Annotated in this window: 52 protein-coding genes, 1 tRNA gene, 1 pseudogene and 1 riboswitch (1 of these 55 only partly in view); of the genes and pseudogenes, 33 read left to right on the top strand and 21 right to left on the bottom strand. The window is 60.8% G+C overall.

The features are described from left to right. Positions 1-374: 374 nt before the first annotated feature. Positions 375-554 carry a hypothetical protein gene (locus IVA75_RS14130; protein ID WP_247290912.1) on the bottom strand — a complete coding sequence of 60 codons (180 nt, stop codon included), beginning with the start codon at positions 552-554 and terminating at the stop codon, positions 375-377. Between the two features lie 377 nt (positions 555-931). Here IVA75_RS14130 and IVA75_RS14135 point away from each other — a divergent pair. Further along, positions 932-1,614: pseudogene (locus IVA75_RS14135) on the top strand (methyl-accepting chemotaxis protein); the annotation flags it as partial. A gap of 646 nt (positions 1,615-2,260) precedes the next feature. Here IVA75_RS14135 and IVA75_RS14140 read toward each other — a convergent pair. The 4 genes from IVA75_RS14140 to IVA75_RS14155 form a co-directional block, all read right to left on the bottom strand. After that, complete coding sequence (locus tag IVA75_RS14140) at positions 2,261-3,919, bottom strand: ATP-binding protein (protein ID WP_247290914.1); 1,659 nt, start codon at positions 3,917-3,919, stop codon at positions 2,261-2,263. Between the two features lie 89 nt (positions 3,920-4,008). Then, positions 4,009-5,166 (bottom strand): FIST N-terminal domain-containing protein, encoded by a 1,158-nt coding sequence (locus tag IVA75_RS14145; RefSeq protein ID WP_247290916.1) that lies wholly within the window; start codon positions 5,164-5,166, stop codon positions 4,009-4,011. Between the two features lie 330 nt (positions 5,167-5,496). Beyond that, positions 5,497-6,231 (bottom strand): sensor histidine kinase, encoded by a 735-nt coding sequence (locus tag IVA75_RS14150; protein WP_247290918.1) that lies wholly within the window; start codon positions 6,229-6,231, stop codon positions 5,497-5,499. Between the two features lie 352 nt (positions 6,232-6,583). Further along, on the bottom strand, positions 6,584-9,199 hold the full coding sequence (locus tag IVA75_RS14155; RefSeq protein WP_247290919.1) for a GAF domain-containing protein: 2,616 nt from the start codon (positions 9,197-9,199) through the stop codon (positions 6,584-6,586). Positions 9,200-9,589: 390 nt separating this feature from the next. Between IVA75_RS14155 and IVA75_RS14160 the strand changes: the two genes are divergently transcribed. From IVA75_RS14160 to IVA75_RS14175, 4 genes are all read left to right on the top strand, one after another. After that, positions 9,590-10,288 (top strand): hypothetical protein, encoded by a 699-nt coding sequence (locus IVA75_RS14160; protein WP_247290921.1) that lies wholly within the window; start codon positions 9,590-9,592, stop codon positions 10,286-10,288. An 83-nt stretch (positions 10,289-10,371) separates the two neighbouring features. Continuing rightward, the gene (locus tag IVA75_RS14165) at positions 10,372-11,724 is read left to right on the top strand and encodes a DNA methyltransferase (RefSeq protein ID WP_247290923.1); all 1,353 of its coding nucleotides are present in this window, start codon (positions 10,372-10,374) and stop codon (positions 11,722-11,724) included. A 372-nt stretch (positions 11,725-12,096) separates the two neighbouring features. Further along, entirely contained in the window at positions 12,097-12,498 is a 402-nt protein-coding gene (locus IVA75_RS14170; RefSeq protein ID WP_247290925.1) for a DUF5681 domain-containing protein, read from the top strand. A gap of 362 nt (positions 12,499-12,860) precedes the next feature. Further along, the gene (locus IVA75_RS14175) at positions 12,861-13,940 is read left to right on the top strand and encodes a hypothetical protein (protein WP_247290927.1); all 1,080 of its coding nucleotides are present in this window, start codon (positions 12,861-12,863) and stop codon (positions 13,938-13,940) included. A 342-nt stretch (positions 13,941-14,282) separates the two neighbouring features. Here the strand turns inward: IVA75_RS14175 and IVA75_RS14180 are convergent, their stop codons facing one another. Then, positions 14,283-14,855, bottom strand: a complete 573-nt coding sequence (locus IVA75_RS14180) for a hypothetical protein (RefSeq protein WP_247290929.1) — start codon at positions 14,853-14,855, stop codon at positions 14,283-14,285. 123 nt (positions 14,856-14,978) lie between these two features. Between IVA75_RS14180 and IVA75_RS14185 the strand changes: the two genes are divergently transcribed. From IVA75_RS14185 to IVA75_RS14205, 5 genes are all read left to right on the top strand, one after another. Continuing rightward, on the top strand, positions 14,979-15,263 hold the full coding sequence (locus tag IVA75_RS14185) for a helix-turn-helix transcriptional regulator (RefSeq protein WP_247290931.1): 285 nt from the start codon (positions 14,979-14,981) through the stop codon (positions 15,261-15,263). Positions 15,264-15,376: 113 nt separating this feature from the next. Continuing rightward, on the top strand, positions 15,377-15,598 hold the full coding sequence (locus IVA75_RS14190) for a hypothetical protein (RefSeq protein ID WP_247290932.1): 222 nt from the start codon (positions 15,377-15,379) through the stop codon (positions 15,596-15,598). Positions 15,599-15,684: 86 nt separating this feature from the next. Next, on the top strand, positions 15,685-16,035 hold the full coding sequence (locus IVA75_RS14195) for a DUF3489 domain-containing protein (RefSeq protein WP_247290934.1): 351 nt from the start codon (positions 15,685-15,687) through the stop codon (positions 16,033-16,035). Next, a complete protein-coding gene (locus IVA75_RS14200) occupies positions 16,032-16,517 on the top strand; it encodes a DUF2924 domain-containing protein (RefSeq protein WP_346658423.1) in 486 nt (161 codons plus the stop codon). Before IVA75_RS14195 ends, IVA75_RS14200 begins: the two co-directional genes overlap by 4 nt. Continuing rightward, the gene (locus IVA75_RS14205) at positions 16,507-18,012 is read left to right on the top strand and encodes a recombinase family protein (protein WP_247290936.1); all 1,506 of its coding nucleotides are present in this window, start codon (positions 16,507-16,509) and stop codon (positions 18,010-18,012) included. Before IVA75_RS14200 ends, IVA75_RS14205 begins: the two co-directional genes overlap by 11 nt. Before the next feature lie 18 nt (positions 18,013-18,030). Here the strand turns inward: IVA75_RS14205 and IVA75_RS14210 are convergent, their stop codons facing one another. Beyond that, positions 18,031-18,462, bottom strand: coding sequence for a hypothetical protein (locus IVA75_RS14210; protein ID WP_247290938.1), 432 nt, complete (start codon positions 18,460-18,462; stop codon positions 18,031-18,033). A gap of 423 nt (positions 18,463-18,885) precedes the next feature. Between IVA75_RS14210 and IVA75_RS14215 the strand changes: the two genes are divergently transcribed. Next, the gene (locus IVA75_RS14215; RefSeq protein WP_247290939.1) at positions 18,886-19,737 is read left to right on the top strand and encodes a hypothetical protein; all 852 of its coding nucleotides are present in this window, start codon (positions 18,886-18,888) and stop codon (positions 19,735-19,737) included. Further along, a complete protein-coding gene (locus IVA75_RS14220) occupies positions 19,734-22,052 on the top strand; it encodes a UvrD-helicase domain-containing protein (RefSeq protein WP_247290940.1) in 2,319 nt (772 codons plus the stop codon). The genes IVA75_RS14215 and IVA75_RS14220 overlap by 4 nt, the downstream gene beginning before the upstream one ends. 585 nt (positions 22,053-22,637) lie before the next feature. Here IVA75_RS14220 and IVA75_RS14225 read toward each other — a convergent pair. Further along, positions 22,638-22,712: transfer RNA gene (locus IVA75_RS14225), tRNA-Gln, on the bottom strand. Positions 22,713-22,968: 256 nt separating this feature from the next. Here IVA75_RS14225 and IVA75_RS14230 point away from each other — a divergent pair. Then, positions 22,969-24,747 (top strand): acyl-CoA dehydrogenase, encoded by a 1,779-nt coding sequence (locus tag IVA75_RS14230; RefSeq protein WP_247290941.1) that lies wholly within the window; start codon positions 22,969-22,971, stop codon positions 24,745-24,747. An 86-nt stretch (positions 24,748-24,833) separates the two neighbouring features. Here IVA75_RS14230 and IVA75_RS14235 read toward each other — a convergent pair whose 3' ends face one another. Continuing rightward, positions 24,834-26,075 (bottom strand): MFS transporter, encoded by a 1,242-nt coding sequence (locus tag IVA75_RS14235; RefSeq protein ID WP_247290942.1) that lies wholly within the window; start codon positions 26,073-26,075, stop codon positions 24,834-24,836. A gap of 247 nt (positions 26,076-26,322) precedes the next feature. Between IVA75_RS14235 and IVA75_RS14240 the strand changes: the two genes are divergently transcribed. The 8 genes from IVA75_RS14240 (at position 26,323) to IVA75_RS14275 (ending at position 35,325) form a co-directional block, all read left to right on the top strand. Next, on the top strand, positions 26,323-27,084 hold the full coding sequence (locus tag IVA75_RS14240) for an enoyl-CoA hydratase-related protein (RefSeq protein WP_247290953.1): 762 nt from the start codon (positions 26,323-26,325) through the stop codon (positions 27,082-27,084). Between the two features lie 79 nt (positions 27,085-27,163). Beyond that, on the top strand, positions 27,164-28,822 hold the full coding sequence (locus IVA75_RS14245; protein ID WP_247290955.1) for a bifunctional metallophosphatase/5'-nucleotidase: 1,659 nt from the start codon (positions 27,164-27,166) through the stop codon (positions 28,820-28,822). A 134-nt stretch (positions 28,823-28,956) separates the two neighbouring features. Further along, on the top strand, positions 28,957-29,886 hold the full coding sequence (locus IVA75_RS14250; RefSeq protein ID WP_018456262.1) for a histone deacetylase family protein: 930 nt from the start codon (positions 28,957-28,959) through the stop codon (positions 29,884-29,886). 72 nt (positions 29,887-29,958) lie between these two features. After that, positions 29,959-30,210 carry an exodeoxyribonuclease VII small subunit gene (locus IVA75_RS14255; protein ID WP_027516568.1) on the top strand — a complete coding sequence of 84 codons (252 nt, stop codon included), beginning with the start codon at positions 29,959-29,961 and terminating at the stop codon, positions 30,208-30,210. A gap of 598 nt (positions 30,211-30,808) precedes the next feature. Continuing rightward, positions 30,809-32,737, top strand: a complete 1,929-nt coding sequence (gene dxs / locus IVA75_RS14260; protein WP_247290957.1) for a 1-deoxy-D-xylulose-5-phosphate synthase — start codon at positions 30,809-30,811, stop codon at positions 32,735-32,737. A 32-nt stretch (positions 32,738-32,769) separates the two neighbouring features. After that, complete coding sequence (locus tag IVA75_RS14265; RefSeq protein ID WP_247290959.1) at positions 32,770-33,324, top strand: nucleoside 2-deoxyribosyltransferase; 555 nt, start codon at positions 32,770-32,772, stop codon at positions 33,322-33,324. Between the two features lie 26 nt (positions 33,325-33,350). Then, positions 33,351-34,085 carry a TlyA family RNA methyltransferase gene (locus IVA75_RS14270; RefSeq protein WP_247290961.1) on the top strand — a complete coding sequence of 245 codons (735 nt, stop codon included), beginning with the start codon at positions 33,351-33,353 and terminating at the stop codon, positions 34,083-34,085. Then, positions 34,078-35,325 (top strand): methyltransferase, encoded by a 1,248-nt coding sequence (locus tag IVA75_RS14275; protein WP_247290963.1) that lies wholly within the window; start codon positions 34,078-34,080, stop codon positions 35,323-35,325. Before IVA75_RS14270 ends, IVA75_RS14275 begins: the two co-directional genes overlap by 8 nt. Here IVA75_RS14275 and IVA75_RS14280 read toward each other — a convergent pair. The 3 genes from IVA75_RS14280 to IVA75_RS14290 all read right to left on the bottom strand — a co-directional run bounded on the left by IVA75_RS14280 (position 35,322) and on the right by IVA75_RS14290 (position 37,863). After that, positions 35,322-35,924 (bottom strand): hypothetical protein, encoded by a 603-nt coding sequence (locus IVA75_RS14280; protein WP_247290965.1) that lies wholly within the window; start codon positions 35,922-35,924, stop codon positions 35,322-35,324. The genes IVA75_RS14275 and IVA75_RS14280 overlap by 4 nt on opposite strands. Before the next feature lie 246 nt (positions 35,925-36,170). Further along, positions 36,171-36,803: a hypothetical protein gene (locus tag IVA75_RS14285; protein WP_027568720.1), complete on the bottom strand. Its 633-nt coding sequence runs from the start codon at positions 36,801-36,803 to the stop codon at positions 36,171-36,173. Positions 36,804-36,978: 175 nt separating this feature from the next. Continuing rightward, positions 36,979-37,863: a DUF1194 domain-containing protein gene (locus IVA75_RS14290; RefSeq protein WP_247290966.1), complete on the bottom strand. Its 885-nt coding sequence runs from the start codon at positions 37,861-37,863 to the stop codon at positions 36,979-36,981. Between the two features lie 295 nt (positions 37,864-38,158). Beyond that, positions 38,159-38,236, top strand: a riboswitch (Fluoride riboswitch). 125 nt (positions 38,237-38,361) lie between these two features. On the opposite strand from IVA75_RS14290, the gene IVA75_RS14295 reads away from it, so the two are divergent. The 5 genes from IVA75_RS14295 to IVA75_RS14315 all read left to right on the top strand — a co-directional run bounded on the left by IVA75_RS14295 (position 38,362) and on the right by IVA75_RS14315 (position 42,460). Further along, positions 38,362-39,570 carry an MFS transporter gene (locus IVA75_RS14295; RefSeq protein ID WP_247290968.1) on the top strand — a complete coding sequence of 403 codons (1,209 nt, stop codon included), beginning with the start codon at positions 38,362-38,364 and terminating at the stop codon, positions 39,568-39,570. A 28-nt stretch (positions 39,571-39,598) separates the two neighbouring features. Beyond that, positions 39,599-39,982 carry a fluoride efflux transporter CrcB gene (crcB, locus tag IVA75_RS14300; RefSeq protein WP_247290970.1) on the top strand — a complete coding sequence of 128 codons (384 nt, stop codon included), beginning with the start codon at positions 39,599-39,601 and terminating at the stop codon, positions 39,980-39,982. Between the two features lie 137 nt (positions 39,983-40,119). Then, entirely contained in the window at positions 40,120-40,425 is a 306-nt protein-coding gene (gene clpS / locus IVA75_RS14305) for an ATP-dependent Clp protease adapter ClpS (RefSeq protein ID WP_027568716.1), read from the top strand. Positions 40,426-40,977: 552 nt separating this feature from the next. Continuing rightward, entirely contained in the window at positions 40,978-41,229 is a 252-nt protein-coding gene (locus tag IVA75_RS14310) for a hypothetical protein (protein WP_247290972.1), read from the top strand. 61 nt (positions 41,230-41,290) lie between these two features. Further along, on the top strand, positions 41,291-42,460 hold the full coding sequence (locus IVA75_RS14315; RefSeq protein WP_247290974.1) for an HWE histidine kinase domain-containing protein: 1,170 nt from the start codon (positions 41,291-41,293) through the stop codon (positions 42,458-42,460). A 44-nt stretch (positions 42,461-42,504) separates the two neighbouring features. Here IVA75_RS14315 and IVA75_RS14320 read toward each other — a convergent pair whose 3' ends face one another. The 4 genes from IVA75_RS14320 to fabI form a co-directional block, all read right to left on the bottom strand. Then, a complete protein-coding gene (locus tag IVA75_RS14320; RefSeq protein WP_247290976.1) occupies positions 42,505-43,695 on the bottom strand; it encodes an adenylate/guanylate cyclase domain-containing protein in 1,191 nt (396 codons plus the stop codon). An 80-nt stretch (positions 43,696-43,775) separates the two neighbouring features. After that, a complete protein-coding gene (aroC, locus tag IVA75_RS14325; RefSeq protein WP_247290978.1) occupies positions 43,776-44,864 on the bottom strand; it encodes a chorismate synthase in 1,089 nt (362 codons plus the stop codon). 88 nt (positions 44,865-44,952) lie between these two features. Further along, complete coding sequence (locus IVA75_RS14330) at positions 44,953-45,552, bottom strand: histidine phosphatase family protein (RefSeq protein ID WP_247290979.1); 600 nt, start codon at positions 45,550-45,552, stop codon at positions 44,953-44,955. 14 nt (positions 45,553-45,566) lie between these two features. Next, complete coding sequence (fabI, locus tag IVA75_RS14335) at positions 45,567-46,382, bottom strand: enoyl-ACP reductase FabI (protein WP_027568710.1); 816 nt, start codon at positions 46,380-46,382, stop codon at positions 45,567-45,569. Between the two features lie 173 nt (positions 46,383-46,555). Between fabI and IVA75_RS14340 the strand changes: the two genes are divergently transcribed. Together IVA75_RS14340 and IVA75_RS14345 are read left to right on the top strand one after the other, a co-directional pair. Beyond that, complete coding sequence (locus tag IVA75_RS14340; protein WP_007594679.1) at positions 46,556-47,044, top strand: sigma-70 family RNA polymerase sigma factor; 489 nt, start codon at positions 46,556-46,558, stop codon at positions 47,042-47,044. A 106-nt stretch (positions 47,045-47,150) separates the two neighbouring features. Further along, on the top strand, positions 47,151-47,921 hold the full coding sequence (locus IVA75_RS14345) for an anti-sigma factor (RefSeq protein ID WP_027568709.1): 771 nt from the start codon (positions 47,151-47,153) through the stop codon (positions 47,919-47,921). A 329-nt stretch (positions 47,922-48,250) separates the two neighbouring features. On the opposite strand, the gene IVA75_RS14350 is transcribed toward IVA75_RS14345, so the two are convergent. Both IVA75_RS14350 and IVA75_RS14355 read right to left on the bottom strand, forming a co-directional pair. Further along, positions 48,251-49,216, bottom strand: coding sequence for a J domain-containing protein (locus IVA75_RS14350; protein ID WP_027568708.1), 966 nt, complete (start codon positions 49,214-49,216; stop codon positions 48,251-48,253). 109 nt (positions 49,217-49,325) lie between these two features. After that, on the bottom strand, positions 49,326-49,727 hold the full coding sequence (locus tag IVA75_RS14355; RefSeq protein ID WP_247290981.1) for an RT0821/Lpp0805 family surface protein: 402 nt from the start codon (positions 49,725-49,727) through the stop codon (positions 49,326-49,328). A gap of 113 nt (positions 49,728-49,840) precedes the next feature. On the opposite strand from IVA75_RS14355, the gene pdxH reads away from it, so the two are divergent. Beyond that, positions 49,841-50,482 carry a pyridoxamine 5'-phosphate oxidase gene (pdxH, locus tag IVA75_RS14360; protein WP_247290983.1) on the top strand — a complete coding sequence of 214 codons (642 nt, stop codon included), beginning with the start codon at positions 49,841-49,843 and terminating at the stop codon, positions 50,480-50,482. A gap of 72 nt (positions 50,483-50,554) precedes the next feature. Beyond that, a complete protein-coding gene (locus IVA75_RS14365; protein WP_007607375.1) occupies positions 50,555-51,307 on the top strand; it encodes an SDR family oxidoreductase in 753 nt (250 codons plus the stop codon). 121 nt (positions 51,308-51,428) lie between these two features. Here the strand turns inward: IVA75_RS14365 and IVA75_RS14370 are convergent, their stop codons facing one another. Together IVA75_RS14370 and IVA75_RS14375 are read right to left on the bottom strand one after the other, a co-directional pair. Next, a complete protein-coding gene (locus IVA75_RS14370) occupies positions 51,429-51,647 on the bottom strand; it encodes a hypothetical protein (protein WP_247290985.1) in 219 nt (72 codons plus the stop codon). A 186-nt stretch (positions 51,648-51,833) separates the two neighbouring features. Next, complete coding sequence (locus IVA75_RS14375; protein WP_247290988.1) at positions 51,834-52,811, bottom strand: magnesium transporter CorA family protein; 978 nt, start codon at positions 52,809-52,811, stop codon at positions 51,834-51,836. Between the two features lie 336 nt (positions 52,812-53,147). On the opposite strand from IVA75_RS14375, the gene IVA75_RS14380 reads away from it, so the two are divergent. Further along, complete coding sequence (locus IVA75_RS14380; protein ID WP_027568704.1) at positions 53,148-53,834, top strand: L,D-transpeptidase; 687 nt, start codon at positions 53,148-53,150, stop codon at positions 53,832-53,834. A 37-nt stretch (positions 53,835-53,871) separates the two neighbouring features. On the opposite strand, the gene IVA75_RS14385 is transcribed toward IVA75_RS14380, so the two are convergent. Beyond that, positions 53,872-54,993 (bottom strand): extensin family protein, encoded by a 1,122-nt coding sequence (locus IVA75_RS14385; protein ID WP_247290990.1) that lies wholly within the window; start codon positions 54,991-54,993, stop codon positions 53,872-53,874. A 65-nt stretch (positions 54,994-55,058) separates the two neighbouring features. Here IVA75_RS14385 and IVA75_RS14390 point away from each other — a divergent pair, with 65 nt between their 5' ends. Further along, entirely contained in the window at positions 55,059-56,687 is a 1,629-nt protein-coding gene (locus IVA75_RS14390; RefSeq protein ID WP_247290992.1) for a fatty-acid--CoA ligase, read from the top strand. 172 nt (positions 56,688-56,859) lie between these two features. Next, a protein-coding gene (locus IVA75_RS14395) for a DUF1499 domain-containing protein (protein WP_247290994.1) crosses the window boundary here: on the top strand, positions 56,860-57,552 show its 5' portion. 162 nt of this gene lie beyond the right edge of the window; only the first 693 of its 855 coding nucleotides appear in the window; it begins with the start codon at positions 56,860-56,862; the stop codon falls past the right edge of the window.

Raw genomic sequence — 57,552 nt, forward strand, 5'->3', positions numbered from 1 at the left:
TCGCCCCCAAGATTCCACGGCCTCGGTGTTGTAGGCGACGAGCAATCCGTCCGCGTCACAAAGATAGACAGCGCCGGGAATGGCATCGAGCGCGGCGTGACCGGCCGCGACCAGCGCCTCGAACTCCGTGGGCCTTTGGCGCGCGGAAAACGGGAATTCTTCGACGTTTGACATGAAGCGCTCGGCTCTCGGGGGCGAGAGGAGCGACGGCCCGAGGCGGGCCTCGCCCATTGAAATGAACATGGGCGGACGCCCCTGAGGCCCGCCGAACCCACCATAACCCACCATAACCCACGTCGCGCCATTTGGTTCCGCGGGAGGGCGGCAAAGTCACCCCCTAATCTCAAAAAAATGGCCCGCAAACTGAGGCGGCCTCAGTCTACGGGGGGCAGTACGGCTACTCGACGGGCGCGGTCCCATACCTGTATTGCGACGCCGTCCACATATTGCTTGGCTTGGACAACGGCAGCGTCATCGTCTTCGCACTCGACGATCACGGCGGGGCCCTGAATGTGCCCTTCTTTATCAAAGCGATAGAGGCGATACTCCGCCATGCCAGCACTCATGGGCGCTGATGATGCACAATAATTTACAAACATTTTGCAGGGCTGAATTAGGTCCGCGGCTACAGGCGTCGAGGTCGGCAGGCCAGCACCGGGGCATAGCATACGTACAACTCGGCGACCAGAACGGATCGCGAACGCGACTGCGTCAACGCCCTGTGCTCTTCGCGCCAATCGCGTCGGTTTGCCCGGATCGCGCTGACTCCCCACTCACCGGTGAACTGAAGTCTCAGGAATGCGGGCTGGCCTCAGACGGGCCAAACAACAGGCGACTTCGATCAAAATCCAGGAGCGGAGGAGTCCCAGGCAACTGAGGCCGCTCACCACTTCACCGTGGCCCGCCTCGATTGTTTGGCGGAAAAGCGCCGCAAGAGGCCTCCACGAATGTCCAGTCGGTGGCTTCCGCCAGTGAAGAGCTGTCATCCTCCATCAACGAGATCAGCCGACAAGTTCAGGAGTCGGCCCGGGTCGCCAGCGAGGCCGTGCAGCAGGCTCGCGCCACCAACGAACGAGTTGGCACACTCTCGAAAGCGGCATCTCGGATCGGCGATGTCGTTGAATTGATTAACACGATCGCTGGCCAAACCAATCTGCTCGCGCTGAATGCCACTATCGAGGCAGCACGCGCAGGCGATGCGGGACGCGGCTTCGCTGTTGTGGCCTCCGAGGTAAAAGCCCTAGCGGAGCAGACCGCGAAAGCGACCGGCGAAATCGGTCAGCAATTGCGTCTATCCAGGGCGCAACTGATGAATCGGTTGCAGCGATCCGGCAGATCAGTAGAACTATCGAGCGGCTTTCAGAAATATCTTCGACTATTGCTGCCGCCGTAGAAGAGCAAGGTGCTGCCACGCAGGAAATTTCCCGGAACGTGCAGCAAGCCGCTCAGGGCACGCACAAGGTCTCAACCAACATCACGGACGTACAGCAAGGGGCGAGTGAAACAGGTTCGGCGTCGTCCCAGCTGTTATCAGCTGCTCAGTCGCTGTCACAGGACAGCAATCTTCTGAGGCTAGAGGTTGGCAGGTTTCTAAATGCAGTTCGGGCCGCTTGATGGAATTAGTGAGACGGGATCGCGCGATTGAACTATCAACCTGACAGGCGCTCCGAAGGCTATTGAGGGTCAAAGGCCAAAGTCTTTGTCCGCCGGTTAGTTGTTCCTCTCCCTAATAGCGCACTTCCAAGGCTCTCACTGGCCGTCTGGCGAATTTGCGAAATGGAAAGCAGCTCGCTTCGCTTGACGATTTTGGTTCGAATTCCGGAACCGATCTCTCATACTTCCAGCATCGCGCCGAGCAATAGGTAAACTCGCTTGAAGCCAATTGCTTTCGAGACGACTGTCCTGCACTAGCAGAGCAGCACCGCGTGGGCGTCGCGCTATTTCTTTTCTGCAGGATCGCGTTGTTTACGCTCGGGCTCCGGGACTTTACCTACTTCTTCGAGGCCGAATCCGGCTATTTCGTTTGAGCTGGGAGCTGCCGCGCGATACTTATCTACCGGCTGCTCTTGAGGCCTTTTGTCCCGAGCAAAACATGACGTGTTTTTGTCATGCCGAGTGTCCGGGTCCGGGGTTGGCAGCGAAACAGATACTGCAGACGAACTCCTGACGCTAGACGCAATCGTGCTGACGCGGACCGTACCGGCCTCGCTCTTTCTGGTCAGTCCCCATCAGCAGTAGTCGGTACTTGCCCGCCTTAGCGTCATGTCTCATCGAGAATTTTCCGTACTTTCTCGGCCAGCGCGCGAAACGTAAACGGCTTGCTCAACAAGTTGACCCCCGCATCAAGGCGGCCGTTGTGGACTATCGCATTGCGCGTGTAACCCGTAGTGAACAACACCTTGATCGTCGGATGCAGCCTTCTAGCGTGATCTGCGATATTTTTTCCGTGAAGATTATCCGGCAGCACCACATCGGTGAAAAGTAAATCGATGGTCCGAGACGATTCAAGAAAGCCGATTGCCGCTGCTGCGTCCGCCGCTTCAAAGACTTGATATCCGAGTTCACGGAGAACTCCGGATGAATAGGCACGCAAATCGTCATGATCTTCCACAACTAAGATAGCCTCATTCCCCCGTAACATTGTCGCAGTCGGCGGGATGCGATTTACCTGCTCGTCGGGGCCTGTTTGGGATCGAGGAAGATAGATTTTGACTGTCGTGCCATGACCTAATTCGCTATAAATCCTGATGTGCCCACCCGTTTGTCGCACGAAACCGTAGACTTGGCTCAAGCCTAGGCCGGTGCCTTTGCCGACCTCTTTTGTGGTGAAGAATGGCTCGAATACGCGGTCTACGGTAGACTTATCCATTCCGCTTCCAGTGTCTGTAACGGCCACCAAAACGTATTGGCCGGAAGGGACGGGTTCTGGCAGTGCAGTAACATACTCATCGTCCAACCATGTATTGCCGGTCTCGATTGTAAGTCGTCCGCCGCCGGGCATTGCATCTCGGGCATTGACAGCAAGATTAAGGATCGCATGTTCCAGCTCAGACGCGTCAGCCAAGGCGCTCCACAAACCGGCGTTGCCTACGACTTCAAGCCGGACCCGTTCTCCCAATGTGCTGTTAAGCAATTCCGTCATTCCCGCGAGCAAGCGATCGACATCAATTGACCTTGGATCGAGCGGTTGGCGGCGCGAAAATGCCAACAATCGCGCGGTAAGCGTCGCCGCTCGCTGGGATGCGTGATGCGCCATTGCTTGGGCACGCATGATCCGCGCAAGCTGTGGTGCATCGGATATACTTGCAATTTGCCGGCCGATCGTCTCAAGGCCTCCCATTATCACGGTGAGCAAGTTGTTAAAGTCATGTGCAACCCCGCCGGTAAGCTGACCGATAGCTTCGAGCTTCTGCGCCTGACGCAGCGCTGCTTCCGCCTCATTCCGACGCGCAATTTCTTCCGCTACACGCTGTTCAAGGGTGGCATTCAGCTGCTGCAGTCTCAGGGATGTCGCCGATACATCTTTACGCGCGCCATCAAGCGCTTTTGCGAGATGCGTCGCATGAGTCGCCGCCTCCCTGGCGGAACGCTCGCGTGCCAGCGCTATATGAACCCTTGCCTCGGTTTTAAGTAATTCGATTAGTAGCGGAAGTCCCGGCTCTATTTCATTCCAACGGACACACAAATTCCTGCCGACAAACATCAAAATTGCCGTAGGGTCTGCACGAGACACTGCGGGAACGAGTGTGTTTGGACCAGGAAACGCCACCTCTCCAGAGAACTCGCAGCAGCGCGACGCCTGGTTTAAAAATGAGCGCCAAGACGGGCCGCCAGGCAGACGCTGATGAAATCCCTGAGCTGGCGCAAAACTGCCGGTTTCCTCATCTTTCAAGAAGACAAGAAATGCTTCGCCTCCCATTTCCCTAGCCAATCGGGCCGAGGCTTCCTGCCTACGGTTGGCGTCGGCAAATCCATTCAGAAGGCACGCCCCATCATCGTTCAACTGATCTACTCGGGAAATACGCAGACCACCGCAGTGCAATTGTGAAAGCCACTGAACTGGCCTTCCGCCCGCGCGATTTGACCGTGGGTATTACACCCTGTCAGTGGAACATCGGAAAATCTTTCCTGCAAGCTGGCGAGCTCTAAGCCGAACTCGTCCCCCATCCGCAGCCTGGTAGCGACGCAATCAAAGAAAAGGGCTGCGGCTGGACGCCCGCCTAATGCAGACAGGGCAGCATTTGAAGCCACCTTCGCGGCAGCGACCGCTGATTCTGTACTAGTCCTCATGATTCTTACAACTGACCCAGTGGGGACCTCAGCAGCGCATACAACTGCGCCCCCTGCGTCGACAGCAAGGGGCACCCGCAAGCGATGCTCGACCCCTGTCTCCACTCCAATTATATTATGCAGGAAGAATGGTAATGGTTCTTTCCGATCCAAGTTCTGAGCGGTTTCTTTGGCGTGTTCTTCGAACGCTTCGATAGCAGGGAAGCCATCAAGGCTGATTACCCGCATTCCGTCGCTTGCCGTTACGCGATAGGCCTTTGAAGCGGGTCTCCAGCCGTGACTAACGCCTACCCCTAATGGCTTCGAAGAAAGAATTTCCAGGGCGACCGCGGCGTCGGACAAAACTTCGTCACCACAAAATACCGTTGTCTTTTGAAATTGAGCGTTGTCCCCCGCGCCTCCACCAAAGAATTGATATTGACCGGCTGTAGCTAATGTCAGCTGATCCACCAAAATATCAGCGTGTCCGGCTAGAGCGTCAGCCAAAACGAGAGCGGATCGAAACGGAAACTGGCCGGGTGGTGTGGGTGTAAACCTGGAAACTATCTCTTGGGCGGCCGAAGCGGCATCCCGCGCGAGATTACGCCCGATACTGTATGAAAAGACTACGTCCTCTCCTACCAGTCCCATTGCGCAGGCTGAGCCTTGCCCGCTCGTCACATTCGTAAACTCACCTGCAGACGAGGCACCGACAACTATCGTCTCGGGCAACTCCCTCTTGATGGCCGAAAGCATCGCTTGGTGATCATGCTGGGGAGCAGCAAATACGACCAAAGCGTCGGGCGATTTAGTTAGGGATTTTTGCACTTCAGCAGCCAAGTACTGGCCTGCACTCGCGCTATCTCGCAAATCGGTTGAAACGACCGATGCCCTCATACCATCCCCCAGAAACGTGAACGGTCGTAAACGGCGAGGAGGGGAAATGGTTCCAAATGACGGTCCCTGGGACGGCGAGGGATATCGTAGCAATACGTTGAAAGCTGAGGCACTCGGAATGTGAGTAGAACTGCGAGGACGGCGTTATTGAAGTACAAATGAAGTTGGGTGCCAGCTCCGTGTTCGCGTGACCCGTGGATCCGCGCACCGTGGGGAAGGCACGATCGGAGCGGCTGGCTTCAGCGCCAAGGGCAACCGGATGCTGGACGACTTCACCGGCGCTGTTTCGCTGCGAGCATTTGGGGACGAGCCGAGCGGTCCAACCACGCTCTATTTGACTGCCCCTATAATCGTTTCTTGAAGCGAGCTTAGGGGAATGTTGATGTCGCAAACGACTCCAGTCGACTCGAACAGCAATCGAGCCTCCCCTTTAAGCTGGCCGGGCAAAGCCGTCTGAATGAAACGGCTACCAAAATTCTTTTTGGTTGGTTCGACAACCGGCGGTCCACCGCGTTCGCGCCATTCGAGATGAAAGCGTTGATTTTCCGCGTCAATAGACCAAGTGATGGCGACTCGTCCCTCAGCAACTGACAGCGCGCCATACTTTAACGCATTGGTGCTTAGCTCGTGAATTATCATAGACAACGCGACCGCAGGTCCGGAAGACACGGCGACGTTGTTCCCCTCAATAGTGAATTGCTCGAAGCCTTTGGTCTGAAATGCTTTGATCGCGTTCTCGATCAGCGTTCGGCAACCCGCCCCGGTCCAGCTTTCTTGAATCAAGAGATCATGAGATACGCCGAGCGCGCTCATCCGCTCGGCGATGGTCTTGGCCGCCGCGTCAATAGATGCAGCATCCCGTAGGCTTTGAGCCGCAATTGCGGATGCAATCGCGAGCATGTTCTTTACGCGATGGTGCAGTTCCCCGATAAGAACGGTTTGTAGTTTTGCGGCAGCCACGTGGGCGTTCGCTTCAACGCCTGCTTTCAAAAGGAGGTCGCGAAGCACGTCGTTTTCGTTCTCAACTTCTCGCATGCGCTGATCGGCCTCGCTCAAAGCATTCATTTCATCTCACTCCGGCGAACGGTACTTGGACAACGGTATCCGACAAGGTTCAACAAATCCAAGTTTGGCAAATTGTTCGGGAGGCGAAGGGATCGATTGAACGACGGAGAGACCGCACTCACGCAGCTCGGTCTCCTTAAGAAGGCCGCCTGACCCTGATCCCGTTCTCTTCGGGAGGCTCGCATACCGTGCGAGCCTTGCATTTTTTCGTCCCCGGATCGCATCTCGACGTCGGGACTTCGCATTTGTCGCAAGAAGCGGAGCGCGCCGACGCCGCCCACGCACTACGGGGTTACACCCCGACTCATGCACCGCATCACAATTGGACGCGCCGACGAAGGCGTTTGGCAAGCTAACTTCGGTTTGTCCGCGGCAATACGACCTTGAACTCAGTGAACAGCCCAAGCTCCGTCTCGACCTCGATGCTGCCGCCGTGTTGCTTTACGATAATGTCATGGCTCATCGACAGGCCCAGCCCAGTACCTTCCCCGGAAGGCTTCGTAGTGAAGAACGGGTTGAATATTTTCTCTTTGATTCCTTCCGGGATTCCGATGCCGTTATCGCGAACACGTATTTCGACCTTGTCTCCCAAGTTCCTTGTCGAAGCGGAAAGCATGGGTTCGAAGCCGTCACCAGCTTCCACTTTCCGTTTCGTGATGGCGTACAAACCATTCGATATCAGATTGAGCATAACCCGCGTGATCTCTTGTGGATACACGTCAGCCACACCAACGGAAGGGTCGAGATCGCGATGCAAAGCGATGCTGAAGCTTGCCTTTTCTGCTCTAGCACCGTGATAAGCCAGGTTGAAGCTCTCCTCGACTATCGCATTGATGTCCGTAGGACGATGCTCGCCGGAGCCCTCACGGGAGTGCTGTAGCATGTTTTTCACGATGGAGTCGGCGCGTTTGCCGTGCTGAACAACCTTTTCGAGGTTATCTTTCAGCGTCTTGGTCAGTTCCTCAACTTCTGCACGAATGTTGTCGGTCAAAGTGGCGGATTTGAGCACGTCATTCAACTCGTCGGTCAGCTCCGCCGAAAGGGCCGAGAAATTGTTGACGAAGTTGAGAGGGTTCTTGATCTCGTGTGCGATACCAGCGGTAAGCTGGCCGAGCGAGGCCAGCTTCTCGGTCTGCACTAGACGATTCTGCGCGGTTCGCAGATCGTTCAGGGAAGCCGCGAGTTCTTTGGTTCGCGCCTGAACTTCGTCGAACAGCCGCACGTTTTCGATAGCAATCACGGCCTGATCGGCGAAGGTTGTGACCAATTCGACCTGCTTGTCTGTAAAAGGTTGCATTGTTCGGCGCAGCAGCACGAGTGCGCCAACCGGGTTGCCTTCGCGGAGAAGGGGTACTCCGAGAAATGTTCGCGGATTACCGCTTAGTTTCTGCGCCTCCGAGAACGCGTAATCGGGATCGGCAAGCACGTCTGGCACATGAATTACCTTTCCTTCAAGCAGGGTTCGGCCCGTAATGGTCGCGCGTTCCGGCTTGACAGGGATGTCTTTCACATAATCCATGAACTCCGGCGTAAAGCCGTATGATCCGGCGCGGAAATATTCGTCCCCTTTCTGGCGCGTGATCGCGGCCATATCCGCCTCGCACAATCGAGCCGCAGACTCGACGAGCGTGTCCAGGACGGTTTGCAGGTCAAAGGCAGAGCGGCTGATGACCTTGAGCACATCGGCGGTCGCAGTCTGCTGCTGGAGCGACTCTCGCAGATCCTCGGTGCTCGCGCGGAGCTCACGAAGCAACCTCGTGTTTTCGATAGCGATCACTGCTTGAGCCGCGAACTGTTTCAGGAGCGATATCTGCTTCTCCGAGAAACGCGTCGGCTCCTGGCGGAAGATCATGAAGTTACCGACCAGCTGATCGTTCTTTAGGAGCGGAACGGCAAGAACACTTCGCGCCTCTCCTAGATCGACCAGCGCGCGCCGGTTGGGTTCGCCTCTGAGATAGGCATCGGACTCGCGAAGATCGGAAATTTCTACAATCGGTTCGCCACGCAAGAGGCGGGCCGGCGCCGTGCCGGGTCCGTACTCCACCGGCCGGTTACGCCGGTATTCATCATAGGCTGAAGGGAGCCCACGCGTGGCAGCGGTATGAAACAGCTCGCCGTCGAATGTATTGAGCACACCGAAATCGGCAGCGCAAAGGTCCATCGCCTTATCGAGCATCGCATCGAAGACGAGTCCTAAGTCGCCGAAAGAACCGCTGATTACGCCGAGAACTTCGGCGGTCGCGGTCTGTTGCTGTAAAGATTCGGAAAGTTCGCGCGATTGTCTCTGGACCTCCTCGAACAGGCCGGCATTCTCAATTGCAATAAAGGCCTGACTGGCAAAGCTTTCCACGAATGAGATTTGCTCCGGGGTGAAAGGTTTAACCTCTTGCCGGTACAAGTTGATGACTCCGACAATATTGTCGTCCCTGATCATCGGAACGTACAGCACCGTCCGCGCACCGCCGAGTTCGACGCCTGCAACCGCGTTGGGATTGCCCATCCGATAAGCGTCGCTCTCACGGGCATCAGGTATATGCGCTGGTTTCCTGGTCGCTCGCATGAGATCAACCGGGGTCGCTGCACCGCCGGTATGGAGATGCTGCTGACGATACGCGGCCAGTGCAGGAGGGACACCGATTTCCGCCATGGCCCGCATAGCGCCTTCTTCCATCTTATAGATGAAGCCGCATTGCGCCGCGCAAATGCGCATGGCATTGGCGAGCATCGCCTCGAACACCGGTCCGAGTTCACCGCGAGCGGAAGATATAATTTGAAGAACCTCAGCGGTTGCCGCCTGCCGTTCACGTGCCTCAGCCAGTCCGAAGGTAAGGCGGCTAAGTTCCGTCCGCAGATCGGCAGCCGACGGACCACTCGGGTCCCGGATTTTCGCTTGGCTCTTGCGCTTCGCCTTAGGAGCCTTTTTACCCGACTTTTGGGCACTGCTCCGTTCCGGGGACCGTTGGGTCATATATAGCCTCTGATCTCAAGGCATTCTATTGCTTTGAGGCGGTATCCCGGAAGGGCAGAACTCCAAAAAATTGGAGCAAATGAACGAGCCGATCCGATGTCAGTTCAGGTCACAAGCTGAAACTTGGATGGCTGAGGTGCCAAGGTCCGATTCTTAGCCAGACGCGGACCTTGGACCGTCGAGCCTGTGGGTATGATCAGGGACGTGTGAACCTACGATTTCGGACCGACGGCGAGCTGGCAAAACGGCGTCTCCTAGACGCTCTGTTCCATAATCGTTCATTACACGAATCCGGCGGAGCTTTCCTTCAAAATAGCCGTGGATAACCGCTATTCGTCACCTTCCGCTCCAATTCAGCACTTCTGTTTGAGGAGTGAAGGAGCAGGCACGATGCAGTCCGAGATTTCGCCAATCGACGTTGGCTCCAGTCGCGAGCGAGCCCATGGCCTAGCCATTCGACGGGCTGCAGAAGCCCTGCTTAAACCCTCTCCGGATTGGCTCGTCGACGTGCTTTCAGATTTCTCTTGGGAAGTCGGGTCCCAACATAGCATCGACGAGATGTCTCTCAGCAAAGAGGAGTTGTCCAGCTTGGTGTCCTCGGCTCAGAGCCAAACACTTGCGCTGCACGACGCCATGCGCGGCCCCCTGGCAGGCCATGTAGCGCTGCAAACGCCGAGTATGACAGAGGAATTCCAAGAGCAGCTGGCTCTCGATCTTCAGCGTTACTACAATGCGCTCGGGACCACCAAGAAAACGATGACCGACGAAAAAGGGCATTTGAAGAGTGGCCGTGGCAAAACCCATCTATTGAACACCAAGCCGGCACGGTACGTTTGTGCGGCAATAATCGCAGAAGCCGGTGCGTTCCTCACGACAAACCGGTTCTCTGCGCCCAAAAAGACGGCCATGTACGATTCCGCAACCTATCTTTGGACCTCACTCCTGCCCATAGGGGGTTGGGGGAGCAGCAGGCAACCGAGTTGGAGGCATTATTTTGAAGCAGCGGCGGACCCCTCGCTCGATTCACTAAGACGAGAGGTACATCGTCAGCTGGCTATCCGCTTGGGAGACACGGCCTGGCGGAAATAACTCCCCCAAATTAACGGGAGTTTCCGTCAATTCAAATATAGGAGGGATTCTTTTAGGCTTCGCGGCGAATGGGGCGCTCCGCGATGAATGCACAAGACATTGGCTTGGATTTGATTTCTGATGCGACCATCCCGGAGCGTCAGATCGAACTCTGGGACCCACGTAATCTCCGAGCGCATGCGAAAAACGCACGCAAGCACAGCAGCGCTCAAATTCGAGCCATCGCGAAAAGCATACAGGCATTCGGTTTCAATGCGCCAATACTGGCAGATCAGCATGGCAATATTCTAGCGGGACATGGCCGAGTTGAAGCGGCAAAACTAATCGGACTCGCCAAAGTACCCGTACTACTCTTGCAACACTTGTCCGACGTCGAGGCCAATGCTTACATGTTGGCCGACAACAAGCTAACTGATCGATCAAGCTGGGACGATGCCGCACTAGCGGTTCAACTTAAAGATCTTTCTGAACTCGCCCTGAGCTTTGACATCGACGCAACCGGCTTTGAACTTCCCGAGATCGACTTCCGAATTCAGTCTCTCGGTGACGCGGAACTTGCCGACGATGTAGATAGTTTTGATCTTACGAATACTGACCCTACATCTACGGTTGGCGATTCGTGGCAGCTCGGCGATCACCGCATTTGCTGTGGCAATGCCTTAGAGCCTGGGCTTTACACTGAGCTCCTCCGCGGCGAATTCGCGACATCGGCCTTCACCGACCCGCCTTACAACGTCAGAATTGACGGGCATGTGAGCGGCAACGGCTCCGTGCAACATCGGGAATTCCCGATGGCGACTGGCGAGATGTCGGTTGAGGAGTTCACGGCCTTCTTGAACTCGATCTTGTCAGCCATCAACCAGCACACCGTGCCAGGCGCGCTGATTTATACCTGCATGGATTGGCGTCACATGACGGAGATGCTCGCCGCCGGCCGGGCGGCCGGCTGCGATCTCTTGAACCTCTGTGTGTGGGTAAAAAACAACGGCGGCATGGGATCGCTCTATCGGTCGCGTCATGAACTAGTCTTTGTATTCAGGAACGGGGCCGAGTCTCATCGAAACAACGTTCAGCTCGGGAGGTTCGGTCGAAACCGAACCAATGTCTGGAATTATGCTGGGTCGAGCTCATTCACCCGCAAAGGGTCAAGTCGCGGCACCGAACTACACCCAACCGTGAAGCCTGTGTTGATGGTCGCTGACGCTATCTTGGATAGCACAAGCCGAAATGACATTGTGCTCGACCCATTCTTGGGAAGTGGGACAACTCTTCTCGCGGCAGAGCGAACCGGCCGGCGGTGCTACGGCATCGAGCTGGATCCCGTCTACATAGACACGACCATTGAGCGCTGGCAGCGGACAACGGGACGCAAGGCCGTAAGCCCGTTTGGCGAGACATACGAATTCCTAAAGGCGAAGAGGAGGGCTGGCAAATGAGCGGTCCCTCAGATGAGTACAAGGTTGGATACGGCCGCCCTCCTTTACCGACCAGATGGAAGAAGGGACAAAGCGGAAATTCTCGCAAAAAGCCGAAACGGCCTGAGAATGTGACCGAGAGTCTAAATCGGCTGCTGCTTTCACCTGTGACGCTGGCCCTGAATGGAGAGACAAGAAGCGTCCCCGCCCTCGAAGCGATCGTCTCTCAGCTTCAACTGAAGGAGATGTCAGGTAACTCGAGGGCAACGCGCACACTTCTGAAGTATCAGCGCCTCGCAAACGAGCAAGGTGATCGACGCCAACACCTCGTGCTTAAGTTCATGAGCGACGAAGTTCATGATGTTCCATCAAACCATACCTCGGGGCCTAATCGTGACTGACGACACTACCGGCTACGGCCGCCCTCCTAAGCAATTCCAGTTTAAACCCGGTCGTTCTGGCAACCCCAAGGGCCGCCCGAAACGTAAGCCAACCGCTTTGGCCGATGTGATCAAGGAAGCGCTCGTTGCCCCTATCCAATACCGCGAGCAAGGTCGGACCCGAACCACGACTCGAACAGAACTTGGCCTGAAGATGATCGTCGACAGAGCAGTCAAAGGAGACATCAACGCTGCCGATCTGATTCTCACGGTTTATACCGAAGCGCTTCGACATGGGACACTTGGTAGCGAAATGCTCGAAATCGAAGGTTGGCTTCAGGATTTCCCCGAGCAGACGGCTGAGCAAAAATCACAAGATGTCGTGGCAACCTCAATCACAGACTCGACGCGTTGACAATTTGGCCCGTCACTCATCTTGGCGAGGCGGCCCAATAACTCCGCAGCTATTCAGACCACGCAATGACAAATTCGCGGCCACATCGGCCTTCGTCCGCAGCACGGCTGTCACTAACGAAGCTTCACGCGGGACAGGAAGCTGCCCACTGGGCACTGCACGGGCATCGCTTCAAAGCGCTTCGTTGCGGCAGACGCTTCGGTAAGACCGATCTCGCCAAAATATGGATTGCCGACGGTCTCCTCCGTGGATGGGAGTGCGCATGGTTCTCGCCTCAGCATCGGACCTGGGCAGAGGTTTATTCAGAACTAGCAATTGACTTGCGGCCGATTATCGAGAGGGCATCAAAGCAGAGCGCCGTTATGCGCTTCAAGACTGGCGGTCGGCTAGACTTTTGGACTCTCGAAAATCCAATTGCAGGCCGAAGCAGGCGTTATCGTCGTGTCGTGATTGATGAGGCAGCCTTCGCGAAGGACGGCGACAATAAGGTCGAAGGCTCCATGATGAGCCTCTTCGAGAAAGCCATCAAGCCCACCCTCTATGACTTCGATGGCGAAGTATTGGTATGCTCAAACTCCGCCGGTAAGAATCCCGACAATTTCTTCTATAATATCTGTACCGACCCGCAATATGGCTTCGTCGAGCACCACGCTAGAACGGCCGACAACCCACTCCTACCAAAGAGACTCGGAAACGAAGCTCTTGCAACCTGGAACGCGCGCCGCACGCGCGTCCTGGAAGAACTAGCCCGGGATAACGACCCGCTTGTATTCGCCCAGGAATACCAAGCCGAATTCGTCGACTGGTCGGGTGTTGCATTTTTCAGCAGAGAGAAGCTTCTCGATGGCGATCAGCCCGTCGCATATCCCAAGACGTGCGATGGCATATACGCTGTTATCGATACTGCTTCAAAGACCGGCACCGAACATGATGCAACGGCAGTCACGTACTTCGCGGTCAATCGGATTGGACGAACCGCGCCGCTTGTAATCATCGATTGGGATATCGTTCAAATTGAAGGAGCTACCCTCGAAACTTGGCTGCCATCGGTCTTTATGCGGCTTGAGGAACTCGCAAGGATCTGCGGAGCCCGTAGCGGAGCGCTGGGCGCGTGGATTGAGGATAAAAACTCCGGCACGATTCTCCTGCAGCAGGCACAACGCCGGGGAATGATGGCCAGATCCATCGACACAAAGTTGACCGCCATGGGAAAGGACGAGCGAGCGATTTCCGTGTCAGGCTACGTCCACCGCGGCCAGGTTAAGTATTCTGGTCCGGCATTCAACAAAACATGCGTCTATAAGCGTAAATCGCGCAACCATCTTCTTGATCAGATTGAGAGCTTCCGAGTTGGAGATAAGAACAGCGACCGAGAGGATGATTTGCTCGACACGTTTTGCTATGGAATTTCGATCGGTCTCGGCGATAGCGACGGCTTTTGATCGAGCCGCTTGGAGCCCCACAATGGGGCGTTCTATGGCTCCTGCATTATTAGAACGAGACTTTCTCCAAGTTCGTGAACCGCATAATAAACTCTGGACTTGAGAGAGAGCCCTTCATCGTCAGACTGTCTTCAAGAAAGCAGTCCGTCGCCTTCTCAAGGAAGGCCCCTGAAAATTTCACATAGTCCCGTTCGGTGACTTCTCCAAGAGCGGAATATAGCTTGGTATCGGGTTCAATAAGTGTGTCGGATCCGGCATCCGACAGTGCCGTACTGAAGGTCTTGACTACAATACCAGGTGCAATTTCAACAACGATAACGCCCTTGCCGTCACCATTTGTCGTTAGGCGAGCGAGCGTACCGATCCAATTCTTCGCTTGAGTTGATTTGAAGAGCGCGCAGATTGCCTTGGCGCGCTGTGGCCGGATTGCCCCCTTTCCGTCCTCGCCTCTTCGTACGCACCACGTGCTTTGACTAGTATTTCGACAAACCTTGTTTGGTCGGGCGGCATTGGCAAGCTAGCAGCTCTCATCAACCCTTTTTCGGCATCGTCATCGTACCAATCGATGTCGGTCTTATCCCCCGGCGCAGCGACCGTTAAAACACCTGAGAATCGCTGGCCATTGGCAATCACCATGGTCGTGTGGCACGCAATCGTATTTTTCGCCGGATCAGAGACAAGGAGTTTGTCGCTCTTGTAGTCAATGATTTTTATCTTGCGTTTCGCAAGCTCTGACGACCCATTTAGCTCATCGATCACCAATTTCTTTAGGGCTGGCGGATCGCATTGCGCACCACTTAGTTTTGGGGGCTGCTGAGCGAACGACGGCGTTCCCGCGAACGTTAGCGCCGTCAAACATATTAAACCTGCATGTTTTGCCCAAATCGAATTTCTCTGTGCGCCTTGCATAAACAATGGCCCGCCCTCCCTGATAGCCAAGAGCCCCACGTTAGCTCGGATCGGCCAATATATCCAGTTTTGGGATAATCCCTTTCTGGGATCAAATTACCTGCTGCCGATTCTTTGGCTTGGCGGTGCATGCAGAAATCCCTCAAATCGGCCGAGTATGCTCGCCTCATTGCGGCTCTTGTGGCAGTGCGGAAAGACGCCGGTATTCGCCAGCAAGTCCTGGCGAAAAAGCTCGGACGGCCTCAGTCTTTCATTGCCAAATATGAGGGCGGAGAGCGCCGGATCGACGTCGTCGAATTTATCGAGATCATCCGCGCATTGGATGCTGACCCGCTGAAAGTATATCGAGACTTTCTGGCCGGAAAATCGCCCCCAGCCAAGCGCACAGGCCGCCGAAATAGCGCTTCGAGCTGACCACGATCATTTCGTCGCTCTTGGCTTGTCAACAGAGCCACAAGATTGCTCGAAATCCGCTCGACTTCAGGGCTGATCGGAGCGTCACTGTCCCGCGACAACAGGAGATGGACATGGGCAAACCGGCCTTCAACGACGCCGTTATCGCTTGCCTCAGCGAGATTCACAAACAGCTCGTGGAAGCGGCACAGATCGCGAAAGCCGCCGAGGCCTGCGCGCTTGCCGGACGCGTCGCCGAAGCCATCACGGTTTCGATGGACATTGAGCAATTAATTTATGAGGCCGGGCGCCTTCATGACGCGGCCTCACTGATGAACAGGCTCGCTCACGATTGATTCAGACATTGGCCTCCTTGCCCGGCCTAAGGCCGGGCTCGTGTCAGTGGCAGCGCATGATGCTGTCCTGAAACCGTTGGAGCCAAATGGCCACGCAAAACTCAAAGCTGAATTCAAAGTCGGTGAAATCGCCACGAGGTCGGACCTCTTCCAAGAGGCAAGCGCCGGGAAAAACGAAGCGTCGAGCCAAGCCCGCCACGTCTAGTGAACCAAAAGCGAGGGTGAATTTGTCAAAGCAAGATTCCGTACTTGCGCTCCTTCGTCATTCCAAGGGCACGACGATAGCGGCCATCGTGAAGGCAACAGACTGGCAGCAACACTCGGTGCGCGGGTTCTTCGCTGGGGTCGTCCGAAGAAAATTGAAGCTCAATCTCACATCAGAGAAAGTCGACGGCACACGCATCTACCGGGTCGTTCAGTCCGGAGTGACATCGTGACCGGCGACAAGCATCGAGCTAAGGCCAACCCAGCCGTCGATGCTGAGCTGGATCGGCTGCCGGCCATGCCGATCGTCGCGCTGCGGAAACGATACCGGGAGGTTTTCCGGGGAGAACCGCCAATGGCCTTCGGCCCGGATCTGCTACGCCGCAGCATCGCTCACAACATTCAGGAGAAGGCCTACGGCGGCCTGCCCTCAATGACAAAGCGCCTTCTAGATCAATTGGTGAAGGCAGCTTCGGTACGGCCCAACGGCAGGCTAGAGCTCCCTCGCAGGATCAAGCCTGGATCCGAACTTGTCCGAAGCTGGAAAGGAAAGACCTATCGGGTGATGGTATTGCACGACGGCTTTGGCTACCAGGGTAAGACATTTGCCGGCCTCTCCGAGATCGCCTTCGTCATCACCGGCACCAAATGGAACGGCCCCCGGTTCTTTGGCCTCCGTGCGGCATCCCGTCAGGAGGCGATAAATGCCGAATGACGCCAAGAGGGGCCTTCGCTGTGCAATCTACACCCGCAAATCGACCGAGCATGGCCTGGACCAGGACTTCAACTCGCTCGACGCCCAACGGGAAGCTTGCGAGGCCTACATCAAGAGCCAGTCGTTCCAAGGCTGGAAGGCTCTCCCGCAGCAATACAATGACCCTGCCTTCTCTGGCGGCAACCTCGACCGCCCCGCCGTCAAAAGGCTGCTTGCCGACATCGAAGCAGGCAAGATCGATGTGGTCGTCGTCTACAAGATCGATCGCCTGACCCGCTCGCTGGCGGATTTCGCAAAGCTGGTGGAGGCTTTCGACAAGAAATCGGTCTCATTCGTCGCGGTGACCCAGCAGTTTAATACCACCACATCCATGGGACGGTTGACGCTCAACGTCCTGCTTTCCTTTGCTCAGTTCGAGCGCGAATTATCGGCGGAGCGTGTCAGGGACAAAGTGGCTGCGAGCCGGCGCAAGGGAAAATGGACGGGCGGTACGGTGCCGCTTGGCTATGACACCAAAGAAAAGAAGCTCGTCATCAACAAGTCCGAGGCCGACACGGTTCGAACTATCTTCCGCCTTTACCGGGAACTGGGATCATTCAGCAAGCTCGTGGCCGAACTCGACCGACGCAAGATCGTCACAAAGCGCCGTAACACCAAGGTCGCGAAGTTTCAGGGTGGTATCCCGTTCACCTACGGCCCCCTCGCCTACCTCTTGAAAAACCGGATCTACATCGGCGAGACCCATCACAGCGGGAAGTGGTTCAAAGGCGAGCATGAGGCCATGATGGACCGACAACTCTTCGACGCAGTACAGCAACAACTCAAATCGAACACGGTCAAGCGCAAGATCGCCTTCTCGGAAAGTGGCGCTCTGCTTCAGGGTAAGATTTTCGACGATAAGGGCAATCTCATGGGACCGAGCTTTTCGAGCAAGAATGGAGTGCGGTACCGCTTCTACGTCAGCAGGGCGCTGCGCGGTCGCAAGCACAACGCCGGCTCTGTTACTCGGATTTCCGCTCCTGAAATTGAATCGCTCGTAAAGGCTTCGTTTGAGGAGAGATTTGGTCTACCGATTGAACAAGCAATCAATAATGTTGAACGGATCGTAGTGTCGGCGAACAGTATCCAGGTCTCACTGACCGCCAGCCGATCGAAAGATAGGCAGATCGATATTCCCTGGACACCGCAGCCGAAGGGTACGGCTCGAGTCCAACTCGCAGGCTCGGATGGAATTGCCGACCAAGTGCTGCTCCGCTCGATAGTCCGCGCACGCCAATGGTTGAACGATCTATCATCGGACCGTCACGCGTCGATCGAAAGTCTGGCAGACTCCGTTGGGATCCACCCGAAGATCGTGCGGCAAGGCTTGAGACTTGCTTTTCTGGCGCCCGATGTGACCAGCGCGATCGTCAATGAAGGCCGCCCGGTCAAGCTAAAGCAGATTCCAAAAACACTGCCGCTTGCCTGGAGTGACCAGCTCAGCATTCTCGATTAGCGGCGACCGCCCCCGGCGCTATGCGGCCTTGCTTCGGCCACCCTCGACCACAGTAAACAATGCGCGCCGATCCGCCGGTGACGTCGGTTGCTGGGTCCGTTCGCCAACTGGCTCTACGTCTGATAGGCATCGTTCTACTGGGACCGTCTCCAACGCTGGCGCGTCCGGCGTCGATTCAATAAAAGCCATGGTGGCTCTGGCGCTCTCTTCCATCATCTCAAGCGCGATCGCGCCCTTTGCGGCCAACCGCCAGCCAAAGGAATATCGCTGCACGAAACCAAGCGAGAAGACATCCAGCGATGGAAACGTTGCACCGAGGCGCTTGCTATACTTTGCCCAGTCAGAACCGCTGGTTGCCAGAAATGCGAGGTCGCGCTTGATGTCCGAAAGCGAGGCCAACCCGTTCGGGTAGCTGGCAAGCACCTTCAATATGGACACCTGGAAATTCACGACTCAACCCACCCCACTATACCAACCATTCTGTCAGCGATGCAGTGCCCAAAGCAATCGTTTCTACCGAGCTACGTGCTGACTTCGGTTTGTCCTCGGCCCATCGGGGTCGGTAGCTGCCCCCAACCGTGCCCCGCTGCGCGATCGGGACGTCGCGGATCGGATGTTATGGAACGCCGCAGTGCGGTGTCCAGCGCCGGCGGCTCGATACAAGCGGAATAGATATCGTCCTCGACAAGGCTTGAACAGCCGAGCGGACCATTATGAGCGGCGAGCCGAAGCCCTGACTTGAAGTTAACCGCGCTTGACCCTCATCACGCCCCACATTTAGAGTGGCTTCGCGACGGCTGTCGAATAGGTGTTCGGTTGAATAATCCAGGCAGTTGTGTCCTAGCTTGGAAGCACCTTTTACCCGATTGCACAATGATGAAAATGCTCAAGCACCCGATACTCGGCCGTCTCAATCAGGGTGTAGTATTTACCAGCGCAAAGGCTGAACGATATCCGCGCTGCGACGTTTCGGGAATCATAGTTACGGCACGATGCGATATAGAACAGGATAAGTTTAACGTTCTAAATTACGTGCCTGTCGTTCGCTTGTCGGATTGGCTCGCCGTTGATGGCTACGACATCTGCTTGAATCGCGCGGCGGCAGATCTGCAAGGAAGGATACGCCGGGCTCTCAAATCCCTAGAATTACCCGACAGCTTGCTTCTTTCGCAGAGCCTGACGTCAATATTCGAAATTGTCGTGAGGGATCCAGAAGCGTCCAGAAGTACTCGAAAAGCGGAGCCGACTTTCATTGAGCTGATTCGGATTGAGGCAATTATAGATAGATGCTTAACTGGCACAGCCCGGTCAAATCCGGATTTTTACGAACAGTTCGAGAGCTTCGGACGCTCGCTCATCAAAGAGCTGATTAATCACAGGCTTACAGGCTACTATTATCTCCCGGCGATAGACGCTAATTCTGAACAGGAAGGGTTTGTGGCTCTGCTGCGCGAAGTCACATACTTGCCAAGGTCGCTTGTAGGCCTAATCGCAAACGGCGTCGGTCCAGACGATGGCAAACTTGAGGCGTTTCCAAATTGGGCCGCCTATCTCGACTTCGAAGCCAGTCCGTTTGCCATGCCAATAGGCGAACTAATTTCCCCTCACATCGAACATTTACTACAGACGTTCTCGTATCTCTTTGGAAGGATCGGACTGCCGGATCACGATGAAGGCACCATCGAGCGGATGTGTAACGTAAAGCCGGAATTGGAGCAGCGATGAAATACGTTGTCATCGACAATTTTGCGGTAGATGAAATTGTTGCAAATCGCGTCTTACAATCGGTTGAGTTTGAGCAAGGTGCACGCTTAATTGAGGCGTTACGAGGCACGCAACCCCAGAGCCGCATCTCTCCTCAGCTTATATCAACCATTATCGCGGACGGAATGTTCATCACCGGCCGATCTTTGGGCGCAGAGGCGAGATTCATTGTAATCGATGAGCAGCAATCACAGCTCCTCGCACAGCAATCTGATTCTGATGCCTTGCTGTCAGTTCAGAAGCTCCTACGTTTCGCTAAGAAGTTGTGGCAAGGGCTTAATCTCACCGGCTCAGAGCGAATAATTAGCGGCACCACTAAGGCCGTACTGTTTCCACCTCACCGCTACCAACAGAGTCCATTTAGGATTGTTATTGAGCGCGAGCCCACGCCTCAACGATTGGAAAAGCGGGGTCAGAGGGGCCATTGGCTTCTAGTATACAAGGCCGGCCATGAGGGAGGCGACGCATCCCGCGAGCAAGCAGAGCTAGCCAACTTCCGCAAGGCGTTTGACGCGATCCTCGAATTGAAGGCTACGCTTAACGCAGCCAGCGTTAATCTTGGCAGTTCTGGCGCTTCTCCGATTGACCAAATGCACGTCACTCAACTTGGCGACAGCGGGCATTCGAACGCAATGTCATTTCTCAGGCGGTTCGAAGACTGGATGCCTTTGTTAACTGATCAGCAAAAGCAATTCATCATAAGCCCCATTAAAGGCCCGGCGCGAATTGAAGGAGCCGCGGGCACTGGAAAAACGCTTACTCTGCTTTTAAAGGCCATCCATTCCTTAAGGGAATGCAGTCAACACACCGCCTGCCACGTTGTATTTGTCACGCACAGTGATGCCACCAAACGGGCGATTGGAGAAGTTGCTGCGGTGATCGACGGCAATGGTTTTGCGAGTTTGAGCAAGGCAAACAGCAACCGCTCATTAAAAATTTGTACTCTGAGTGAGCTTTGCGCTGAGGTTTTGCATCAATCAATTAGTGAGAGCGAGTTCATTGACCGAGATGCAATGGAGTCTAAAGAGCTGCAACTTCTTTATATCGAAGAAGCTCTTTCTAGTGCCATGAAAATTGACTTCTCGAGCCACAAACGCTTCCTTTCCCCTGGATTTGCGAGCTTCTTAGAAGATGAAGACCGCTGGAAGATCGTGACGATGCTGCAACATGAAGTCAGCGTTGTAATAAAGGGACGTGCATCCGAAGATCTTGATCGGTACAAAAAAGTCCCCCCGTTAAAATATGGATTGCCGATCTCTACTGAAGCCGACAAAGGATTCGTATTCACGATTTTCAGATACTACCAGACTCAGTTGAGCAACGCTGGTCAGTTTGATACGGACGACGTCGTCTTAACAACTATAGGGCAGCTCGATACTCCCATTTGGAGAAGAAGAAGATCACGAGAAGGCTTTGATGCCGTTATTATCGACGAAACTCATCTCTTCAATATCAATGAATTGCATTTATTTCATTACTTCACTAAGTCAGAGGGACCTTATCCCATCGTCTATTCGGTCGACAGATCGCAGGCGGTCGGCGATAAGGGGTGGAGTACGCAAGAAATTGCGAGTACTTTAGGTGATATTTCCTCAGCTGAGCAGGCGAATCAGAATCAAATTGTTCGTACCGTCTTCAGATCATCTCCTGACATCGTGAACCTTGCTTTTTCGATCCTTTCTTCAGGAGCGACGCTTTTCACTAATTTCGATAATCCCTTACAAGCTGCCGCTTCCGGATTTACTGAGGCAGAAGAACGGATGTGCTCGCAGCCAACGTATTTCGAGGTGACCAACGAACCGGCTTTAATTCAGGCGGCATTTGACCGTGCTGAAATTCTCCTCAAGGAGCTTGGATGCAAGCGGAACGATATTTTGGTCGTCAGTTTAAGCAACGCAGTCATCGATGGCCTTGCCGCACATGCCAAAGAGCGCAACAAGCCACTGTTAATGCTAACCAAGAGAGGCGATGTTGCTGCTGTCGAAGCAGCCCGAGATTCGGCTCAGTGGGTTCTTGGGCACGCTGATTATGTAGGTGGATTAGAGTTTCTCGCCGTAGTCGTCGTTGGAGTCGACGGCGGCAGGGTTCCTCCTGCCTCCGGCAATGAAAATGTAAGCAGCAAGAGCTTCCTTTCGTATGTATCTCATAATCGGTTGTATGTCGCGATCAGCAGAGCCCGTTATAGAGTGGAGATGATAGGCGAAAAAGCTCGCGGTCCAAGTCGGCTAATAACCGCCGCTATTGATGCTGATCTGGTAGGAAAGAGAGATCTTTAGACAGCAAAATGGCGTCATGAGTTCGCTTCGTTTTACGAGTGAGGTCTCCTAGGATTGTAGGCAAGCGTTCATCATTCGGTTAGCTATTATGCACGCTTACGCATTACTTCGTTCAGTCCGGCTTCAAATCGCTTGCGCGGAACCGACGAAGACGTCGAGCGCCTCGGTGCGGTTTGCTTTGAAAATATCGGCGGCCCTCATCAAGGCTGTGGCAGACACTTTAAGCCATTAGCGGACATCGCGAGTCCGCTCATTTCTAGGACCGACCACCGGAGTTCTGAGTACGATCGATTGACCGCCTAGCGCGCACGTGTCGCACGGCCGGGCCGCTCGAACATGCAAGTCGGGGCCGGAGAAATGGCCTGGTCGGACTGCCATGTTCGGGCGGGAGTCGTGATCGAACCAGTCTCCGCCAATAGTCTCTGCAAAACGGGAGTTTTTCGGGAAACGGCCGGAGACTTTCCGCTATTTCTCCCCGCGGGTTGCGAGACCGGAACTCTCGAGACAAAACCAAATGCGCGAAAAGCCCTGATTTCCGGGCCTGTCAGGCGCAGGTTGCAAACGGTCGCCAACCGCGGGACTGCGTGGCTGGGGCGGGAGGGATCGAACCTCCGAATGGCGGAATCAAAATCCGCTGCCTTACCACTTGGCTACGCCCCATCAGGCCCTTTGGGAACGGCGGCGACACGAGCGTCCGCGGATTCCCTCGAGTGGTGCCGGTCTATAGGGAGCGGCGCGGCATTTCAACCGCCCGGAGGGGCAAAATACCACAGGCGCCGGTGGCGCCGCGCCATGCCTCATATGAGCGCTACGCCAGCCCGTTCCCGACAGGCGTTCCGCCACCCCTCCCGACAGTTGAGACCTCCGCCGTTTCATGGGAATACGACGCCAAGACCTGTCTCTCCGGGAGTGAGCCATGACCTACCGCGCGCCGATCTCTGACATGCTGCTGTCGCTCAACCACGGCGCCGGCCTGAAGGCTGCCATGGAGGCCGGCCATTACGGCGATTTCGACGGCGATATCGTGAGCGCCGTGCTGGAGGAAGCCGGCAAGTTCGCAACCGACGTGCTGGCGCCGCTCAACAAGGTCGGCGACGAGCACGGCATCAAGCTCAGCGACGGCAAGGTCACGACCGCGCCGGGCTGGCCGGATGCCTACAAGCGCTGGACCGAGGGCGGCTGGAACGCGGTCTCCGGCCCCGAAGATTTCGGCGGCCAGGGCCTGCCGCTCGCGATCAACGCCGCCTGCACCGAGATCTGGAGTGCCGCCAACGTCGCCTTCGGCCTCTGCCCGCTGCTGACGGCGTCGGCGATGGAGGCGCTGGACGCGCATGGCAGCGACGAGCTGAAGAAAATCTATCTCGAAAAGCTCGTCTCCGGCGAATGGACCGGCACGATGCAGCTGACCGAGCCGCAGGCCGGCTCCGATGTCGGCGCGCTGCGCACCCGCGCCGAGAAGCAGGCCGACGGCACCTATCGCATCAAGGGGACGAAGATCTTCATCACCTATGGCGAGCACGACATGACCGACAACATCGTGCATTTCGTGCTGGCGCGACTGCCGGACGCGCCGGCCGGCACCAAGGGGATATCGCTGTTCCTCGTTCCCAAATTCATGGTGAACGAAGACGGCTCGCTCGGTGCGCGCAACGACATTTTCGCAAGCGGCGTCGAGCACAAGCTCGGCATGCATGCCTCCCCCACCTGCACCATGACCATGGGCGACCATGGCGGCGCGATCGGCTTCCTGGTCGGCGAAGAGAACCAGGGCATGCGCTGCATGTTCACGATGATGAACCAGGCCCGCCTCGGCGTCGGCCTCGAAGGCGTCGGTGTCGCCGACCGCGCCTATCAGCAGGCATTATCGTACGCACAAGAGCGCAAGCAGGGCCGCGCCCTCGGCAACAAGGGTGACGGCTCCGATCCGATCTTCGTGCATCCCGACGTCAAGCGCATGCTGATGCGGATGCGGGCGCAGACCGCGGCGGCGCGCACCATCTGCTATGCGACTGCGGTGGCGATCGACGTCTCGACACGCGCCAGGGATCCGAAGGTCCGCGCCGACGCTGCCGCGCGCGCGGCGCTGCTGACGCCGATGGCGAAGGGCTATTCCACCGACATCGGCAACGAGGTCGCCTATCTCGGCGTGCAGGTGCATGGCGGCATGGGCTTCATCGAGGAGACCGGCGCGGCGCAGCACTATCGCGATGCCCGCATCACCGCGATCTACGAGGGCACCAATGGCATCCAGGCCATCGACCTCGTCACGCGAAAGCTCGCGGCCAACGGCGGCGCATCGGTGTGGGCGCTGCTCGACGAGCTCTCGGCCATCGTGAAGCAGGTCGAAGCCTCCAACGATCCCGCCTTCGGCACCACCGGCGTGAAATTGCGCGAGGCACTGGAGGCGCTGACCCGCACCAGCAAATGGCTGCTGGAGCGGGTTGCGTCCGCGCCGAACGAGGCGCTGGCCGGCGCGACGCCGTATCTGCAGCAGTTCGGCGCCACGCTCGGCGGCTGCATGCTGGCATCCGAAGCGCTCGCCGCGAAATCCGACGGCATCACGGACGCCGCGCGCTACGTCTCGCTGGCGCGCTTCTTCGCCGAGAACATCGCCGTACAGGCTGGCGCGCTCGAGCGCACCGTGACGGAGAGCGCGGAGTCGGTCGCGGCGGCGGATGCGGTGCTGCTGGGATAGATGCGTAGCCTAGATTGAGCGCAGCGCAATCCAGGATTCGCGCCACGAGCGATGACGGCCCCGGATTGCGCTGCGCTCCATCCGGGCTACGAAGCCGCGAGCTTCGTGCGTCTCCCCGGCCGCCACAGCACAACGGCCGTCGCCACCAGATCTAGCACCACGCACATCGCAAAGGCGCTCGTGTAATCGCCGGTTACGCTGCGCACAAGACCGACGATGCCGGGGCCGAAGGCACTGACGATGCCGCTGATCGAGGTGCCCAGCCCCATCGCGGCGGCGAAGGCGCTGGCGCCGATCTCGCGCTGGATGATCAAAGGCGGGAACGTGATCATGTTGCCGATCGAGAAACCGTAGACGGCGCAGCACACGAGCAGCACGGTCGGGTTCGTGCTTTGCAGAAGCACGAACAGAGCCGCCGCCTGGCTCGTCATCGATGCCGCGCAGGCGAGCCGCGGATCGAGCCGGTCCACGAACAGGCCGAGCGACAGGCGCCCGACCACCGCCATCGCCGCCATGATGGTGACGGCAAGGCCCGCACTGGCGCGGCCGATCAGCGGTTCGAGGAACGTCACCTGGTGGATGATGAATCCCATCTGCGCCAGCAGCGCGATCGCGATCGGCAGCACCATGGTCCAGAACGCCGCGTTGGCGAGCAGCGTCCTGCGCGAGTGAACCGCAGGCACGGCGGTGCCGCCATCGAATGAATCCCCGCCCGGCGTCGGCGGCATTTCCGTCGGCCAGCCTGTGAAGATGACCACCACCGGCAGCACCAGCACCACCATCGCCAGCGTGGCTGCCAGCATCGCGGAACGGAAGCCGATGCTGCCGCTCAGCGTCAGCAGCAGCGGCACGAGCACGATGCCGCCGCAAGTCGCGCCGTTGTAGGCGAGGCTGAGCGCGAGCCCGCGGCGCCGTTCGAACCAGGAGTTCAGCACGGTCGCGATCACCACCGTGCCCATGCCGGTCCAGCCGACCGACATCAGCGCATAGGCGAGGTAGAGCTGCCAGGGCGTCTGCAGCAGCGCCAGCAGCACCGTCGAAGCGCCGAGCGCCGACAGTCCGCACAGGATCAGCGACCGCAGCCCGATGCGGGCGAGCAGATCGTCGGTGAAGATGACGAGCACGGCAGTCAGGAGAAAGGAGAAGGTGCTGGCTGCGGAGACCAGCGTGCCCGGCCAGCCATGGGCGCGCTGCAGCTCGGCGAGATAGACGCCCTGGCCGTACAGGCCGAAGCCGAACATGAAGAAAGCCATCAGGAAGCAGGCCAGCACGACGCGCCAGCCGCGATAGTGCAGCGAGGATTCATCAACACGCGTGGCGGCAATCATCAATCGGGCAATCGGCCAAATGGAACGGCGCGAGGCGATCGTGCACCACAACCAGGGGTTTTTCAAATGAAAAAGGTAGCCGATTGTTGCAACGCGCAGCACGGCGGGGAGCGTGATGCGCCCGTCTCACGCGAATTCGGTCTCCAAAAGGTCGAGCCAGCGCATTGGCACGCCTGCAAGATGATGTAGGCTGACGTTTCGCGAGTCTAGCCAATGTCAGTGTCGCGGCGACCGCAGGGGCCCCTTCATGCCGAATGGCAACATCATCGTCACCGAAGAGCGCGGAACGCGCGTGATCACCCTGCGTCGCCCGAGCAAGAAGAACGCGATCACGCAGGACATGTATCGGGAGATGAGCCGCGCGATCGACACCGCGCAGAACAATCCCGACATCCGCTGCATGATCATCACCGGCGGCTCCGGCGTGTTCACCGCCGGCGACGACATCGACGATTTCATGCACGCCGATACGTCGCGCCCCGAGACGCTGTCCGACGGCGCCAAGTTTCTCTATTCGCTCGCACTCAACGCCAAGCCGGCGATCGCGGCCGTGGACGGCGCGTCGATCGGCATGGGCACCGTGATGCTGTTCCATTGCGACTATGTGCTGGCCTCGAACGCGGCGACCTTCTCCGCGCCCTACATCCATCTCGGGCTGGTGCCGGTCGGCGCGTCCAGCCTCTTGATGCCGAACACGATGGGCTACCAGCGCGCCTTCGCCATGCTGGTGATGGGACGGACTTTTACGGCCGCCGAAGCGCATGCCGCCGGCTTCGTCAACACCGTGGTCTCGCCGGGGCATACCGAGGTCGAGGCGCGCAAGGTGGCGCGCGATATCTGCAGGCTCCCCGCCGAAGCGGTCGCGACCTCGCGCAAACTGCTGCGCGTCGCATCCGAGGAGCTCACCCGCCGCATCGACCAGGAGGCCCATTTGTTCGGCGAGCGGTTGAAGTCGGAAGAAGCCACCGCCGCATTCAACGCGTTTGCGAACAGGAAGAAGAAAAAATAGGCTGCCGTCCGGCGCATCGCCGCGGAATGACGGTGAGAACTTTCGTGAAATCTTCGTGCGGAACGACTAGTCTGGTTCCATGCGACATGTTCTCCGCCTGACCGTCTTCTCGCTCGCGCTCGCCGCCCTGCCCGCGTCCGCCCAAACCGCCGCACCCGTCGAGCTGCGCATCCTCGCGATCAACGATTTCCACGGCAATCTGCGCCCGCCGCCGGGCGGCATCCGGATCAGCGATCCCGAGGACAAGTCCAGGAAGGTGATGGTGGCCGCCGGCGGTGCCGAATACATGGCGACGCTGGTGAAGCAGCTGCGCGAGGGCCACAAGAACACGATCTTCGTCGCCGCCGGCGACCTGATCGGCGCGAGCCCGTTCCTGTCGGCAATGTTCCACGACGAGCCTTCGATCGAGTCGCTCTCGATGATGGGGCTCGCGATCAGTTCGGTCGGCAATCACGAATTCGACGAGGGCAAGACCGAGCTGTTGCGGATGCAGAACGGGGGTTGTCATCCCGTCGACGGCTGTCAGGGGCCGCATCCCTTTACGGGCGCTAAATTCCACTATCTCGCGGCGTCTACCATCGAGACCACGACCGGCAGGAGCGTGCTGCCGCCTTACGAGATCAGGGAGTTCGAGGGCATCCCCATCGCCTTCATCGGGCTCACCTTGAAGGAGACCGCGGGCATCGTCTCGCCATCGGGCGTCACGGGCCTCGAATTCCGCGACGAAGCCGAGACGGTGAACGCGCTGGTGCCGCAGCTGAAGGCGCGCGGGGTCGAGGCGATCGTGGTGCTGATCCACCAGGGCGGCGAGCCGGCCGGTGACTACAATGAATGCCCTGCCATCACCGGGCCGATCGTCGACATCGTGAAGAGATTCGATCGCGCCGTCGACGTCGTGGTCAGTGGCCACACCCATCGTGCTTATGTCTGCGATATTGACGGGCGGCTCGTCACCAGCGGCGACAAATACGGTACGCTGGTCACCGCGATCGATCTCAAGCTCGATCCGGCAACGCGCGACGTCGTCAGCGCCAAGGCCGAGAACGTCCTCGTCGCCAATGCCTCGCTGCCTAGGGATCCCGAGCAGACCGCACTGATCGATGCCTACGACAGACTTTCGGCGCCGATCGCCAATCGCCCGGCTGGATCGGTGACGCAGACGCTGTCACGCGTGCCGAACGAGGCCGGCGAAAGCGCGCTCGGCGACGTCATTGCGGACGCGCAGCTCGCCGCGACCCGGGACGCCAAGGATGGCGGTGCCGTCATCGCACTCACCAATCCCGGCGGCATCCGCACCGACATCGTTCCAAAGGAGAACGGCGCGATCACCTTCGGCGACGTTTTCGCCAGCCAGCCGTTCCGCAACCGGCTCGTCACCATGACGCTCACGGGCAGCCAGCTCAAGGACATGCTGGAGCAGCAATGGCTCGATCCGAAGCGGCCGCGGATTCTCCAGGTCTCGAACGGGTTCAGTTACGCCTGGGATGCGGCGAAGCCGTACGGCGAGCGCGTGATCAACGAGAAGATGACGCTCAACGGCAGACCGATCGAAACCGGAAGCGGCTACCGCGTCACCGTCAACGATTACCTCGCAGTCGGTGGCGACGGCTTCACTGTCGTCAAACAGGGCACGGGGCCGCAATATGGCGGCTACGACGCCGACGCGCTGTTCGCGTTCTTCAGGGCGCACGGACCGATCGGGCCGCTGCCGCTGAGCCGCATCCTGCGCGTGAATTGATCCGGATCAAACGGACCGGTCCGGGACCACCCTTTGCCATTCCCGGGGGAACGCATAGATTGGGTTTTGCATTTGCGTTTTGGCGCCGGATGCGCCAAGCGACGTCGAGAGCCCGCATCCCATGAGGCCGACTGATGAGTACGCTTCTCCTCTCCCACAAGGCCTGCCTCGACCACGTCACGCCGCCGGGACACCCTGAAAGGCCGGACCGCCTGCGTGCGGTGGAAGAGGCGCTGTCGCATGAGCGCTTCCAGTTCCTGGTGCGCGACCAGGCACCGGAGGGCGATCTCGACCTCGTCACGCTCTGCCACAACGAGCACTACGTCACGGAGCTGCGCCACATCGCGCCGACCAGCGGACAGGTCTATATCGATGGCGACACCTCGATGTCGCCGGGCACGTGGGAAGCGGTGATGCGCGGCGTCGGCGGCGCGGTCGCGGCGACCGAAGCGGTGATGGCCGGCGAGCATCGCAATGCCTTCGTCGCGGTGCGCCCGCCCGGCCACCACGCCGAGATCGGCAAACCGATGGGCTTCTGCTTCTTCGACAACGTCGCCATCGCCGCGCGCCACGCGCAGCGCAAATACGGCATCAAGCGCGCGGCCATCGTCGATTTCGACGTGCATCACGGCAACGGCACGCAGGACATCTTCTGGTCGGACCCGACCGTGATGTACTGCTCGACGCACCAGATGCCGCTGTTTCCGGGCACCGGTGCCAAGAGCGAGCGCGGCGACCACGACACCATCGTCAACGCGCCGCTCGCCTCCGAGGACGGCGGGCCGGAATTCCGCATCGCGTTCGAGAATTTGATCCTGCCGCAGCTCGAAAAATTCAGCCCGGAGCTGCTCGTCATCTCTGCCGGCTTCGACGCGCATTATCGCGATCCGCTGGCGTCGCTGAATTTGCGCGCGGAGGATTATGCCTGGGTGACGCGCAAGCTGATGGACCTCGCCGACAAGACCGCCGGGGGGCGCGTTGTTTCTGTGCTCGAAGGCGGCTACGATCTGCAAGGACTGAAAGAATCTGTTACGGCGCATGTCGGCGCCCTGATGGGCGCCTGACGCACCGCCACATTGCGCCCGCAAAACTTTGCTTTCTCCGACGTGAAGCGAATCGGGCAATCGGAAACTTATATGGCCGAAAATACCCAAATCGACGTCTCCAGGCTGACCTTCGAACGCGCCATCGAGGAGCTCGAAACGATCGTGAAGCGGCTCGAGGACGGCAAGGTGCCCCTCGAGGAATCCGTGACGATCTACGAGCGCGGCGAGGCTCTGAAGCGCCGCTGCGAGGAGTTGCTGCGCCAGGCTGAGGCGCGCGTCGACAAGATCACCACCGATGCCAGCGGCCAGGCCACCGGCACCGCGCCGCTCGACGTCCAGTAAGGGCCGCCTTCAAAACCGCCCATCCCACGCATCGGCCACCCGCAATTTTTCATGATCGCACGCCCGTGTCGGGCCGCTGCGGCTGCTTTGATCCAGCGAACCGGGGCCCAGGAAGGTCATGGAACTCCCTCACGAGGGCCCGTCGTCTCCTGAAATCCCGTCTAAAGCAGCTTCTCACACCCCAAAACCTGTCGAGGAACCGAGCAAGCTTGGAACTCTTCAGCTGGCGCCGGGATTAACCACTCTGGCCCGGGGGTTGCAGGTGCATGCCCGTAATCGGCCCAGCGGGTTGGCTTTGGCCCAAGCTTTGGTGTAAAGCTGCGCGGAGTGTGGCTTTTTGTAAGCCTTGCGTAGGCACTGATTGCCGACGACAAGCGCTTCAAACTGCTGATGAATTGGCTGGGATGGACGAAGCCGATCTAAGTGACAGGGATCACAGAGACTGAACCGGAGAGCACTTAAGCTCACCTAAGCTTGAAGACGGGGCTTTGCCCCATGCAGGTGGCTCCGACGGTTTAAGGACTCGCGCTGCGCCGATATTGAGCAAACCCATCGCGCACCGGAACGATCTTCCGGCGCTGACAAATTGGAAATCGCCGTGAACGCATATAGTAAAACGCCGCTTCTCGACACCATCCGGACGCCCGACGACCTGCGCAAGCTCAAAATCGAGCAGGTTCGCCAGGTCGCCGACGAGCTGCGTCAGGAGACCATCGATGCCGTCTCGGTGACCGGCGGTCATTTCGGCGCGGGCCTCGGCGTGGTCGAGCTCACCACTGCGATCCATTACGTCTTCGACACCCCGCGCGACCGGCTGATCTGGGACGTCGGCCACCAGGCCTATCCGCACAAGATCCTCACCGGCCGGCGCGATCGCATCCGCACGCTGCGCACCGGCGGCGGCCTGTCCGGCTTCACCAAGCGCAGCGAGAGCGATTACGATCCGTTCGGAGCCGCGCATTCCTCGACCTCGATCTCCGCCGGCCTCGGCATGGCGGTCGCGCGCGACCTCGCCGGCGGCAAGAACAACGTTATCGCCGTCATCGGTGACGGCGCGATGTCGGCGGGCATGGCCTATGAGGCCATGAACAATGCGGGTGCGATGAACTCGCGCCTGATCGTCATCCTCAACGACAACGACATGTCGATCGCACCGCCGGTCGGCGCGATGAGCGCCTACCTGTCGCGGCTCTACTCGGGCAAGACCTACCGCACGCTGCGCGATGCGGCCAAGCAGATCAACAAGCGCTTGCCCAAGATCATCGCCAGCCGCGCCAACCGCGTCGAGGAATATTCCCGCGGCTTCATGATGGACGGCGGCACGCTGTTCGAGGAGCTCGGCTTCTATTACGTCGGCCCGATAGACGGCCATAACCTCGACCATCTTCTGCCCGTTCTGAAGAACGTGCGCGACATGGAGACCGGCCCCATCCTGGTTCACGTCGTGACGCAGAAGGGCAAGGGCTACGGCCCGGCGGAAGCCTCCGCCGACAAGTACCACGCCGTGGTCAAGTTCGACGTTGCGACCGGCACCCAGGCCAAGTCCAAGCCGAACGCGCCGGCCTATCAGAACGTGTTCGGCCAGAGCCTCGTCAAGGAAGCGGAGAAGGACGACAAGATCGTCGCCATCACCGCGGCGATGCCCTCCGGCACCGGCGTCGACATCTTCAACAAGGCGTTCCCGGACCGCACCTTCGACGTCGGCATTGCCGAGCAGCACGCAGTGACGTTCGCCGCCGGCCTCGCCACCGAAGGCTACAAGCCCTTCTGCGCGATCTACTCGACCTTCCTGCAGCGCGGCTACGACCAGATCGTGCATGACGTCGCGATCCAGAGCCTGCCCGTGCGCTTCGCCATCGACCGCGCCGGCCTCGTCGGCGCCGACGGCGCCACCCATGCCGGCTCGTTCGACAACGCCTATCTCGGCTGTCTGCCGAACATGGTGATCATGGCCGCGGCCGACGAAGCCGAGCTGGTGCACATGGTTGCAACGCAGGTCGCGATCAACGATCGTCCGAGCTCGCTGCGCTATCCGCGCGGCGAAGGCCGCGGCATCGAGATGCCCGAAGTCGGCATTCCGCTCGAGATCGGCAAGGGCCGCATCGTCCGCCAGGGCAGCAAGATTGCCCTGCTCTCCTTCGGCACGCGCCTTGCCGAATGCGAGAAGGCCGCCGACGAGCTCGCAGCCCACGGCCTTTCGACCACGATCGCGGATGCGCGCTTCATGAAGCCGCTGGACACCGAGCTGGTGCTCAAGCTGGCGCGCGACCACGAGATCCTCATCACCATCGAGGAAGGCTCGGTCGGCGGTTTCGGCTCGCATGTCGCGCAGTACCTGAGCGATCAGGGCGCGCTCGACAGCGGCCTGGTGCGGTTCCGCACCATGGTGCTGCCCGACGTGTTCCAGGACCACGACACCCCGGCGGCGATGTACGGTCGTGCCGGTCTCGACGCCAAGGGCATCGTCGCCAAGGTGTTCGAGGCGCTCGGCAAGGACGTCAAGGCCGAGACGGTCAAGCTCGCCTGACAGCGAGCTTCGACCTTCCGCGAAGCAGCTCGATGAAAATCTATCTGGCAGGCCCCGACGTGTTCCTGCCAGATGCGGTCGCGATCGGCCGGCAGAAGGCCGCGATCTGTGCTGCGCACGGCCTCACCGGCCTCTATCCCCTCGACAACGAGATCGACCTCGCCGCTCCCGATGCCTCGCGGCAGATCTTTTGCGGCAACGAGGCGATGATGGATGCGGCCGATGCCATCATCGCCAACCTCACGCCGTTCCGCGGCGCGGGCGCCGATCCCGGGACCGTCTACGAGCTCGGCTACATGGCCGGCCGCCGCAAGTTTTGCCTCGCCTATTCCAATGACGGCGCCGCCTATGCCGACCGTGTCGGTCGCTTCATGAACGTGACGTCCGAGAACGGGCGGTTGGTCGATGCGCAGGGGCTGACGGTCGAGGATTTTGACCTCGCCGACAATCTCATGATGATCCATGCGCTGGAGCTGCATGGCTGCCCGCTGGTGACGCCGGCGCAGATGCCGATCGACGTCTGGCACGATTTGGCCGCGTTCGAGGCTTGCGTCCGGATGGCGGCCGCGCGATTGATCGCTACATAAACGCCTCAGGCGTCTTCGGAGAGATGATGTCCCCTGCCCGCAAGCGCGCGGATGTTCTGCTGGTTGAGCGCGGCCTGTTCGAGAGCCGGGCGCGGGCGCGCGCAGCGATCGAGGCCGGGCTCGTCACGGCCGACGACAAGCAGGTCGCAAAGCCGTCGGAGACGATCGCCGAGGACGCCGTGATCCAGGCCGAGCCCGTACATCCTTACGTCTCTCGCGGCGGCGTCAAGCTCGCCGGCGCGCTGGAGCGCTACCCGATCGAGATCGAGGACCATGTCTGCCTCGACGTCGGCGCGTCCACCGGCGGATTCACCGAGGTGCTGCTGGCGAATGGCGCAAGTCTCGTCTTTGCCGTCGATGTCGGCACCAGTCAGCTGCATCCCTCGCTGCGCGGTCACTCCAAGATCGTGTCGATGGAAGAGACCGACATCCGCGCCTATGACGGCAAGCGTTTGCCGGCGCGGCCCGATGTCGTCGTGATCGACGTCAGCTTCATCTCGCTCAAGACGGTGCTGCCCGTGGCGCTGTCGCTGGCGGCCGCGCCGATGAGCCTGCTGGCGCTGATCAAGCCGCAGTTCGAGGCGGACCGGAAGCACAACAAGAAGGGCATCGTCCGCGACGCCGCCGTGCACCGTGAGATCTGCGACGACATCGCCGCCTTTGCGGCCTCGCTCGGCTGCACCGATATCGAGGTGTTCCCGTCGGCGATCACCGGCGGCGACGGCAACATCGAATTCTTCCTGGGCGCGCGCCGTGGTTGAGCGCGTGACGATCGATCACGTCGGCCATCGCGGCGACGGCGTCTCGCTCGACGCTGGGGAAGCCATCTATGTGCCTTACACGCTCGGCGGTGAGGTCGTCGAAGTCGATCATGTCGTCGGCAACCATCCTGACCGCCGCAAGCTGCTCGCGGTGGATGTCGCCAGCCCCGAGCGCGTCGCGCCGTTCTGTCCGCATTTCGGCGTCTGTGGCGGCTGCGCGATCCAGCACTGGGCGAGTGAACCGTATCGCGCCTGGAAGCGCGGCATCGTGGTCGAGACCCTGGCCCAGGCTGGCATCGACTGCGAGGTGGCGTCGCTGGTCGATGCCCACGGTGCGGGACGCAGGCGCATCACGCTGCACGGGCGGTTCGGCACCCATGACATCCTCAAGGTCGGCTTCTCGGCTGCCAGCTCGCACGACGTCATCCCGATCGATCGCTGCCCGATCCTCGATCCCGGGCTCGCGGGTGCACTCGATGCCGGCTGGGCGCTCGCCGAGCTGCTGACGTCGAAAATGCCGGTGACGAAACCGCTGGACATTCAGGTCACCGCGACCGCCAACGGTCTCGACATCGACGTGCGCGGCTCCGGCCCGCTGCCAACGCCGCTCGTGACGGCGCTCTCGCGCGTCGCCGAGCAGCACCGCCTGGCGCGGCTGACACGGCACGGCGAACTGGTGCTGCAACGCCTGCCACCGACCCTGCAGATGGGCCGCGCCGAGGTGACGCTGCCGCCGGGCTCGTTCCTGCAGGCGACCGTCGTCGGTGAAGAGACGCTTGCGTCGCTGGTGGCCGAGCGCATCGGCAAGGCGAAGAACGTTCTCGACCTCTTCTGCGGCGTCGGTCCGTTCGCGTTGCGGCTCGCCGAAAAGGCCCGCGTCACCGCCCATGACAATGATGCCGGCGCCATTGCAGCGCTCGAAAAAGCCGCGCGCACACCGGGCCTCAAGCCGATCAAGGCCGAGCCGCGCGATCTGTTTCGCCGTCCCATGGTGGCGCCGGAGCTGCGCGATTTCGACGCCGTCGTGTTCGACCCGCCACGCCAGGGCGCGCAGGCGCAGGCCTTGAAGCTCGCCGCGAGCAAGGTGCCTGTGGTGGTCGCGGTCTCCTGCAACGTCGCGACCTTTGCCCGCGACGCGCGGCTGCTGATCGACGGCGGCTACAAGATGGATGCCGTGGTGCCGGTCGACCAGTTCCGGCATACGCCGCATGTCGAACTGGTGGCGAAGTTCACGCGCTAACGGCGAAGACCGCCCAGCGCCGGTGACTCGCCGGGCAGTATCGACGAGTTGATGTCGCTGTCCATGCGCCCGGATTGCTGCTGGGTGAAGCCGGCGCCGAACGACAGGCTGAGGTTGGAGGTCGGCTTGAACTCGACACCCGCAAATGCGCCATAGCCGGGCGAGGCGCTGGAGGTGAGCGGCGCAAGCGAGCTGCCAATGCCGCCGCCGTATTTCAGCGTGTCGAAACCGGCAAAGAACGTGACGGGCATGCCGCCCGCGGTCTTGGTGTTGTAACCAAATTGCGTGCCATCGTAGGCGAGCGCGCTGAAATTGCCGACGGGCCCGCTCTGGCTGAAACCGTTCAAACCGAGATTGCCGCGCTCGCTTCCGACAAAGAACCCGGGACGAAAACTGTAGCTTCCGTCGGCATCGCCGGCCTTCAAGCTTGGAAAGTTGCCGTAGGTATCGGCACTCTGGCCGACACTGCCGCCCCAACCGAAAGGACCGCCCGGTATCCAATACCTCACGGGCGCCACCTGCGCATGAGCCGATGCTCCGCCGAGGCAAAGCACGGCGAAGAGAATTGCGAAGGCGCGGGAATCTGTGAGGCTGGACATTGAGATGACCGTCAAGGAAGTGCGGAAATTATACGCGACGGATGCCCCGAAGGCCAGTGGAGTCGGCCCGGAGCGTCGTTTCAATCAACTCCCGCACGCGTTTCCGAGGTCTTGCACGGTTCCCACGGCGACAAAAAGGTCGAGAGCGTTCCGCCGCCGCCACCGCTCGTGCCAGGTAACTCGAAGCGTTCGATTGCGGTACTGTGGCGGCGCCGACATCAGGCCGCGACAAACCACGGCGAGGCGTTACGCCGTTCTGTCCACCGAGGACGATGTATCCGACGGCGGATATTTCGTCACGGGCACGACGAAGGACTTGTTGCGGACCTGGTAGATGATCTTGCCGTTCTGCCCGTCGTCGGTCGCAATCTGCGCCTGCCCGAACATGATGACGTTCTTGTAGACGGTGCCGGTGCCCTGACGGGTGACGCCATCGGTGGTGACGCTGACCTGCGCTTCGTTGCCGTTGACAGCGAGCACCCTGAAGCTCGCACTCTTGCCATTGTCACTGGAATAGCCGCCCCAGCTTCCCATCAGGCGGCTGTCGGAGGCCGGCGGCGCCTGCTTCTCGAGAGTCGCGGTCTGCTTGCCCGCGCCCGCAGATGACAACAGCACCAGACTCTTGCCGTCCTTGGTGCCGACCGTGACCGTGCCGAAGGTGAGAAGCGAACCGGCGACCTCGCCAAAACCGCGCTCCGTACGCCCGTTATGGGTGTACTCGACCTGCGCCCGGGCACCGCGGATGTTCACGACCTTGAAGCTGACGGGCTGGTTGTTGCCAGCCCAATTGCCTTTCCACTCACCGAGCAGGGAGCTCTGGTGATACACCCGCTCGAGAGCGGGAGAAATCTGGCTGGTGCTCGATGAGACGATGGCCATTGGATTGCTCGGCGGATTTGTCTGACGGGCCCGCTTGGTTCGCGCCCCGACAGGAACGTCAGAACAGTATCCGGAAACAATTGGAAGCAGCCGATTAGGGCCACGCAACAGTTAACGCATGGTTAAAATTCCATCGCGGGCAAATAGGGCAAAAGGTCTCGTTCGGGTGCAGCGCTCAGCGACCCCAGCGGTCCGACCAGATCTTCTCGCCAATCATGCAGTTCACACGCGGCTCCTTGTCCTTCTCCGCAACCCGCATCACGGGGCGCTCCGGCATACGGCCCGCAACCTCCATCAAGAGCTTGGTGCGGATGGCTTCCTTGAACTTGTCGCGGTCCTTGATCGTGATGACGAAGGAACCGGGACCGCCGATGACGCAATCCTCATAGTAGAAATCGAGATTGTCGATATCCATGGTCGAATAGGAGGGCTCCTTGACCATGATCGGCAGGCCGTTGATGACGATGCCCTTCTCGATCGCCGCGTCGCGCGCGATCGTGACCGGAGTGCCATTGTTGTTGGGACCGTCGCCGGAAATGTCGATCACGCGGCGCAGCCCCCGATAGGGATCCTCATCGAACAGCGGCATCGCGAAACTGATCGCGCCGGAGATCGAGGTGCGCGAGGCGCGCCGGATCGGCGTCTTCATGATTTCGGCGGCGACGGCATCGGCGGTCTCCGGTCCGTCGATCAGGCGCCAGGGAATGATGATCTTCTGGTCGGTCGAGGCGGCCCACTCGAAATAGGTCACCGCGATGCGGCCGTTCGGACCCAGCTTCAGCGCCTGCAGGAATTCCTTCGACTGGATCGCCTGCGCATAGCCTTCGCGCTGGATCGCGAGCTCGTCCATGTCCATGGAGTAGGAGACATCGACAGCGAGGATCAGCTCGACATCGACCGTCTGCGCGTCTCTGTCGGCTGCTTGCCGCTGCGGCTGATTTTTGAGCAGCGCCAGTCTAGGCGACTCAAATTTGGGTCCTGGTGCCGCGATGCCCGCGACGTCCCCTCCGGCGAACATGCCGGTCACCAGCACAGCCCCGATCGAGAACAGCAAGCGCATCGCAGCCTCCCGTCGTATGACGTGATGGTGACATGCAATCGCCTTGCCGCAAAGTCCGAAGATCGCTCGCGCTTCACATTCCGGTTAGGCATTTGCCGGTTAGGCATTTGCCAGTCAGGCATTTGCGGGCGGGAATTGCGAAGCATTACGCAAAGCTGCCGCGATGTTGCCGCGCTCGCGCCGCTGGACTGCGCGATCGCTGGCGCCGTCATGCGCGGTGCGCTCCCGGACTGACGGGCCACTGGACAGCGCACCCTCGCCCACTTGTCCGGCGCGATTTCCATGTTAGGCTGGCCGGACAGATGGGGATGGAGTCCCCCGACAACCGCCCGGCGGCCTGTGACCGTAGTGGGCTGATGACTCCTGCTTGAGGAGGGGCAATTTTCAGGCCTCTGCCTTCGGCGGGAGCATGGACAAACCCGCCGCTGGCGGGTTTTTTGTTGCCCGGATGCGAAGGCCAAGGAGAGGTCAAGCAGAGGCCGAGGAGAAGTCCTGGACGTGACGACGACAACACCGAATGCTGCACGTGCGGGCCTGCCCAGGGGGATCTGGGTGCTCGGCTTCGTCTCGATGCTGATGGACGTCTCTTCCGAGATGATCCACGCGCTGCTGCCGGTCTATCTCGTCACCGTGCTCGGCGCCTCCACGCTCACCGTGGGCTTCATCGAGGGCATTGCCGAGGCGACCGCCTCGATCACGAAAATCTTCTCCGGCGCGTTGTCCGACTGGCTCGGCCGGCGCAAATTGCTCGCCGCGCTCGGCTACGGGCTCGCCGCGCTGACAAAACCGCTGTTCCCGCTTGCCCCAAGCGTCGGATGGCTGGTTGCCGCGCGCTTCATCGACCGCGTCGGCAAGGGCATCCGCGGCGCGCCGCGCGATGCACTGATCGCCGATATCGCACCCATCGGCCTGCGCGGCGCGAGCTTCGGCCTGCGGCAGTCGCTCGACACCATCGGTGCGTTCGTCGGGCCGCTCATCGCGATCGGCCTGATGTGGTGGACGGCGGACAATTTTACGATGGTGTTCTGGGTGGCGGTGCTGCCGGCGTTCCTGTCGTTCGGACTGATCGTGTTCGCGGTGAGCGAGCCGGAGCCTGACCCAGGCCGGGAGCCGTCAAAGAATCCGCTCAACATGGCCGCGATGCGCCAGCTCGGGTCCGTGTACTGGCGTGTCGTCGCGGTTGGCGTCGTGTTCACGCTAGCGCGTTTCAGCGAGGCCTTCCTGATTCTGCGCGCGCAGAACATCGGGCTCAATGCGATGTGGGTGCCGGCCGTGCTGGTGCTGATGAACATCGTCTATGCATTGTCGGCCTATCCGGCCGGCGTGCTCTCGGACCGGATCAACCGCACCGGCCTGCTCGCGCTCGGCCTCGTCTTCCTCGCCGGCGCCGATCTCGCGCTCGCACTGCTGCCAAACCTTGGCGGCCTCGCCCTCGGCGTCGCGCTGTGGGGACTGCATATGGGATTGACGCAAGGCCTGCTCTCGGCCCTCGTCGCTGACGCAGCGCCACCGAGCCTGCGCGGCACCGCGTTCGGCTATTTCAACCTGTTCACCGGTCTTGCCTTGCTGGCCGCAAGCGTGATCGCCGGCGCGCTGTGGGATAGTTATGGTCCGGCCGGCACCTTCCTGGCCGGGCTCGGCTTTGCGCTGATCGCGCTGATGGGACTATTTGCCGTCGGCGGCGGGCTGGTAACGGAGGATACATGATGGAAATGGCAAACGGGGGAACGAGACGTTGAACGTCCAATTCATTCTGGCGGTCGCCGCTGGTGGAGCGCTTGGCGCAATCGTGCGCTATCTCGTTGCGATCGGTTCAGGCCGAGCGTTCGGCACCGATTTCCCCTGGGGCACCCTGATCATCAACGTGACGGGATCGTTCCTGATCGGGGTTTTCACCGCGATGTTCGCGACGAGGTGGAACCTGCCGCAAGCCGTCCGGATATTTCTGACGGTGGGGATTTGTGGCGGATACACCACATTCTCGACGTTCTCACTGGATGCCTGGTCTCTGGTCGAGCGTGGACAGACATGGGCCTCGGCCGCCTACATGATTGGATCGGTAGTGTTGTCCGTTGCAGCCCTCATCGCCGCAATGCAACTCGTCCGCGCGCTTCCGTAAGAGCCGAGCGCAGCGGCGCATTCCTGCTCATCCGGAGCCGCATATGACAAGCGCGCCTAGCATCTTGGAGAAGGACGGCGTCCTGCAATATGATCGGTTGGCTGGAAGCTCAACTGCACCAAGGCGTTTCAGAAGCGATGGCCGACACTGTTGCCAAACCGAAAACCAGGACGAAGACCAAGGTCGAGCGACCGAAGCTGCACAAGGTCATCCTGATCAACGACGACTTTACGCCCCGCGAATTCGTCACGATGATCCTCAAAGCCGAATTCCGCATGACCGAGGATCAGGCCTACAAGGTGATGATCACCGCCCACAAGCTCGGCGCCTGCGTGGTCGCCGTTTTCACCAAGGACGTCGCCGAGACCAAGGCTACCCGCGCAACGGATGCCGGCCGCACGAAGGGCTATCCGCTGCTGTTCACGACGGAGCCGGAGGAGTAGCGGCACCGGTCCGGCTTTGGTGCTTTGGCGCCCTCTTTCGATTTCGGCGCCGAATCTGCCCTGCCGAATAATGTATCTATTGGCCGTCAACAGGCGCATGGTAAGCCATCACCGGCCCGTCACGGCATCCGTCGGTGACTGAGAGAGTCTTTGCGCTCCCGCCCAATGCGGAGCGTCCTATGCAAGACACAACCAAGAGAACCATCCCGCTGAGCAATCGCCTTGCCCAATTGGCAGCCGAGGCTCGTCGTCGCGCAGAGATTGCCCCGCCCGGCGTCCAGCGGGAAGCGCTGCTCAGAGCGGCGCGATTGAGCGAAACGGCCTCGCATATTCATGACTGGATAAGCCTGCCTGGTCCCAAAACACCGAGGTAGTGGCAAGCTAACCTGGTCGGCGGCCTGTTCACGTCGAGTGACGATCCGGGCCGAGGGCGGCATCCGCCTGCAAATCACACCTCAAATATAAGTTGTATGAAATGAACTATATTTCATTTTGGTTGTTGTAACAGCGTCCCCAAACGAAACGGGGCGGTCAACAGCCAAAGCAGCCCCCATGATGAAATCTTTTATCGCGTTCGTGATGTTCGCGCTCCTCGGAGTGTCCGTAATGGTGTTGCCCGGCTTCGCTCCGCAAGTGAAAGCGCGCGAAACCGTTGCTTTGGCGAAGGCGGACCGGCTGGCGAGCCACCCGGTGACCCGGAACTGCCTGGGCCAGGTCTGGCCGGACTTCGAAGCGTCGTGTCTGCGCCGAGGTGAATCCGATGTCAGGGTTCATGAAGCTCGTTTGGTGACGGCGCGCCGCTAAACCAACAATCGCAAAGCGCCGGCCGAGCTTGTTCGGATGTCCAGGAAAGTATCGTGCACAGATGTCAACACCTCCAACCTCCTTGCCGAATGTTCTCGTCGTCGAAGACGAGATGATCCTGCGCATGCGCGCGGTCGATATCGTGGAGGATGCAGGCTTCTGCCCTGTGCAGGCCGTCAACGCCGACGAAGCCATCGCGATCCTCGAGTCGCGGTCAGACATCTCGCTTCTGTTCAGCGACATCCAGATGCCCGGGACCATGGACGGCTTGAAGCTGGCCCACGCGGTGCACGATCGCTGGCCTGCCATCAAGATCGTGCTGGTTTCCGGTCAGGTAAAGCCGTCTGAAAACGAAACGCCGGCCGACAGCCGCTTCTTTCGCAAGCCGCTCGCCGTCGACGAAATGATCTCGCAGTTGCAAACCATGATCGGAGCGGGCGCGCTAAAAATCCTTCCGACCACAACGACGGATCCTGGGGACAACCTTGAGGTTGCTCGATCGCCACAGGAATCGGTTCTGGTAGCGGAAAACGACAATCTGCGCCTGTTGCTGGAACAGGCCGACACCGACGCCAAGGTCCTGCTCGCTCAAGCCGGCATCGAAGCCCACGAACGCGAGGCTGCCGACAAGTTGCAAAAGCTCATCCTCGGAGAGCTGCATCATCGCATCAAGAATACGCTTGCGACGGTGAGCGCAATCGCAGCCCAGAGCTTCCGGACCGCAATCAGTCTGGAGCAAGGCCAAAAAGCCATGGATGGCCGCTTGCTGGCGTTAGGGCGTGCCCACGACCTGTTGATACAGGTCAGCTGGTCAAATGCGAGCCTCACTCATACCCTGAGCGGCGCCACCGATCCCTATGACAGTCAGGGGGGCCGACGATTCCATTTCAATGGGCCGGACCTCAGGATCACATCCGGTGCCGTGATAGCGCTCGCGATGACATTCAACGAGCTCTGCACCAACACGACGAAGTTCGGCGCGCTGTCCAGTTCCTCCGGCCATGTCGAGATCGTATGGACGGTCGACGAGACCGAGCAAAGGCTGCGCCTGAAGTGGAGCGAAAGCGGCGGCCCTGCGGTGGCGCCGCCGACACGACGGAGCTACGGCACCCGGATGATCGAGTCGCTCGGCCAGCAACTGAACGGACAGGTGCGGCTGGCCTACGAACCGTCCGGATTTGTCTATCAGCTGGATGTACCGTTGAAGTCGGTGATGGCGTCGAACGCCTGAATTCTGCTCACCGGGTTGGCGGCGGCGGACCTCCGAGGACGACCTCAGGCCATCGCCACCGGCCTCTCCTCCGTCAGCCCGTACACGCGCTGCGCCTTTGAAAAGCCCGCGATCGGGAATTCGCCGAGCTCGTGCCAGTCGTGGCGGCAGACATTGGCGAACATTTCCGAGGCCACGACGGTCCGCCCCAGGCGACCCGTTATCTTCTCGAGCCTGGCGGCAAGGTTCACGGCCGGGCCGATGCAGGTGAAGTCGAGGCGGTTGCCGCCACCGATATTACCGTAGAGGATATTCCCGACGTGGAGCGCCACGCCGAAACGGAAGCGCTCGACGACGTCGCCGACAGGATACGCGAGCGCCTCGACGCTGGCGCGGGATTCGCGCGCCGCCTCCAGCACCCGCGTGCAGACATGCGCGGCATCGCCGACATATTCGTCGATCGGGAACACCGCGAGCAGGCCATCGCCCATGAATTTCAGCACCTCGCCGCCATGGCCGCGGATCGCGGCGACCTGGCAGTCGAAATAATGGTTGAGGATCTCGACCACGGTCTCGGCCGGCAGCCGGTCCGACAGTGCGGTGAAGCCGCGCAGATCGGAGAGCCAGATCGCAGCCTGCATGGTGTCGTTGTGGCCGCGGCGGATCTGACCGCCAAGGATGCGCGCGCCGGCACGATTGCCGACATAGGTGTCGAGCAGCATCTCGGCGGTGCGGCGCAGGCTGATGATTTCGGTGATGCGCGCGAGCGGCTTGACGATGGCGTGAATCGCCGCGATGTGGTCATCGGTGAAGCCGCCTGGATGGCGCGTGGTCCAGCTCGTCGCGTGGACCGAGCCGTCGAGAAACGGCATTGGCATCGCGACGTAGTCGGTTACGCCTTCGGCACGCATGTCGTCGAGAAACGGAAAATACTTGCTGCCGGGATCGTCCATGCGTCCCCGCACCTCAAGTCCCTGCTCGAACACGACCCGCAGCGGACTTCTGGCGAATTCCGGCGTCGCCAGTATCTCGAAATCGACCGTGCCGATCTCGACCTCCTCGCCCTCCCGCCAGATGAAGTTGCGACCGAAAATTTCGGGATGCAGCGTGCGGATGAAGATGCCGAACCGCCATAGCGGCAGACCGGCTGCGACCATCCGTTCGCAGGCTTCCGCCGTCATCTCGGCCGGGGCCTTGGACGACCAGGCGCCGTCGATCAGCCAGCTGGTGATACGTTGGAGATCGGAGCTTTCCATGGCTGCATTTGCCGACGAAGTTGTGGGATCGTCAAGCTGCGCGGTGGGCTAGTGGCGCGGTACAAGCGCCTCGCGCAACGCTAGCGCCCGACTTGGCCGCGGTCGCGCAGGAAATGATCCGCCAGCACACAGGCCATCATGGCTTCGCCGACGGGGACGGCGCGGATGCCGACGCAGGGATCGTGGCGGCCCTTGGTCATGATCTCGGTGTCGGCACCGTTGCGATCGACGGTGAGGCGCGGCTGCAGGATCGACGAGGTCGGCTTGACCGCGAAACGCACCACCACCGGCTGCCCCGTGGAGATGCCGCCCAGCACGCCGCCGGCGTGGTTGGACAGAAAACGCGTGCCGTCATTGCCGGTGCGCATCTCGTCGGCGTTCTCTTCGCCGGTGAGTTCGGCCGCGGCAAAGCCGGCGCCGATCTCGACGCCCTTCACCGCATTGATGCTCATCATTGCGGCGGCGAGCTCGGCGTCGAGCTTGGCGTAGATCGGCGCGCCAAGGCCTGCCGGCACACCTTCGGCGACGACCTCGATCACCGCGCCGATCGAGGAGCCGCTCTTGCGGATACCGTCGAGATAGGTCTCGAAGAACGCGGCCTTGTCCTTGTCGGGACAGAAGAACGGATTTTTCGCAATCTCGTCCCAGTCCCACTTCGCGCGGTCGATCTTGTGCGGGCCCATCTGCACCAGCGCGCCGCGCACCTTCACGTCGGGCAGCACCTTTCGCGCGATCGCGCCGGCGGCGACGCGCGTGGCGGTCTCGCGCGCCGACGAGCGGCCGCCGCCGCGATAGTCGCGCAGGCCGTACTTCGCTTCATAGGTGAAGTCGGCATGACCAGGGCGAAACTTGTCCTTGATCTCGGAATAGTCCTTCGAGCGCTGGTCGGTGTTCTCGATCAGGAGCCCGATCGGCGTGCCCGTCGTCACCTGCACGCCGGTCTCCGGATGCGCCATCACGCCGGAGAGGATCTTGACCTGGTCCGGCTCCTGACGCTGGGTCGTGAAGCGCGACTGGCCGGGCCGGCGGCGATCAAGATCACCCTGGATGTCGGCTTCGACGAGCGGGATCATGGGCGGGCAGCCGTCGACCACGCAGCCAATCGCCACCCCATGGCTCTCGCCGAAGGTCGTGACGCGGAACATGTGGCCGAAGGTGTTGAAGGACATCGCTGCTCGCAGGCTCGGTTCCCGCGTGTGGTAACGCGCGGGGCGCCGGGGGTCAAACCCGCAGCCGCCACGGAGACGGCGAGCCGGCTTAACTAAACTTCTCGAGCCGCCCGTCCCGGAACACGTAGACGGCGCCCTGCTCGATGTAGAGTTCGGCGGCGCTCGCCGGCGTCTCCAGGCCGAGTGAAACCATCAGGGCCCGGCAGGTCCCGCCATGGGCGACCGCGACGGTGTCGGTCCGGAGCTGGTCGTACCAGGCGCGCACGCGGACCTGGACATCGGCGTAGGTCTCCCCGCCCGCGGGGCCCACCGTCCATTTGTCGGCGAGGCGCCGGGCGTAGATGTCGGGATCGGAGGCCTCGCTCTCGGCCAGCGTCAGTCCCTCCCAGGTGCCGTAGCCGATCTCACGCAGCCGATCATCGAGCGCATAGTCCGCAGTCGGCAGTTCGAGCTTGCTCCGCGCCAGTTCCATGGTCTCTCGCGCGCGGCCAAGCGGACTCGACACGTAGGGTAATGCAGCCTTGTCGCGGCCCTCGCGCTTAAACAGATCGGCGAGAATGCCACCGGCCTGCACGGCCTGACCGCGACCACGCGCGTTCAGCGGAATGTCCTTGATGCCCTGAAGCCTCCCGAGCGCGTTCCACTCGGTCTCGCCGTGGCGCAGATAATAGATAGTGGGCACGGGCATTGCTGGCTGAAAAGTTAGTCCTTCCCGCCGAACGAAATGTCCGGCGCGTCCGGGCGCTTCATGCCGAGCACGTGATAGCCGGAATCGACGTGGTGCACCTCGCCGGTGACGCCGCGCGAGAGGTCGGAGAGGAAATACAGAGCGCTGCCGCCGACGTCTTCCGTGGAGACGTTGCGCCGCAGCGGTGCGTTGGCTTCGTTCCACTTCAGGATATATCTGAAATCGCCGATGCCGGACGCCGCGAGGGTCTTGATCGGCCCCGCCGAGATCGCGTTGACGCGGATGTTCTTCTCGCCGAGATCGGCGGCGAGATAACGCACGCTTGCTTCGAGCGCCGCTTTCGCGACGCCCATGACGTTGTAATGCGGCATCCACTTCTCGGCGCCGTAATAGCTGAGCGTGATGAGCGAGCCGCCGTCGGTCATCAGCTTCTCGGCGCGCTGCGCCACGGCCGTGAACGAATAGCAGGAGATCAGCAGGGACTTCGAAAAATTCTCCTGCGTGGTGTCGACGTAGCGGCCGTCGAGTTGCTCGCCATAGGCGATCGCATGCACCAGGAAGTCGATCTTGCCCCACTTCTCCTTCAGCACCGCGAAGGCCGCATCGATGGTTGCGGCATCGGTGACGTCGCAATGGCCGAGCACGAGCCCGCCGATCTCGGCGGCGAGCGGCTCGACGCGCTTCTTCAGCGCATCGCCCTGGTAGGTGAAGGCAAGCTCGGCGCCGGCCGCGTGGCATGCCTTGGCAATGCCCCAGGCGATCGAGCGGTTGTTGGCAACGCCGAGGACCACGCCCCGCTTGCCCTGCATCAGACCTGAATTCTGCGCCATTTTGCTAACGTCCCGTCGAGCTCCCGGTGAGGTTTGGAGGTACACCAGCCCTCCGTTGCGGTACAGTCCTAATACGCGGCGTTAACGCTGTTTCAAGCGCCGGAATAGCCGTTCCGCTCGGGTGTTATGATCGTTGTGGCGCTCGCGCCGAACATCAGGACGTCAAGACCGCAATGAGTGCGTTTCGCCAAAGCGTTGAAGCCATGATCCCGGCATTGCGCCGCTACGCCCGCGCGCTCACGCGCGAGGCGGATGCGGCCGACGATCTGGTGCAGGATACGCTGGTGCGGGCGCTGCGTTCGGAGCGCCTGTTTCTCGGGGGCGACGTCAGGAGCTGGCTCTATACGATCCTGACCAACCTCAACAAGAACCGGCGGCGCTCGCTGGCACGGCGACCGCAATTCATGCAGCTGACGGAGAACAATCCGGATGCCAGCGGGACCGAAGCCGAAGGGCGCGATATCGAGAGGGCGCTGGCGACGCTCGTCGAGGAGCAACGCTCGGTGCTGCTCCTGGTGATGCTGGAGGGCATGAGCTACCGCGAGGTCGCCGACATCCAGGGCGTGCCGATCGGCACCGTGATGTCGCGCCTGGCACGCGCCCGCGCCCACGTCAAAGCCTCGCTGGAGGGTGAGCGCCCGGCGCTCAGGCGGGTGAAATGATGGCAGGATTGATGCATCGCGCCGGTCGTTTCTCATGCATGGCATGGGAAGCGGCGCAGTTGAACCACGAAGAACATTTTGGGCCGCAGAGCCAGAGACGATCGATATGAACGACCGCAAGATCCCAGTGACCGAGGACGAACTGCACGCCTATGTCGACGGCGAGCTGCCGGCCGAACGCCGCGCCGACGTCGAGGCCTGGCTTGCCGCGCAGCCTGAGGATGGCGAGCGCGTGCAGTCCTGGCGCGCCATGGCCGAGATGCTGCACGCCCGCTACGATTCGGTCGCCCAGGAGCCGGTGCCGGCGCGGCTCGAGCTCGAACGGCTGGAGCGCCGCCCGCGGCACTGGCTCTATGGCGCAGCCGCGGCCGTGCTGGTGGCCTTCGTCGCCGGCGGCGCCGCCGGCTGGCTGGGACATGGCGCCGCCAACGCGCCGTCGACCTTCCAGAGTTTTACGACTGACGCGCTCGACGCCCACCGCCTCTATGTCGTCGAGGTTCGCCATCCAGTCGAGGTCGGCGGCAACGAGCGCGACCACCTCCAGGCCTGGCTGACCAGGCGCTGCGGTTGGACCGTGTTTGCACCGAACCTGGAGGCGAGTGGACTGAAGCTCGTCGGTGGCCGGCTTTTGCCGGGGCCGAACGGGCCGGCGTCGTTCCTGATGTATGAGGGCGCCTCGGGCGAGCGGTACACGATCTACACCGCCAAGACCGAGAATGGCGCGACGCAGATGCGCTACGCCAGAACGGACAAGGACGGGGCGCTGTTCTGGTCGGAGCGCGGCGTCGGCTACGTCGTCAGCGGTGGCGGCGACCGGGATCGGCTGACCAAAGTGGCGCAGGCGGTCTACGACCAGGCAGAGAAAAGCGGCACCTAGACAACCACGCAAACGCGGTGCCTCGATTCCGACATTGAAAATTTGGAATGAAGACATCGGCGCGTCTCATTATCGCACCGGATGATCACGCGAAAATGAGCAGCGTTCGATCCGCCGATCGACGCGGGCGGCCTCGATTGGGGTTTTTGGTACCGCGCTGGTCCCCCTCTCGAGGCCGCACCTTTTTATCGGCTGCCCCGCCGGACAGCCGACACGTCGAGCACGTGAGCCAAGAAGGGCTACCACGCCTCGGGCATATGATGAGCATCATCTCGATGGACGACGCTCTCAGTCTTTAGGAGAACCCCTTCACACTTTCCGGATCACGCTTAACCAAGCCCGCTACGCGGATTGTAGGGGTGCTGGTCCCGCCACTTCTCCATCAATGCTTCAAGCTCGGCGTCGTTCCCGTCCGGTAACATAATCCTGATGGTGACGAAGAGATCCCCGGTTCCGCCAGCTTTTGGCAGTCCCTTGCCCTTAAGGCGGAAGGTCCGGCCGCTGGAGGTGTTTTGCGGGACCGACAGTTCCACGGCATTGCCGAGGGTGGGCACGCGGACCTTGCCGCCAAGCACCGCCTCGTAAAGCGTGACCGGCAGGTCGATCCTGAGATCGGCGCCCTCGATCTTGAAGAACGGATGCTGGGCGATGCCGATCGTGATCAGGAGATCGCCCGGCGGATGGCCCTGAGCGCTCTCGCCCTGTCCCCGCAACCGGATCTGCTGGCCCTCGGTGACGCCGGCCGGAATCTTGACGTTGAGTTCCTTGCCATTCGGCAGCCGAACGCGCTTCTCGCCGCCCTTGACCGCCTCCTCCAGCGAGACGGTCATGGCGACATTAACGTCGAGATCGAGCCCGATCCCGCCGGTGTCGAATTCGAACTGGGCACCGCCGCCGGCCCCGGGCCGCGGACGCGGCCCACCGCCGAACATGCTGTTGAGGATGTCCTCGAACGCGCCGCCGCCCGGACCAGGGCCCGCGCCGCCGCCGCGGAACGTATAGCTCTCGAACCCGCCGGGACCCGCGCGCCCGCGCGGCCCACCGCCGCCGCCCGGAAACCCTTGGAAGCGCGGCTTGCCGTCGGCGTCGATCTCGCCGCGGTCAAATTGCTTGCGCTTGTCCTCGTCGCCGAGGATCTCGTTGGCCGTATTGAGCTCAGCGAAGCGCTCGGCCGCCTTCGGGTCGTTCTTGTTGCTGTCGGGATGGTGCTTCTTGGCAAGCTTGCGATAGGCGCTCTTGATCGCGGCAGCGTTGGCGCTCCGCGGCACCCCCAAGACCTCATAGGGGTCGCGCATCCGTCACGTCTCCTTCAAGAAATCGAATTGTTCAAAGGGCTCCCCGCCCCACTTGAGCCTCATGTGGGGGGCGAGTGGTATTTTTGCAACTAGCCTGGTGAAGCGATTCCTAGCTCCGCCACGGCTTTAGCGTATGAATCTCCCAACTGCCACGGCTGCTTTGGCAGCCCGCACCCTGGAGCCAGCTTTCGGTGCTGCCGTTGACGTAGCTCGCCAGGAAGTCGCGGCACTTGCGGCCGTCTTCAGCGGCATAGGATTGCGCGATCGGCGTGACCGAACCGCGCGCCCCGGTTTCCGGATTCTCCCAATGCTGGCTGGAATCCTTGTCGTTCTTGCTGAGGACGTCGGAGGCAGCGTTGCGGGCGAAGGCGAGATCGGTGTCGGTCGGCGCCTTGGCCGGCATCGCGATCGAGCCGGTGAGGTCGCTGTCGTCGGCCTTGGCGTAGGCACTTTTGTCGTTGCGGGAAAAGCTGCAGCCGCCGGCGCCGAGCCCGATCAGAATGATCGTCATGACGAAGCCGGACGGCCGGATCGCCGATAGGCCAACGCGTCCCCATACCCTATATAGGGCGGTAGCAGACAACGACGCGTTTTGGACCGCAGGACGCAACTCGGACCCCAGACATGACCGACACGACCTCGATGAAACACCAGACACCCTTAACATCCGGTGATTTCACCGCCGCCGACGAGCCCTTTGCGCTGTTCGAGGCCTGGCTGAACGAAGCCATCAAGAGCGAGCCGAACGATCCGAACGCCATGGCGCTCGCCACCGTCGATGCCGACGGCCTGCCGGACGTGCGAATGGTGCTGATGAAGGGCTTCGATACCGATGGTTTCGTCTTCTACAGCCACATCGCCAGCCAGAAGGGCCGCGAACTCACCGCAAATCCTAAGGCCGCGTTACTTTTTCACTGGAAGTCGCTGCGCCGTCAGGTCCGCATCCGCGGCAACGTGACGCCGGTGACCGAGGCCGAGGCCGACGCCTATTTCGCCACCCGGCCAAAGCAGGCGCAGATCGGCGCCTGGGCGAGCAAGCAGTCGCAAGAGCTCGAGAGCCGCTTCGCCTTCGAGCAGGCGATCGCCAAGGTCGCCGCCAAGCACGTCATCGGCGAGGTGCCGCGTCCGCCGGGCTGGAGCGGCTGGCGTATCACGCCGGCGCGTATCGAGTTCTGGCACGACCGCCCATTCCGCCTGCACGACCGCATCGAATTTCGCCGTGACGCGGCCGGCCAGAAATGGTCCAAGACGCGGATGTATCCTTAGTGTTTTGTTCGAGCATGATCCTTTCGGAAAGCCCCTCCGGGTCCGGATCATGCTCCAACCTGAAAGACCTTCATGCCGCAGCCTTCCAATGCGCCGCGCCGCACGCTGCTCCTGACCGGGGCTAGCCGCGGCATCGGCCATGCCACCGTGATCCGTTTCTCCTCGGCCGGCTGGCGCGTGATCACCTGCTCGCGACATCCGTTCCCGGAGGATTGTCCGTGGGACGCAGGCCCTGAGGACCATATCCAGGTCGATCTTGCCACCCCCGCCGATACCACCCGCGCGATCTCCGACATCCGCGACCGGCTCGAAGGCGGAATGCTGCATGCGCTGGTCAACAACGCCGCGATCTCACCGAAGGGCGCCGGCGGCTCCAGGCTCGGCTCGATCGACACCGACCTCGACACCTGGACGCACGTGTTCAACGTCAACTTCTTCGCCCCGATCATGATGGCGCGCGGACTGATCGAGGAACTGAAGACGGCCAAGGGCTCTGTCGTGAACGTCACCTCGATCGCGGGCTCGCGCGTGCATCCCTTCGCGGGCGCGGCCTACGCCACCTCGAAGGCCGCGCTCGCATCCCTGACGCGCGAGATGGCCTCCGATTTCGGCCGCGTCGGCGTGCGCGTCAACGCGATCGCACCCGGCGAGATCGACACCTCGATCCTGTCGCCGGGCACCGAGAAGATCGTCGACCAGCAGATCCCGATGCACCGGCTCGGCACGCCCGACGAGGTCGCCAAGATCATCTACGTGCTGTGCACGGACACCAGTTCTTACGTCAACGGCGCCGAGATCCACATCAACGGCGGCCAGCACGTGTAGGCTACCTCGTCATTGCGATCGCAAGCGCTCCTCGCAATGAGATGTTGGAAACAACGCCGGGGAAGCAAGGCGATCCAGACAACGCCGCCGCAAGACCTGGATCGCCCTTAGCTTCCGTTCCTCAATCGAGTCGAATCCGACGTGACCTCTCGCGTGGCTGCGGAGCGGCCGTGCTGATTGCAGTCGAGCAATCGTCGTCGTTCTCGCCATCGAGCAGCGGAGCACCACAGTGCCGGCACATGCGTGCCGACATCGACGACGCCTTGCCGCTCGCCAGGACCTGGCGGTAGTTCGCCAGATCGATGACGTTGCGGGGCGAAGTTATGTGTTTTTCAACCATGGCTGTTCCTCGCGGCTTACCTGCTCCTTATCGCAGACAAGTTTCGCGCAAACGTTCAGCCCACCGCTCAAATTTTACCGGAGGAATTGGGACGGCGAGCACACATCGCCGTGCGGCCGCAATCCCGCTCTATTCTGCGACACCAGACACCGTGTCTCTGCATCCGGCGTAAGGTCTCGGTAGCTATTACAGCCACTTCTTCCACTTGAAGATCCAGTACGGAACGATCGCCGCGATCAGCATCAAGACCAGCGCGAACGGATAACCGTGCGCCCATTCGAGTTCCGGCATCGACTTGAAGTTCATGCCGTAGATCGAGGCGATCAGCGTCGGCGGCATCAGGACGACCGCCATGACCGAAAACAGCTTGATGATGTTGTTCTGCTCGAGATTGACGACGCCGAGCATGGCGTCGAGCACGAAGGTGATCTTGCTGGAGAGGTAGGAGGCGTGGTCGGTCAGCGAGACGACGTCGCGCTGCATGGTCTTGAGCTGCTCACGCATGTCCTTCGACCATTTCACGCCCTCCACCACCGCCGAGAGGAAGGCGACGACGCGGCCGATCGAGACCAGGCTCTCGCGAACCTTGGAGGTTAGATCGCCCTTGCGGCCGATCGAGATCAGGATTTGCGAATATTGCTTGGCGTGACCGTGGCGCTCGCTCTCCGGCTCGAAGATGTCATGCGAGACCTGATCGATCTCGGCGCCGCAGCGCTCCAGGATGTCGGCGCAGCGGTCGATCACGGCATCGAGCAACTCCATCAGCACCATCTCGCCGGTGATGGCCGGCGTGCAGGAACGCGCCAGCTTGGCCTCGACCAGCGCAAAGGGCTTGGGCTGGTCATAGCGCACCGTTACCAGGCGGTGGTCGCCGAGAATGAAGGTCACCGCCGTGGTCCGGGGCATATCGGTGTCGGAGTGGCACATCAGCGTCGCGGTCATGTAGCGCGCGCCGTTCTCCATATAGAGGCGGCTGGAGATCTCGATCTCCTGCATGTCTTCCCGGGTCGGGATCGCAATCCCCGAGAGCCTCTCGACGGCTTTGTCCTCGGCCGCGGTCGGGTTGACGAGGTCGATCCAGACCGCATGCTCCGGGACTGCCGCGAGATCCTCGACGATGGCCTTCTTGAGGGAGGACTCGGAGGGAACGAACACAGAAAACATGCACAACTCCAGCAGGGGCCTGCGACAGACTGACAGCCCTTAGCGCGATTCTGACAAGTTGATGATGACAAGCACATTAACGGAGCGTTTGCATTTGTGGCGACGCCGTGGCCCAACTGTGGCACGGAATCGACACTTACGACCGTTTTGCCTAGAAACCGACTCTGGCGCGCAAAACTTGCGGCAGAAAAGCCACAGGTAAGGTCTTGCAGCGCGGGAGAAGCTTCGAAAGGCTGGAATTGTGGCAGATTTCAACGATAATGGAGCCAACGGAATCGTGGAATTGGGCTTGCTCAAGCCCTGCGAAAGCTTGTTGTTGTTGATTGGAACCAAATCATGTCGTCGCTGAAAGTTACGCTTGGTATTTTGGCCGCTGGCCTGATGCTGTCGGGCTGCATGCAGGCCACACATTACGAGGCGACCGACACCAAGGCGTTCAAGCCGAAAGACAAGGAACTCCTCGCCAAGGTCAGGTACGAGAAAACTGCGGTCGCAGAGCCGTTCCGCCGCGCTATCGTCGATTACCACCGCAAGGAATCGCCGGGCTCGATCGTGGTCGATTCCGACAACCATTACCTCTACTACGTCATGGATGGCGGCAAGGCGATCCGCTACGGCATCACCGTCGGTGAAGAAGCCATGGCCTGGTCGGGCATCGCCAAGGTAGGCAGCAAGACCGAGTGGCCGGCCTGGCACCCCACCCCCGGCGAAATTTCGCGCCTGGGCGTGCCCACCTTCGTCGCCCCCGGTCCGGACAATCCGATGGGCTCCCGCGCGATGTATCTCTACTCCGGCGGCAAGGACACGTTGTTCCGCATTCACGGCACCAACCAGCCGGAATATATCGGCGCCTCGATCTCGTCGGGCTGCATCCGCCTGACCAACGAGGACGCGATCGACCTCTATGATCGCGTCAAGGTCGGCACCCTCGTTGTGGTGCTCGAGCCCAAGCACGGCGACTCGCCCTACAATTCGCGCCTCGCACTCGGCGGCAGCCAAACCGGCCAGGCGGGCAGCTACTGATCAGGTTCCTGATCTCAGACATTCAAAAGCGCCGGTTTCACCGGCGCTTTTTTGTTGCCGGCTTGTGCGGCTGGGTTTTATTGCCATCGGCCGCAGGCTTGTCCGCGGGCGCAGGAGATTTCTCCGCCGCCTCGTCATTAACTCCCTGCTTGGCTTCGGGTTTGGCCTCGGGCTTCGCTTCGGGTTTGGCCGCGACCTCACGCGGCGGCGCCTCCTCGGGCCGTTCCGCCGGCAGGAGCGGGGCAACCTGCGGCAGGGGATCCCAGACGTTCCACTGACATATCCGATAGTCGTTGCGCCGCTGCGCGAGGTCGAGATGGATATGGTCCTCGTGGTACCAATCCGAGCCGGGGCCGAGCACGGTCGAAAAGCGCGAGCAGACCGAATGCAGCACGCGCTCGCGCACCTCGCGCGGCATGGTGCGGTCGGTCAGGCCGATCGACTGCCCGTTGGCGAGCTTGATGGCGCGCACGTCGATCGCGTTGGCCTTGCCGTGCTCGGACAGCATGGCGCCGACAACGCGGTTGCGGCCGCGGCACTCGAAGCTGTCGAAATTGTCGAGATCGCTGATGGTCGAGCCGAGGCTCGCGGCCAGCGGCACCACGTCCTTGCGCACCCAATCGGCGATTGCGGACGCCATGGTGCAGCGGAGGATCGCCGCCGGCTTGACCGCCACCTTGCGCTTGTCCGGCAGCACGATGGCTTCGAGCCGCACCAGATCCTCACCGCCGCAGGCGCCCGGCCCGCGGATATCCGGAATCGAGGGCGCGATCGCGATCTCCTCGGTCAGCGCGAGGCGGCACGCCGAGGCCTGCTTCTCGGGCGGCGGCGCAGCCTCGGCGGGCTTGGGGGCGCCAGGTTTGTCCGCGGAAGGCTTGTCGTCGATCTCCGAAGGAGCCTCGTCCAATGCCTTGGCTGAGGCCTTGGGGGCCTCCTCGGGGCGAGGCCTCGGGAGCGGGATCTTGCCAGAGACATTGGCGGAATGAACCGTCGCGCGCGGCCGTGGTGCAGCAATACCAAAGATGTCCAGCGGGGACCCATATTTGCGCGCCTCCGCCCCATCCGCGAACCCGAGCACGACGGTAACCATTGCCGCGCCGACGGACATATAGCCGCGACAAGACCATTTGCGGCGAAAGGCGGGCAGGCTAAGACTCATGACAATTCTTTGGCCCAACGCTGAGAGCGACAATCCGCCCAGCGGCTTCTCGGAGGAACGACGGAATGCTTGGTTTGATGCAAGACTGGCCCCTGCTCTGCCACCGGATCATCGAACACGCCGCCAAGATTCATGGCAAGCAGGAGGTCGTGACGCGATCGGTCGAGGGACCGATCCATCGCACCACCTATGCCGATATCCACAAGCGGGCGCTTAAGGTCTCGCAGATGCTGGAGCGCGACGGCATCAAGCTCGGTGACCGTGTCGCAACGATTGCCTGGAACACCTGGCGCCATCTCGAGGTCTGGTACGGCATCATGGGGATCGGCGCCATCTGCCATACCGTCAATCCCCGCCTTTTCCCCGAGCAGATTGCCTGGATCATCAACCATGCACAGGACCGCATCGTGATGACCGACATCACGTTCATTCCGGTCCTGGAGAAGATCGCCGACAAGCTGACAAGCGTGGAACGCTACGTCGTGCTCACCGACAAGGCGCACATGCCGCAGACGACGCTGAAGAACGTGGTCGCCTACGAGGACTGGATTGCGGAGGCCGACGGCAAGTTTAAATGGAAGGACTTTGACGAGAACACGGCGGCCGCGATGTGCTACACATCGGGCACCACCGGCGACCCCAAGGGCGTGCTGTATTCGCATCGCTCCAACGTGCTGCACGCGCTGATGGCCAACAATGTCGACGCGCTCGGTACCAGCGCCTCCGAGACCATGCTCCCCGTGGTGCCGCTCTTCCACGCCAACAGCTGGGGCATCGCCTTCTCCGCGCCCTCGCAGGGCACCAAACTCGTGATGCCCGGCGCCAAGCTCGACGGCGCCTCGGTCTATGAGCTGCTCTCGACCGAGAGGGTGACGCATACCGCCGGCGTGCCCACGGTGTGGCTGATGCTACTCCAGCACATGACCGCCAACAATCTGAAGCTGCCGGACCTGAAGATGGTTATCTGCGGCGGCTCGGCGATGCCGCGTTCGATGATCAAGGCCTTCCTCGACATGGGCTCGAACGTCCGCCACGCCTGGGGCATGACCGAGATGAGCCCGATCGGCAGCGTCGCGGCGCTGAAGCCGCCGTTCCAAAATGCGACCGGCGAGGCCCGGCTCGACGTGCTCCAGATGCAGGGCTATGCGCCGTTCGCCGTCGAGATGAAGATCACCGACGATGCCGGCAAGGAATTGCCGTGGGACGGCACGACCTTCGGCCGCCTCAAGGTCGCCGGCCCGGCCGTCGCCAAGGCTTATTACCGGGTCGACACTGATATTCTCGACGAGGACGGCTTCTTCGACACCGGAGACGTCGCGACCATCGACGAAGCCGGCTACATGCGGATCACCGACCGCTCCAAAGACGTGATCAAGTCCGGGGGCGAGTGGATCTCTTCGATCGAGCTGGAAAACCTCGCCATCGGCCATCCAGCCGTGGCGGAAGCCGCCGTGATCGGCGTGTTCCATCCCAAATGGGACGAGCGTCCGCTGCTGATCGTGCAGCTCAAGCAGGGCCAGCAGGCCAGCCGCGAGGACATCCTGAAGTTCATGGACGGCAAGATCGCCAAATGGTGGATGCCTGACGACGTTGCCTTCGTCGACGGCATCCCCCACACGGCGACGGGCAAGATCCTGAAGACCGCGCTGCGCGACCAGTTCAAAGAATACCGCTTCCCGAACGCGGCGGCGTAGGCGGCCAAACCAAACACCGTCATTCCGGGCGATGCCAACGTCATCGAACCCGGAATGACAGGCCGTAACATCCCGGGAACCCTTGAATTTGCCTCGGGGCCGTGGTCTCAACGGCCCATCGTCGTGCCCGATCGACCGGCATCGCCCTCAAGACCCCGGCAGAGCTCACCCGATGGCCCGCAGGTTTTCCGCTCCCTATCAGTCGGAGCCCGTGTCCAGTCTCGCGAGCTGGGCGCGCAATCTGGCCGTGTTCGCGGTGGTGGCGGTGGTGGTCTCGATCATCATCGTCCGGTTCGGCTTCCTGGAGATGAAGCCGGCACTCGCGACCTTCTTCGGCGGGCTCGGGATTGCGGCGCTCTCGATCCTGTTCGGGCTCGCCGGCTTTGCCGCGATCTGGCAGAACGGCTCGCGCGGCATGGCGCGCATCCTGCTTGCCTTCCTGATCGACGGCGCGATCCTCGCCTATCCCGCTTATCTCGGCCTGCAATACCGCAAGCTGCCGGCGATCCACGACATCACCACCGACCCGATCGACCCGCCGCGCTTCGACGCGCTGGCCCGCCTGCGCAGCGGCGATGGTGCCAATACCGCTGTGTATGCCGGCCTCTATTCGGCCGAGCAGCAGCGTCAGTTCTATCCTGATATCGAGCCGATCGAGCTCGAGATTTCAGTCGACCGCGCCTATGCGATCGCGCTTCAGCTGGTCAACAAGCGCAAATGGCTTGTCATCGACGAGCGCGCGCCGCAGCCGCCGCGCCGCATCGGCCGCATCGAGGCGGTGGCGCGCTCGCCGATCATGGGGTTCCGCGAGGACATCGCGATCCGCGTCGTGCCCGACGGCGAGGATTCCCGCGTCGATATCCGC

Source organism: Bradyrhizobium sp. 134 (assembly GCF_023074155.1).
In the GTDB taxonomy this organism is placed as follows: Bacteria; Pseudomonadota; Alphaproteobacteria; order Rhizobiales; family Xanthobacteraceae; genus Bradyrhizobium.

Bases quoted from the DNA above. Each gene is read 5' to 3' on its own strand.
- IVA75_RS14315 (WP_247290974.1), top strand. From the start codon at position 41,291: ATGTCAACACCTCCAACCTCCTTGCCGAATGTTCTCGTCGTCGAAGAC.
- IVA75_RS14385 (WP_247290990.1), bottom strand. From the start codon at position 54,993: ATGAGTCTTAGCCTGCCCGCCTTTCGCCGCAAATGGTCTTGTCGCGGC.
- IVA75_RS14285 (WP_027568720.1), bottom strand. From the start codon at position 36,803: ATGGCCATCGTCTCATCGAGCACCAGCCAGATTTCTCCCGCTCTCGAG.
- IVA75_RS14280 (WP_247290965.1), bottom strand. From the start codon at position 35,924: ATGTCCAGCCTCACAGATTCCCGCGCCTTCGCAATTCTCTTCGCCGTG.
- IVA75_RS14355 (WP_247290981.1), bottom strand. From the start codon at position 49,727: ATGACGATCATTCTGATCGGGCTCGGCGCCGGCGGCTGCAGCTTTTCC.
- IVA75_RS14255 (WP_027516568.1), top strand. From the start codon at position 29,959: ATGGCCGAAAATACCCAAATCGACGTCTCCAGGCTGACCTTCGAACGC.
- IVA75_RS14160 (WP_247290921.1), top strand. From the start codon at position 9,590: ATGCAGTCCGAGATTTCGCCAATCGACGTTGGCTCCAGTCGCGAGCGA.
- IVA75_RS14175 (WP_247290927.1), top strand. From the start codon at position 12,861: ATGCGCTTCAAGACTGGCGGTCGGCTAGACTTTTGGACTCTCGAAAAT.
- IVA75_RS14195 (WP_247290934.1), top strand. From the start codon at position 15,685: ATGGCCACGCAAAACTCAAAGCTGAATTCAAAGTCGGTGAAATCGCCA.
- clpS (WP_027568716.1), top strand. From the start codon at position 40,120: ATGGCCGACACTGTTGCCAAACCGAAAACCAGGACGAAGACCAAGGTC.
- IVA75_RS14215 (WP_247290939.1), top strand. From the start codon at position 18,886: ATGATGAAAATGCTCAAGCACCCGATACTCGGCCGTCTCAATCAGGGT.
- IVA75_RS14340 (WP_007594679.1), top strand. From the start codon at position 46,556: ATGAGTGCGTTTCGCCAAAGCGTTGAAGCCATGATCCCGGCATTGCGC.
- IVA75_RS14165 (WP_247290923.1), top strand. From the start codon at position 10,372: ATGAATGCACAAGACATTGGCTTGGATTTGATTTCTGATGCGACCATC.
- IVA75_RS14265 (WP_247290959.1), top strand. From the start codon at position 32,770: ATGAAAATCTATCTGGCAGGCCCCGACGTGTTCCTGCCAGATGCGGTC.
- IVA75_RS14375 (WP_247290988.1), bottom strand. From the start codon at position 52,811: ATGTTTTCTGTGTTCGTTCCCTCCGAGTCCTCCCTCAAGAAGGCCATC.
- IVA75_RS14150 (WP_247290918.1), bottom strand. From the start codon at position 6,231: ATGAATGCTTTGAGCGAGGCCGATCAGCGCATGCGAGAAGTTGAGAAC.
- IVA75_RS14380 (WP_027568704.1), top strand. From the start codon at position 53,148: ATGTCGTCGCTGAAAGTTACGCTTGGTATTTTGGCCGCTGGCCTGATG.
- IVA75_RS14155 (WP_247290919.1), bottom strand. From the start codon at position 9,199: ATGACCCAACGGTCCCCGGAACGGAGCAGTGCCCAAAAGTCGGGTAAA.
- IVA75_RS14230 (WP_247290941.1), top strand. From the start codon at position 22,969: ATGACCTACCGCGCGCCGATCTCTGACATGCTGCTGTCGCTCAACCAC.
- IVA75_RS14185 (WP_247290931.1), top strand. From the start codon at position 14,979: ATGCAGAAATCCCTCAAATCGGCCGAGTATGCTCGCCTCATTGCGGCT.
- fabI (WP_027568710.1), bottom strand. From the start codon at position 46,382: ATGGCGCAGAATTCAGGTCTGATGCAGGGCAAGCGGGGCGTGGTCCTC.
- IVA75_RS14235 (WP_247290942.1), bottom strand. From the start codon at position 26,075: ATGATTGCCGCCACGCGTGTTGATGAATCCTCGCTGCACTATCGCGGC.
- IVA75_RS14330 (WP_247290979.1), bottom strand. From the start codon at position 45,552: ATGCCCGTGCCCACTATCTATTATCTGCGCCACGGCGAGACCGAGTGG.
- IVA75_RS14245 (WP_247290955.1), top strand. From the start codon at position 27,164: ATGCGACATGTTCTCCGCCTGACCGTCTTCTCGCTCGCGCTCGCCGCC.
- aroC (WP_247290978.1), bottom strand. From the start codon at position 44,864: ATGTCCTTCAACACCTTCGGCCACATGTTCCGCGTCACGACCTTCGGC.
- IVA75_RS14345 (WP_027568709.1), top strand. From the start codon at position 47,151: ATGAACGACCGCAAGATCCCAGTGACCGAGGACGAACTGCACGCCTAT.
- IVA75_RS14140 (WP_247290914.1), bottom strand. From the start codon at position 3,919: ATGGGAGGCGAAGCATTTCTTGTCTTCTTGAAAGATGAGGAAACCGGC.
- IVA75_RS14310 (WP_247290972.1), top strand. From the start codon at position 40,978: ATGATGAAATCTTTTATCGCGTTCGTGATGTTCGCGCTCCTCGGAGTG.
- IVA75_RS14370 (WP_247290985.1), bottom strand. From the start codon at position 51,647: ATGGTTGAAAAACACATAACTTCGCCCCGCAACGTCATCGATCTGGCG.
- IVA75_RS14350 (WP_027568708.1), bottom strand. From the start codon at position 49,216: ATGCGCGACCCCTATGAGGTCTTGGGGGTGCCGCGGAGCGCCAACGCT.
- IVA75_RS14220 (WP_247290940.1), top strand. From the start codon at position 19,734: ATGAAATACGTTGTCATCGACAATTTTGCGGTAGATGAAATTGTTGCA.
- IVA75_RS14240 (WP_247290953.1), top strand. From the start codon at position 26,323: ATGCCGAATGGCAACATCATCGTCACCGAAGAGCGCGGAACGCGCGTG.
- IVA75_RS14205 (WP_247290936.1), top strand. From the start codon at position 16,507: ATGCCGAATGACGCCAAGAGGGGCCTTCGCTGTGCAATCTACACCCGC.
- IVA75_RS14130 (WP_247290912.1), bottom strand. From the start codon at position 554: ATGGCGGAGTATCGCCTCTATCGCTTTGATAAAGAAGGGCACATTCAG.
- IVA75_RS14320 (WP_247290976.1), bottom strand. From the start codon at position 43,695: ATGGAAAGCTCCGATCTCCAACGTATCACCAGCTGGCTGATCGACGGC.
- pdxH (WP_247290983.1), top strand. From the start codon at position 49,841: ATGACCGACACGACCTCGATGAAACACCAGACACCCTTAACATCCGGT.
- IVA75_RS14145 (WP_247290916.1), bottom strand. From the start codon at position 5,166: ATGAGGGCATCGGTCGTTTCAACCGATTTGCGAGATAGCGCGAGTGCA.
- IVA75_RS14290 (WP_247290966.1), bottom strand. From the start codon at position 37,863: ATGCGCTTGCTGTTCTCGATCGGGGCTGTGCTGGTGACCGGCATGTTC.
- IVA75_RS14270 (WP_247290961.1), top strand. From the start codon at position 33,351: ATGTCCCCTGCCCGCAAGCGCGCGGATGTTCTGCTGGTTGAGCGCGGC.
- IVA75_RS14365 (WP_007607375.1), top strand. From the start codon at position 50,555: ATGCCGCAGCCTTCCAATGCGCCGCGCCGCACGCTGCTCCTGACCGGG.
- IVA75_RS14250 (WP_018456262.1), top strand. From the start codon at position 28,957: ATGAGTACGCTTCTCCTCTCCCACAAGGCCTGCCTCGACCACGTCACG.
- IVA75_RS14390 (WP_247290992.1), top strand. From the start codon at position 55,059: ATGCTTGGTTTGATGCAAGACTGGCCCCTGCTCTGCCACCGGATCATC.
- IVA75_RS14190 (WP_247290932.1), top strand. From the start codon at position 15,377: ATGGGCAAACCGGCCTTCAACGACGCCGTTATCGCTTGCCTCAGCGAG.